The sequence below is a fragment of the Wolbachia endosymbiont (group B) of Longitarsus flavicornis genome, from assembly GCF_964028135.1.
Taxonomy (GTDB): domain Bacteria; phylum Pseudomonadota; class Alphaproteobacteria; order Rickettsiales; family Anaplasmataceae; genus Wolbachia.
In genome coordinates this window covers 922,517-980,187 of record NZ_OZ034758.1, presented here as the reverse complement: position 1 = coordinate 980,187, position 57,671 = coordinate 922,517, and the positions used below count along the sequence as shown (strand labels likewise).

The window sequence follows — 57,671 nt, the reverse complement described above, 5'->3', positions numbered from 1 at the left end:
TCATGATAAAGGAAGCAAAATTACAAATGTAATTTTGCTTGTTCTCTTTATATCTTCACCGCAACAACTTATTTTGCTGTATTGGATTAGATGGTTGAATATAACCTAAACTACTGTGACACGATTCTTCGTATGACGGTGGTGATGAACACGATTCCTCGTATGAAGGTAGTAGTTCCTCAAGCGGTGCTGAAGGTTGTACTTTTTCATAATTGTCAGAAGGAAAATTGTCTAATTCTTTATTATTAGTTGCCTTATCCATACATTTTATTGGTTGCTCTATATAATTTTGTATTTCTTTTGTAAAACTATGCTTTAGGCAATAACTTGTTAAGTAAGCTACACCTGCTACTGTTAGCGCTAATGCTGCAACAACCAAAAATGGAGATGCTGTATACATAAGAGCATGTAAATAACCTATACTTCCTTGTTTAGCGGCACATACAAATAGTGCTATGAGCGGAGCCAAAAGTAACATAAAAAATGCAGTAAAACCACAAGTACACAATGCAGCGATTCCTCTTATCTCACAAAGCCCTATTTTTTTTATTTTATTATTAAGGCTTTGATACATTTTATTAACGTTAATATTGCTAGTATAATCTTCTAGTTCTTTTGAAATCTTAATCTTTAATTCTTTAACCTCACTATCCATTAATGAATAGTATGCTATATAACGTTGCCGTAATTGATTATCTAATACTGATCGACCACCATTTAGAACGTTTAAAATGTCTTTTTTGCATAACTCAATCTCCTGAGAAATTTTAGAATCGTTTTGTTCTTTTATATCTTGATCCATTTTAGCCTGTAGTTTTTGACCAAAATCTTTAAATACAGTTCTACAAGAAAGGTATTTTAATATAATAGGTAAAGCCATCTCATTTCCCTTGCTAAGCAAAGATAAAAGCTTCAAAGCGAAAGAATTAGGTACTGCTTCTCTGGTAGAGTTAGGGTAAAAGAAATTTTCCATTTATCGCCACATTTATAATATCTTTGGCAAAGTAATTTTATTGAAGAATCTTTAAACCATTTTGTACCAAATTGCATTTGAGCAAAGAATTCTTCTAATTCTTTAACAGAGCAACTATTTTCCTCTAATTTTACTTTTATAATATTGCTTAACATTGTAACTCCACTAACCGTTTTATACATGTAGCTTAACACTATTTTAATAATTTATCAAGAAAGTTTAATTATTAATTATAATATTTAATAAAATAAATAGACTCTTTTACATTTCATCTGCAAGAATCTTTTCCTTAGTTTGTAAATAAAGATTTTCTGAATCTAATTGCCGCAGGTTACGTTTAGTAATATAATCTCATATTAAATAAAACTTTACCTAAGTTTATGCCAGACTCTACGTTAGTTTTAACAACTATTCTTATATTCTTCATCTTTACGTTGTCACTTTTTTTTATAAAAAGGATATTTGGATCAACGAACAAGAAGATAATAAAATCCTTCAGAAAAATTGCTCAGCAGATTAATGCGCTAGAGCAAGAAATGCAGAGCTTATCTGATGAGGATCTTGCTAGTAAAACTGCGGAATTAAAACAAGAACTGAAAAATGGAAAAACACTAAATGACCTTCTCGTACCTGCATTTGCGGTTGTACGAGAAGCATCACGAAGATTCCTTAACATGAGGCATTTCGACGTTCAGCTAATTGGTGGCATGGTTCTCCATAATGGCATGATATCAGAAATGAAAACAGGAGAAGGAAAGACACTAGTCGCAACTTTAGCTGCATACCTAAATTCTTTAGAAGGAAAAGGTGTGCACGTCGTAACTGTTAACGACTATCTTGCAAAACGAGATACAGAGTGGATGAGTAAATTATATAATTCTCTTGGAGTTTCTGTTGCATTTATTACAAATAATTTGAAAGACGACGAGAGAAAAAAGGCTTATAGCGCAGATATAGTATACTCAACAAATAATGAACTTGCCTTTGATTATCTACGAGATAATATGAAATTTTCTCAAGAAGATATGGTTCAGAGAGGCTTCAATTATGCAATAGTAGACGAAGTAGACTCCATATTGATTGATGAAGCGCGTACTCCGCTCATTATTTCTGGCCCACTTGAGGAAAATAATCAGATATATAAGCATATCAATAAAATAGTAATCAAATTAGTTGATTCTGACTATGAAGTCGATGAAAAGAGTAGAGCAGTGTTCCTCACTGAAAATGGCATTTCACGAGTGGAGGAATTACTAAAATCGTATAACCTCATTCCTGAAAATTCCTCGCTCTATGATACTAGCAATATTATACTGACTCATTATATAGATCAAGCACTTCGTGCACATAAGCTGTTTACTGCTGATAAAGATTATATAGTGAAAAACGGTAAGGTGGTAATTATTGATGAGTTTACTGGGCGCATGATGGAAGGTAGGAGATATTCTGATGGTCTTCACCAGGCACTGGAGGCAAAGGAGAATCTTGAAATTCAGCATGAAAGTCAAACTTTAGCATCAGTCACATTTCAGAACTACTTTCGTATGTACAACAAACTTTCTGGTATGACAGGAACAGCAGCAACAGAGGCAGAGGAGTTTCGTGATATATATAGATTAAATGTAGTAAAAATTCCAACTAATGTGCCTGTTAAGAGAATAGATGTTGATGATGAAATTTATGGCACAGAAAAAGAAAAATTTAATGCTGTATTGAAGTTCATAGAAGAATGCCACAAACGCCTTCAACCAGTGCTTGTTGGCACTGTGAGTATTGAAAATTCTGAAAAACTTTCCGATCTTTTGAAAAGCCATTCTCTTAAGCATTCAGTATTGAATGCTCGTTATCATGAACAAGAAGCGTATATAATAGCGCAAGCTGGAATACCAGGCAGCATTACTATAGCAACAAACATGGCAGGACGTGGAACTGATATTCAGCTTGGTGGAAATGTTGAAATGATTGCAAAAATAGAGCTCGAGAAAATAAAAAATGCTGATGAAAGAGAAAAAAAATATCAAGAAATAGTCGAAAGAGTAAAAAAAGATAAGGAAATTGCTATAAAAGCTGGTGGCTTATGTGTTATTGGAACTGAAAGGCATGAAAGCAGGAGAATAGATGATCAACTGCGTGGCCGTTCTGGCCGTCAAGGTGACCCTGGACTTTCTAAGTTCTTTCTATCACTTGAAGATGATTTAATGAGGATATTTGGTTCTGATAGAATGAGGAATTTTTTGCAAAGAGTGGGACTAAAGAACAACGAGGCTATTCATCATCCATGGATTAATAAAGCACTTGAAAAAGCACAGAAGAAAGTTGAAGTTAGAAATTATGATGTGCGGAAGTCTTTGCTAAAGTTTGATGATGTAATCAACAATCAACGTAAAGTTATTTTTAAGCAGAGAAATCATATTTTAAACAATGAAATCAATGATTTAGTTGAAGTATATAGTGAAGTAAATGAGGATATAATAGAAGGTATAGTACAAAGTGGTTATTACGAAGATTATGTTGAAGATATTGCAAAAGAATTCCACATAAGATACGGGATAACGCTTAATCTAGAAGAGTTTTTGAATAAACAAGAAGCCTTGGATTATATAAATGACAAGATACAAGAATTTTTTACTGAGAAAGAAAAATATTTCAATAGTCAACAAACTACAGATTTGTGGAATACGATAGTGAAACAAGTGATGATCATGACACTTGATCATTTATGGAGGGAGCACCTTTCGGTCTTAGAGAGCCTAAGACAAAGCATAAATTTGCGTGCCATGGGGCAAAAAGACCCACTGAATGAATTCAAACGCGAAGCTTTCTTAATGTTTGAGTCGATGCTTGAAAAGTGGGGGGAGCTTACCATTCACCGCCTAGCGCACTTTAAGTTGCTAGACAATCAAGAAATAGGCAATAGGTCACGCTCTACTAAAAATAGCAGACTTCCAAAAGTTTCAAGAAATGACAAGTGCCCTTGTAACTCTGGAAAAAAATACAAACACTGTCACGGTGCAGTTGCCGTAGTGAATTAGTTGTTGCAAGCACATTATAGCTGCTATAGCTAACCGAAGTAAGATTTGCCCGAGCACTAAAAAACAAAATCAATAGCCGAATTAATATTGGGCCAAAAGGTTTGTGGAGCCTTTCTTATGGCGTGCTTGATCAGAACTTCTCAATCGGATTTAAATCTGGCGAGTATGGAGGCAAGAACAAAATTTTACACCCAATATTTTCTATCAAATTTTTCGTCCTTGCAGATTTATAAAAGCTCGCATTGTCGAGAACAATAGTCTGTCCAGGTTTAAATACAGGAACAAGTACATTTTCTACATAAGCATCAAAAATCTCCCTGTTGCAGTAGCCATCAATTATCCATGGTGCTTTCACTTTTCCTTCATTCAGTGCTCCAATTATGCTTACCCTCTTTCTTTTAAACCCTGGGCAAATAACCTCTTTCCTCTTTGAGACCACCCATATTCATAAAATTCATTGTCCTCTATTCCAGACTCATCTATGTATATCAAGTTTTCTTTGTTTATTTCTTCTACTTTTTTTATGAACTCTTTGCGTTTCTCTTTATCTCTTTCTCGATAAAGAAAAGTTTTTTTTATATTTATAGTTTACTTTGCTAAGGTAGTTATATACTGTGTTTTTACACATATTACCAAATTCTTCAATTATCTTTTCAATTCTAATATCTTAATTTCCATCCAGAAATTTGGCAAATCTATCTAAGTCTTTAATCTTATGACCATATCCTTTGTGATAGCCTGAAGATGGTTTCTGTTTCTTTTTTCCTCCACAAATATATTGGTTTTATGCTCACTTTGAATATTTGACTGATTTTTTTTATCGTCATTGTTTTTTTATCGACTCCTTTGAAAACACGTTCTTTCAGATCATCACTATATGGACTTGGCATCTTCTTCTTTCTCATTACTTATTATACCATTCTAACCAATTTTGCCATATAGCTAAACCTTTCTTGGGTTAGCTATAGATGATAAAATATTTGATTCTAGTTCTTTATAGTCTACTAATCCGGTAGTTCTATTTGCTTGACTCATTTCAAACCTCCATTTTTTATATCAATTTATTACTTTTCTTTTCGGCTTGACACACTTTTTTGAAGTTCCCCACTTTTTCTATCACCTTTTCAAATTCTTCTACAGTTAAGCCTATTATATTACGAAAATTTCTTGGGTGTTTCTTTATATTGTAGTAACTAAAGCTCATTTTTTTACCTTATTCTATCTGCTTATTCCTCTTCCATCATTTTATCATTACCTTTTGCAGCAGGTCTATTGATGCATGAGTCTGGAATCTAGGAATTTTGATTATATATTAAGTTAGTAAGTATAAAAGTTATGTAAAAATACAACGTTTTTATTGAGATTACGGAAAGCCAGCGTCAAACGCTGGAATGACATCTTTCTTGGTGGACTCAAATCATAATGTTTGTACGGTTGTGGATTTATAACTAAAGCAATCTAGAAAATTAATGATATTTTATTCCCCGGCAAACGCTCTATTTTATTTTCCGTCTCTAGTTCCAAAAGAGCCATTAGAGCTATGTTGGTAGAAAGTCCGCTTGCTAATATAAGTTCATCTATATCAACAGGTACAGAGTTAATATGATCAACTATAACAGATTTTGCCTGTTGTAATTTTTCTTGTTTTTGGTCAGCAACGGTATCAAATAGATTTTTTTGCTGAAGAGGTAAACTAAATCTCACGCTCTCTACTATATCATCAGCGGATTCAACAAGTTTAGCGCCGTTCTTAATTAAATAATTACTACCACTACAGCGTGAATCTAAAGGGAAACCAGAAACTGCAAACACCTCTCTTCCTTGATTCAAAGCAAAATCTGCTGTGATGAGAGAACCAGACTTTTTTGATGCTTCAATTACCACAACACCGAGTGAAAGGCCAGATATAATTCGGTTTCTTTGGGGAAAATACTGAGGCTTTGGTTTAGTAGCAAATGGAAGCTCAGTAATTACTAACCCGCCATTTTCAGTGATTCTTTTGTATAGATCAAAATTTTCTCTTGGGTATACTACGTCAATTCCGCTTGCTGTGACAGCAATGGTTGGGTGATTTTTGTATATTACACTGTTTGCTGCAGTATCGATCCCTCTTGCAAGTCCAGAAATTACGATGAAACCAACTTTGCTTAAATCAAGTGCCAACTTATTGGCAAAATTTCTTCCATTGATTGAAGAATTACGTCCACCGATTATTGCAATTATCTCACGGCTTAACAATGATATATCACCAAGTGTAGTTATTACAGGAGGACAACTCGGTATATTCCTTAAAATGTCAGGGTAATCTGGATCACATGCTGGTATTATTTTGGCTCCAATTTTTTCTGCATTCTTAATTTCTTCTTGTACATTTTTAATTCCATAATCCTTGTTAGCCAATTCATTAAGATACTTAAGCACTTCATCTAGTGAGCCACATGCTCTTAGTATACTAAAAAACTTTACTGGTCCCACAGTTCTAGCCAAGCTTAGCCATATTTCTAATTCTTCGTTATTTAATTTATTTATCTTCATAAAAGGCTTGAATTTCTTATCAGTTTAGTGTACCCAAGATAATGCAAATATACAGTATTTTATGACGCATTTTGTTACAGATAAATGCATAAAATGTAAATATACGGACTGTGTAGAAGTATGTCCCGTTGACTGCTTTTATGAAGGTAAAAATATGCTCGTGATTAACCCAGATGAGTGTATTGATTGTGGAGTGTGTATACCTGAATGTCCAGTAGATGCAATTGTAACTGATAATTCCATAAAAGATATTCTAGAGCTAGATGAAGGCTTACTGAACAATGAACAAAAAATCTTTAAATCATTTTACAACATAAATGTAGAATATTCGCAAAAGTGGCCAAATGTCACAGCTAAAAAGCAACCCCTAGATACAGCAGAAGAGTATAAAGAAAAAAAGGATAAAACAGCTTATTTTGACGAAAATTTAGGGTAATATTAACAAAGAAAAAAGATCAGACTCCTTGCATAACCATACGAAAAACTAGCAACTCACTCTTCTTTGTCATTCCAGTACGTGATGCACAATCGTACGAACATTGCAACTTGTAGGTAGTGTCATGAAAGTAGCTGACACTGATTTCCATTCAAAGTAGTGTCATTCTAGTGCCTCTATGGTGTCATCCCAGTGCTTGACACTGGGATCCAGTTAAATTTACGAGTATAAAATTAGCTGCTTTATATTAAAAGATAACGTTTCTGATGATGATGAAAACCAATGTCAGCTACTTGCATGACACCACTTACCACCTGCAAATTGCAATATCTGTACATAGTATAGAATTTTTCAAAATGTTTTTTCTATTGAAGATAAAAGTATCTTTTATATATGATATATAACAAAGTATAGAATGCTTATGGTTCCAACTATAGCAATTTTAAGTGGTGGATTTTCTTGCGAAAGAGAAATATCACTTATGAGCGGAAAAGCAGTCAAGAAGGCGCTTGATAGCTTATCATATAATGCAATAGAAATAGATGTCGATAGCAACATTGCTCAAAAGCTTAAAAAAACTAATCCCGATCTTGCTTTTATTGCTCTACATGGACCTTACGGAGAAGATGGTTGTATTCAAGGTTTACTGGAGATTTTAGGTATAGAATATACACACTCCGGAGTTATGGCTTCGGCTGTTGCGATGAACAAGGCAATGTCAAAACATATATTTCAGTCTCTTAATATCGACACTCCAGAAGGTTATGTAATTAGTCGAGAAGATGTGCTAAAAAATAATATTAAAATTGATTATCCGTACGTCTTAAAACCGATTAACGAAGGCTCAAGCATTGGAGTACACATGATTTTCTCACATGAGGATTACTTAGAGCTGAAAAATAACAGTTCTACTATAATGGAAAAAATGATCATAGAAGAATACATACCGGGTATAGAGTTACATACTGCTGTGTTGCTGAATGAAGCAATTGGCACTATGGAAATACGACCAAAAAATAAATTCTATGATTATGAAGCAAAGTATACAGATGGATTTGCAGAACATATATTTCCTGCTAAAATTCCTGACAACATATATAGAATGACCTTGGAACACGCACTAAAAGTTCATCAATTTTTAGGATGCAAAACTGTTTCCCGCTCAGACTTCCGTTATAATCCCCAAAATAACACTTTAAAAATGCTTGAGATTAATACACATCCTGGCTTTACTGAATTATCGTTAGTACCAGAAATTGCAAAATTGACAAAAGGAATTGATTTTAATGAATTAATTAAAATTATTGTCAAAGACAGTTTACACCACAAGAATATTAGAGATCAAGCCGATGTTGAACAATGTTACTAGAAGCCAAAGGAGTTTTTTGCGCAAGTGTGCTTTCATGATTATAACTGCACTTTTCCTTACACTAGTACTTTATAGTTCACTTGATAAAATAACAAATCGATTCAATTACTACTTTACTTGGTGTAATGATCGCTTATCGAGCTTATTACTTAGCAATGGATTTTTAATCGACAAAGTAACCGTTACTGGAAACAAATTTACAAATGAAAAGGACATTCTAAGTTTAGTAGATAGAACGCAACCTATCATGTATGTATCACTCTCAAAACTAACAGATAATATACAATCTGTAAGCAAATGGATAAAATATGTAAAAATTTATAGAATTTTACCTAATACCTTACACATTGATGTAGATGAACATACACCTTTCGCTCTTTGGAAAGATGATAACAGAACTTCAGTAATTGATTCTGAAGGTAAAGTGATCGTAAATGACTACCCGATAGATAACCTCGTTGTAATTAAAGGACAAAATTCGTTATCAAATCTAAAATTCATTAAAGATATACTAGAGAGAAAAACTCAATTAAGTGATCATATTTCTTCTTGTATTTATGTAGGAAATAGAAGATGGAATATCATACTCGATGACAGTTCCACAGTAAAATTGCCTGAAGATAATCCTTATAGCGCATGGGATTATTTAAGCCACTTGCAAAATACAACCGACTTTACTTTTAGCAATTGGAGCATAATTGATATGCGTGTTGCTGATAAGATCTTTGTGAAGAAGTGATCTGCTCGGTGCTCCTTTTCATTTCATGCAAGTAGCCCTTTCTCTGTCATCCGAGTAGCTTAAAACTGGAATCCAGATTGCAAGTAATTGATTGGGTTGGGTGAGTATGGGTTTTGCATTATAGAAGGAAGCATTAACCATTACTAAACAAAAAGCCTTGATCTGGAGTAGAATGTTTTAAAACAGAAACATCACAAAGATCTCTCTTAGACTGAGAGTTTTCTTTAGCATGTTTGAGTCGTTTAAATATTTCAGTGTCTGTACCTATATTCTTCTTAGCATAAGCATATAAAAGATCTAATAACTTTCCACCAGCTTGAATAGCAATTTCAATAGTCGTATTTTCATCATTACCATCTAGAGAGTAGTTTAAGCTTGGTTTGAAACCATGTTTGTTCTTTGATTCTAGTAACTCTTTTATCTCTTTGAGTAATTTATCTAGCTTACGCGTATCCTTTTCATTTGCCGCTTCTTTTACCTTATTAAACAACTCACCATCTTGAACTCTTTTTATAACACATTTTCTTTTATCTCCTTCATTTTTAACGGATTTGAGATCTATACAACCAATATTAATATTTGGATCAGCAAGCAGAAGATTAGCCACTTCGAAATGTCTACAATCTAGTGCGAATAACAAAGGAGTACTACCTTCCTTAGTTTTAACATTAACATCAGCCTTGTTCTTGAGAAGAAGTTTAACTATATCTACGTGACCATTTTTTGCTGCACAATGTAAAGGAGTCACATCTTCCTTAGACTTAGCATTAACATCAAATTCACAATCCTTCACAAGAAATTCAACTACATTATTTTTACCTTCTTCTGCTGCAAAATGTAAAGGAGCAAAACCTTCCTTATTCCTAGCATTAACATCAGCTTCACAATCCTTCACAAGAAATTTAACTACATTATTTTTACCTTCTCCTGCTGCAAAATGTAAAGGAGCAAAACCTTCCTTATTCCTAGCATTAACATCAGCTTCACAATCCTTCACAAGAAATTTAACTACATTATTTTTACCTTCTCCTGCTGCAAAATGTAAAGAAGCAAAACCTTTCTTGGTCCTAGCATTAACATCAGCTTCACAATCCTTCACAAGAAATTTAACTATATCCAAATGACCCATGCGTGCTGCAAAATGTAAAGGAGTCACATCTTCCTTAGACTTAGCATTAACATCAAATTCACAATCCTTCACAAGAAATTCAACTATATTATTTTTACCTTCTTCTGCTACAAAATGTAAAAAAGTAAAACCTTTCTTATTCCTAGCATCAATAATAGATTTTTTTTCCTTAACTAAATATTTAGCTATGTTAAAACTAGCTTTTTCTAAAGCTAAAATGAATATTTCTAGTTCACTATATTGGGATATATCCATTTTTTTAAATTGGTTTATATTGTCTCTACATATTACACTCATTAACTCCTTATTTTTCTTTAATGGTTCCTTCTCCTGATCATTACCTTGGTTCTGTTCACGCTTTTCATTATGAGGCTTTTTGCTATTGTGTTTTCTATTAGTACTATCTTCTAAAGAAAGCTGTGGTTTTACCTCTTGAACTTGATGATATTTTTTAGCTTTCTTCTTTTTATTTTGATTATTTTCATTCTGAAGCTTGATAATATCATCATCTTTTCCTTCATGTTCTGAGCTTTGTGAAGACCTAGAACTTATATCACTCTCTAACACTGAATTTGTATACTTGTTCTTATCTAAGATCTGATTCTCTTCATGATACCCCTTAGCTCTCAATACATTCATAATCTCTTCAGCATACTCTTTTTTTCCTTCGTTTTGCAATTTTCTTGCTATAAGTTCTGCTTGCTCTATGTTTCCTTTCTCTATTAACTCTAGTGCCTTATTTCTCCATTCTTCAGGACTAGATTCTTCTTGCTCAATATTTACATTACCTTCTTCCCTTGGCTCTATTATTTTCAATAAATTACTCTCATCATCTATAATATATACACTATCAACAGCACGAGTAACTCCAACATACAGAGCGTTCATATAAAATTTATATTTCTCCAAAGACTTATCTTTCTTATCCTTATTTCTTGAAGTGTTAACTTCCCTTTCGTTATATGAATCACGAATTCTATTAATAGTATTATCTATCTCCCCCTCACTTTTATTTGGACATGCTATATTCCATATTTCATTATAAGCTTTACATGATGTAAACTTGTAAAGAATCACATTTTCAAATTCCAAGCCTTTGGCTTCATGTATATTAAACACAAGTGGAGTATCAAATAACTGACGTGCACTTTTTTTACTTTCATCATCCAGAGCTAAAACAGCACAATTTATAGATTCATTTACTTTTTTTGCTATTTCTTCTTTTTTATCATCAATAATAAAGCCAACGTTCCCTTTGTTCTTAGTCTCACTCTTCATGAGAAAAGCGTTGTCTACTGTTATTTTATCTTCTGAAGCAAAACAATAATTCTTAAGATGTAGTATACGATTGGCAAATTCAATAACTTGCTCGCTATTACGATAATTTTTCTCAAGGGTATAAAAAACTTCTGACCCTTGGTCAACTATATATCTATTTTGACAAAGAAAAGATTTTAACTTGGATAAAGAGAAAAAACTAGGATGTATTACTTGATTAACATCACCACATAGTAAAAAGTTACTCTTATTCTCATCTTTTAAACTCTTTAACACCAGATCTAATGTGCTCTCAGTTAAATCCTGAACTTCATCTACAACAATCGCATCATACATTCCTTCTGTAATGCACTTATTAGTAACAAGATTAGGATCATAATACTCTGAATCTTTTTCTATAAACTTCCTGTACTCTTTAAAAAAATCATAAACACTGTTCCTTTCGTCTACAGAAAACATAGATTGTCTGTCTCCTAATTTAGCATACCTATCTTTTCCATCTTCTCCTAATAAGCTTCTTCCACCTATCACAGCTGTAAATTCTTCGAATATTTTATCTCCGTCTTTTTTATACTTTTTAAATTTATCTTTTTTGCATATTTCGTTGAACCATAAAAAAAACTTACTTCTATTGATTGGCTTCTTTCTTTTTATATCTTCTGCTTGCTTTTCAAGAAACTCATGAAGAGATAAGAAATCAATTTCTTCTGGAGCAGCAATCTTGAACTTATCATCGTAGTATTCGTATTCAAGTAACTTTTTCGATTCTTTTACAAGATTTTCGGATTTGGTAATATATAGAATTTTTCCTCCCTCAAACTTCTCTTTTATCCTTTTTAGGCTCTCTAAAGCCACTGATGTCTTTCCACTTCCAGCAGCTCCATTGATAACTAAAGGTAATTTAACCCTTTCAACTATATCTTCTTGCTTTGCACTAAAAGTAATAAATTTACCGAGATAACTAACTTGTGGAGCATCTTCAATCTCCAATGTACTTACATTATCAGAAATTTCTTCATTGTTTTTATCTACTATTTCTATGTTTTTTATTTTTTCTCTATTTGTTAAAAATTTAGACTTATGATAATCATGATTCAGAATTACTTCTAAAATAACAAAAGCATCTTTGTTATCAATCTTTATACCTGTAAAGAGTAATCTGTCACTATCACTTAATTTAGCTCGAAAATATTCAATATTCCCATCACCTTTTATTAACTTTATATTCCCTTGGCTTGTACTGTTATTTTCCTCTAAATCTTTAATTATTTCATTAAACTTTCCCCTTAAAGGAGTTTTACCATTATCTAAAGCCTCATCATTAAACTTCTCATAAAACAATACAATACTCATAACTTCTCTTAATTACTTAATTATATTAAGAGTATAATAATATTATTAATATGTCAATATTTCTATTATTATATTAACCTATATTATTTATTAATACGTAATTCTTATCTCATCATTAAATAAGTAATACTGCAAAGTTGTGGAATAAAAGTTAATGAATTTACTTTTTAGGCAGAGCTCTAATATTATAGATCTTTAATAGTATAATCTTCCCATTTGTCCACTCTGGGCCATGTACGATTAGTAGAAGAAAATAAATTTATACTCATTCAGTATTAAACAACTTAAGTAATTTGGTCACTTCCAGCACCCAAAACCAGTTAGTGTGAAAACATTTTTTTTAGAATCAATTGGTGTACCATATAAACTTTTCAATATAGTGATTTTGCTATACCATGAAATCAGCTATATTGGTTTACTTTCACTAAATTTACATATGAACCAATTTGCCTAACTTTGTTGCAATGATTTTAGGCTTCCATTTTTACAACCATATTTTTATAGGCTTGTTTTCATAAAGGTAGGTACTTTTTTTGCGTTTTTGGAAAAATGAACATTAAAGATTTTTATGATTCTAATTTGCAGTATGTTTCTGAAACTAAAGTGAATATTAATAATCCTATATAAAATATAAAAAAATACATAATTCTTGATTTTCTCATAGATATAGTTAATAATTAAGCTATATTATTTTAATAAAAAAGTTATGACTTTATGGTGGAAAAAGATATTAGCTGTAGAAAGTGATCCTAGACTTTTAATTGATATAGATAAACAAGCTAACTTAAAGAAAATGTTAGTTCTTTCTTTAAGGGAAGCTATAAATAAACCAGATGTTTCAATTGTTACAAACCTATACGAACATTTTACACAAAAATCTACTAGAAATAGGCGCGAGTACCCTGATTCACAATTCTCAATTATTCGGGAAATATATAAAAATGCCTTTATACTTGTAAGCAATGATATTGCCAAGCTCAATGAAAAAAATCTTAATCAGATCATTAGTAGAAAAGTAGGGCAGATCGAAACAATTTTGGCTATAGTCTCATTAATTGATAATAAACGACTGATAAAAAAAATGTTGAACTTAGTTGAAAAGAATATAAAAAACAATCCGGAAGGGCAGCAAGTTCTTTTAAAGAGTTTAGTTAATATACTAACATACTCGATAAAAAATGAGCGTCTTCAGACCATTAATTATATATGTACAGGACAGTTCTCTAAAAAAAATTTCTGTTCTGTTATTCAAGAAATATATATAAAAGCATTTGCAGATAGCAAAGTAGTAGAAGAGCTAGAAAATAAAATAGAAAAACAAGAAAAATCTGCTAAATATGAGTGGTGGATGGAGTTGAAAAAATATCTTGATTTCAATCAAAAGCTAAATGATTTACAAGAATTAAAAGAAATAGTAAATAAGTTTATTGAAGCTTCTGATTATCATAATAAGCTGTGCCAAGATGAAAATTATCCAGCTCTTTCTTATTATAATACAGAAATAGACTTGGAAAGGTTAGAGCAAATAACACGTAAGTTTATTAACGATTCTGGTCACATATCAGAAAAGGAGGTATTAAAGCAAAAAAAGCTTCAAATACCTTTACCAGGGGAAAAGCAATTGGTAGAAAATTTGAGAAAATTAGAAAAAAGAATATCTACTTTCATTCAATCTGTTTATGAAAAAACTGCACATGATGAGCAATATCCAGGCTTTGTTCAGTCCCCTAAAAAGAAAGACTTTATGATACTAGCACAAATAATACATGAGTTGTTTCTTGAGAAAGATGATTTCGAATTTGTAGATAAGGAAGAATTACCTAGTCCATATTTAGAAAAAGTTAAAGAGAAATCATATATTAGAGGGGTTCTTAGCTATTTAACTGGCTTTGTTGCATAACTGTTTATAAAGAGCAGGGAGTGTTCAATTGTATTAAATAAGAGTCTGATATTAGTTTTCAATTCTTCTGTCAGTTAATTCATTCCCGTCAGATTAAGTTGTGTCTAGTACAATTTATTCCACTGTTCTTCATCTAAAATTTCCACACCCAATTCGACTGCTTTTTTATATTTTGAACCTGGATCTTCTCCTGCAATTAGGTAGTCAGTTTTAGTAGAAAGGCTTGAACTGATCTTTGCCCCCAGAGCTTTAGCTCTTACTTTTGCCTCTCCTCTGCTCATAGCAAGTAATTTACCAGTAAAAACTATAATTTTGTTATTTAAAACAGAACTGCTAGAGTTGGAGCTCACAGGAAGAATTTGCAGATATGCATTAAGATCATTTAACATTTTAATGTTACGTTCCTGAGAAAAAAATGATTTCAAAGACTCAGCTACTTTTTCTCCTATACCATCTATACCTACTAATTCAACATCATTTGATGACATCGAATCATACCAATTATCATAGGAAACATAATAATTTGCGAGCAATTCTGCCGCAACTTGACCAACAAACCTGATACCTAAAGAAAATATAAACCTATCTAGAGTTACTGCCCTTCTGCTTTGTATGGCATTCAACAGATTAGCTATTGACTTCTCGCCCCAACCATGCTGCTCTTTTAAGGAAAATTCTTTTAATCTTTCTTCTAAAACAAAAATATCTGGAATTTGTCTTATTAGGTCAAGATCATAAAAAAACTTTATTTGTTTTTCACCAAGGCCAACAATGTCAAATGCATCTTTTGACACAAAGTGTTTTAGTTTTTCTACTATCTGAGCCTTGCAATTAAATTCTTCAGGACATCTTACTGCCACTCCTTCAATCTGCACTTTACTACCACATTCAGGACATACCTCGGGAAATAAAAATTCAGGTGTACTTGCATGACGAGAACCTTCATCTACTTTGACAATTTGAGGAATTACATCCCCTGCCCTTTTAATTGTTACAACATCTCCTTCTCTTATGTCTTTACGTTTTATCTCATCTTGGTTATGTAGACTTGCTCTGCTAACTAGTACTCCGCCAATATTGACTGGTACCAAATCTGCAACTGGAGTTAAAACCCCCGTTCTACCCACCTGTATAAATATTTTATTTAACTTTGTCTTTGCATAAACCGCAGAAAATTTATATGCAAGCGCTGAGCGTGGCGCTTTGTGTGTACTTCCCAGACGACTTTGTAGCACCAAATCATTCACTTTATAGACTATCCCATCGATATCATAATCCAAATTATAACGATAATCATAGATCTCGTTATAGAACTTTAGCATTCCATTCAAACTACTTGCTAAGGAACGATGCTCATTTACGCAAAAACCAAGTTTCTCAAGTTTTTCTAGTACTTCACTTTGACTTTTCTCTATTCCACCAATTAAAGAATAAGCAAAATATCTAAGAGGCCTTTTTGCTGTAATGTTCGCATTCAATTGCTTTAAAGAACCAGCAGCTGCATTTCGAGGATTAGCGAATTCATTATTTTCATTTAACTTTAAAAAGTCGCTGTTACTGATATATATTTCACCCCTTACTTCTAGTCTTCCTTGCACATCTTGTAAAAACTTAGGAAAGCCTTTTATTGTTGCAACATTGTGAGTTACATCCTCTCCTACAAAACCGTCACCTCGAGTTGCAGCTTTAACAAATTTCCCATCTTCATAAATTGCAGAAAATGACAATCCATCAATTTTTGGCTCACATAATATCTCTATTTCATCTGCAATTAAAAATCTCTTTATTTTAGACAAAAATTTTTCTACACCTTGTTCATCATAAGCATTCTCAAGAGAAAGCATAGGTTCTTGATGTTCCACCTTAGAAAATCTCTCATCAGGCGGAGCACCAACACTATCTTGTGTTGCATAAGCTTCTGGCTCTATTGCAGCTAACTTTTTTTTCAGTTCATCATATTCAGCATCACTTATCTCTGGCTTACTTTTTTGATAATATAAGATATTATGATAATTAATTTGATTTTGCAGTTTTTCTCTCATCTTTTCCAAGTCAGTCATGATACCAATATAATGCTCTTTGCCGTCAAGTCATGAATTTTTTCAAAAGGTACTATAAATTTATACTACTGCCCTGAAAAGCAATACTAATATTAATATAATTTTTGTACTTGTATATTAATGTTAGTATAGTTTTTAAATTAAGGAGTACATTATGAAAGAATACAATTACAAAAATTTGGCTGACGAATCAAACTTCGGCTCTCAAGTGTATCGTGCAGGAATGTTTGATAAAATTCTTGGTATAAGCAAAACAGCAAAAGAAGCTGCGAATCAAGTAATATCTAAAATGGGTAATGATTTAAAACTAGAAGCTAGAAAAGCAGCTCAAGATGAAGTAAAAAAAATAGAAGGAAAAATGCTAACTTTAGCTGAAGAGAAAGCTAACAAAATAGCTACCGAAAAAGCTAATCAAATAGAAAAAAAAATATCGACTTCAATTGATAAGACAGTAAAGTCAGTAGAAGCAAATGCTGAAAAAGCAGCAAAAAATGCAGCTGAAAAAGCAGTGAAAAAAGTAGGACCAGAAGTTGCAGATTTGCTAAAGCCAGAAATAAAAACTCAGGTAGAAGAAGCAGTAAAAAAATATACTGAAGAAAAAATTGAAAGCCTTATAAAACCTGAAATTACAAGCAAAATAAATGATCTTGTCACTACACAAAGTAAAGAAGTAAGTACACTTTTAGAAGATGAAATGAATAAATTAGTCGAAGATGCACATAAAAATTTGAATGGGAAAATAGATCAGATTAAATGTGAACTTACAGAAGTAAAATCTAATCTCTTAGAAGCTAGTGCAAAAAATTTCCTTGAGAGCGCAAAATTATTGTCTTTTGCTGCACAAGATGAAACATGTGAAAACCAAGATTTAGTGTATTTTTAATCACAACAGGGGTTTTATATAAGGTTTTTATGGGTTTTTTAACCCATAAAAACCTTAGGATAAATGAAGAGAAAAGTATCTGTTAAGTTTCATGGCTACTGTGCAAAATATTGAAGCAAAAAGGTTTCATCCCAGTGCTTACTACCTTGTCATCCCAGTGCTCAGACACTGAGATCCATTGTTCCTTTCTGGATTCCAGCGTCACGCGCTGGAATGACACCTATTTGTTTTTAGTACTTCCTTTCCTGTCATTCAATTAGCCTTTTCTTTTCATTCCAGTGCCCAGACACTGAGATCCATTGTTCCTTTCTGGATTCCAGCGTCACGCGCTGGAATGATACCTATTTGTTTTAGTAGTTCCTTTCCTGTCATTCAAGTAGCCTTTTCTTGTCATTCCAGTGCCCAGACACTGGTGCTCACAAGCAAACTAATCATAGGAGGTATTATAATAAAAAAAACGTTTTCAATGAAACTACATAAAGCAAGTGTCACGAACCGGAATGACACCTATTATTGTTTTTACTTTATATCTTTATTTGTCTATCTTATTTTGCCATTCTGTTGAACGAATACAGGAAAATAAACTGTAATATCTAACTTTGATGCAAGAAGATCAACATATAACACGTAAAAGTTACTGAATCACTTTAGCCATATATAGAATTACTTTGTTAAATATCCTCTACTCCCAGGTTTCATTATAGGTAATTGTTTTAATTCACTTGGCAGTTCTTCCTCGCTATAGTTTTTGATATTTAGTTCAATCAAAGATATTACAGGAAAGGGCAGTTTTGTTTCACTATTTCTCTTTATCAAAGAAGCTTCAGCAACAACTTTACCTCCCTTCTCTTCTCCACATTTTACTGCTTCAAGTGAAGATTTACCTGTGGTAATCACATCTTCAATTAGTAAGATTTTCTCACCTTGTTTAATCTCAAATCCACGGCGTAATTCAAATTTACCATTAACACGTTCGCAAAATATTGTTCGGATTCCAAGCTGTTTACCAATCTCATAACCCACGATTATTCCACCAATTGCAGGAGATAGTATTAAATCTATGGGTTCAATAAGCTCTTTTCTTATTTTATTCGCCAATAGCTCACAAACGTTCATTGCTCTGCTTGGATTTTCAAAAATTTTAGCGCATTGTATGTAAGTGTTGCTGTGCAGCCCTGACGAAAGTACAAAATGTCCGTGCAAAATTGCACCAGCCTCTTCAAACTCTTTTATTATTGGATTATCTAATATCATTCTTGAGTTTGAAATTCTTTATTAATTATCTGCGTTATACAGATATCAGACCACACATTTATTGCAGTTTCAAACATATCAATGATTGTATAAATAGGCAAAATCAATCCCATAATGTACAAAGGAACATTCATTGATACCAAATAACTAGTTGCCATAAAATAGCACCCCATCGGCACTCCAGCGTTACCAATTGCAGCTCCTGTAGCTAAAAAAATCCATATGAACATCTCACTTAAGGAAAATGTGTGCCCATTCATCTCTGCAACAAACATCACTGTGATTAAAATAAATGCAGCACACGCATTCATATTGACTGTTGTGCATATTGGTAGAATAAAAGATGACAATTTCTTTGGTACCTTTAGCTGATTTTGCACACATTCTATAGTTGTAGGCAGCGTTGCACTAGATGATTTAGAAAAAAATGCAAGCGTAAGTGCTGGCATAACACCTTTCATCGTTTGAATTGGTGATATACCTTTATGCCACATGAGTAGTGGCAAAATCACAAATGCTTGCACGAAATTTGCAGACATTATGCAAGCAAAATACCAAAAAAGACTATGGAATTCGCTGCCACCTTTTAACTCGTATAAAAAACATGTGATAAAAGACCATACAGCAAGAGGAATAAACTTTAATAACCCTTGAGCAATTCTAAGAAGTGTATCAAATAGTGCAGAAAATATTTGGTGTAATATATCTTGTTTTTCTTTTGAGAGCGAAATAATAGCTCCACCCATCAAAAAAGCAATCAATATGCTGCCAATAACGTTATTTTCAAGAAAAACTTGCACAAAATTTGATGGAATGAGTGATTTTAAGTATGAAAAGTAATTGTGGTTGCTGTCACTCACACTTTCTATTGTGTTACTTATGAAATTTTTTCTTACTGGATCTATAAATAAATAGAAAGATAGCGCAACAAATGCAGCTATAATGGTTGTAAGCAGCGTATAAAACAGCGTCTTCTTAAGTAATACTTTAATTTCAATTGAGTCTTTAAGCCCTGAAATTGTGGACACGATAGATAGAAAAACCAAAGGTAAACTGATTAATTTCAACAAACTGATGAATATATCACTAAATAGCTTTGCTACTTCAAATATTACTTCATTGTTTAAATAGTAAGCAATTACCGCAAACAGTATAGAAAAGAACATTGCAAGTTTGCGCATTGAAAATAAAACCTCAAAATAACATTATATAACAATTTTTGGAATTAGGTTAAGATAACTTTACAGATGAAGGAAAAATGAGTAACATTTTATTATTGATTAAGTTTTAAAAATATGCCATATCCAATAGATGCTCCATTATCTATACTAGCTGGAATAGGGGGACTTACAGGTTATACAGTAGGTCTTGCATGTTATGCGCTGAGTGTACCTTTATCTCCTCTTATTATAGGCAGCATTACTACTGTTGTTTCTGCAGCATTTATTTCTATACCTCTTGTATTGTTCATGTCCATATTCGCTGATCGAGATTCAGACTTAGAGTTATTTAAGTTATTCAATATACTATTTATTCCTCAAGTAGTAATCGGAATTGGTTTAAGTGCAGCTATAAACGCCATTCCTGGTATAACACTAGATATAAACTCAGCAGCTAATTTTGGTGCAATAATAGGACTTGCTGTACCAATCCTAACAGTGCTTGCAATGATATATCTACCACCTATAGTTTGAAAAAGTAAAAGGAACCTTTTTTTCGCAGGAAAAGAATAACAACCATACTGCATCAAATGATAACAATAAGGACACTTTACAAATAGATAGTGTTGAACAGCCAAGAGATACAACTATAAATTTAGCTACCTAAAACCCTTATCTCCCACTCAAGTTCAATGTTAAATTTATCTTTTACTGCATCTTGTACTCTGTTGCCAAGGTTTTCTAAGTCAAGTGCAGTTGCATTGTTGTAATTGAGCAGAAAATTACAATGTTTCTTAGAAATTTTAGCTCTACCGTTACTTAATCCTCGGCAGCCAGACTCATCAATCAGTTTCCATGCCTTGCAGCCTATTGGATTTTTGAATATACAACCAGCAGTTTTTCCTCTTACTGGTTGACTTTTATTTTTTTTATCAATAACTTCTTTCAATCTTTGCAATATAAGCTCATACTCTGAACTTACTCCTTTAAATTCAGCTTCAATAAAAATCCACCTGCCTTTTAGACTATGTCCACGATAAAAATATCCCATTTCTTCACTGGAAAATTCATATAAATTCCCATCTTCTAGATTCACTGCCCTTATAAACTTTACAACACTCGCAATATCACTACCATATGCACCTGCATTCATCTCTATCCCACCGCCAACTGTTCCTGGAATTCCAGCAAGAAACTCAAGCCCACTAATTTGCTGTTCTCCGGCAAAGTATGCAAGGTTACTAAGCAATGCAGCACCACCTGCAACAATGGAGTTATTATCTTTACATTTTATATATGCAAATTCCTTACCTAATTTCACCGTTATTCCTCGAATGCCACTATCTTGCACTATTATGTTGGATGTTGCACCGATAACGCTAATTGGTAACTCCGCATCTTTTATCAAGCACATTAGATCTTCAATGTCACGTGGCTTAAATAGTACATCAGCTTGGCCACCAACATTTAACCAAGTCATTTTAGACATTGAAACATTATAACGGTAGATTCCACATACTTTAGGTAAGCTTATAAGCATTTTGATTTTAACTCTAATCCTGCATCCATACCCATTTTTTCTGCATCTTCTACAAACGAAGTGCGTTCAGTAAAGTATATAACTCTCTCGCCCGCTAACATACAATAAAGATGTAGCATGTTTTCACTCACATATTCTGCTAAAGCTGCAAGCGGTGTAAAGCATGAACCATTTACTGTCTTCATGAAACTGCGCTCTGATTTTGCCCTTATAAAAGACATATTATTATTAATTTTCTCTAAAAGATCGATAACTTTTATATCATTCTTTCGGCATTGAATGCAAATTGCCCCCTGCCCTACTGCGCTTAACATGACTTTTGGTGGCAATACCTCTGTAATTAAGTGATATTTTTTTAATCTTATCAGCCCTGCTTCAGCTAAAATCATTCCATCAAAATTCTGATTTTGCAGTCTAGTTGTCACATTTCCACGCAGTGTCACTACATTTAAGTCTGGCCTGAGATTTAACAGCTGAACTTTTCTTCTTATTGAAGAAGTTGCAATTGTAGCCTGCTGTGGCAAAGTTTTTAGGCTCTTATATTTATGAGAAATAAATACATCAGATGGACTTAGCCTCTCTAAAACACAAGGAATTGTTAAGTCCTTCGAGAAAAACGCAGGTACATCTTTTAGCGAATGAACCGCCATATCTATATTATTTTTGAGTAATTCAGCCTCAATCTCCCTGAGGAACAGTCCTTTACCTCCTATTTCAGCAAGGGTTACATTAGCATATTTATCACCAGAAGTTTTGATTTTAATGATCTCAACGGATAGATTAGGAAAAGACTCTAATAATCTTTGTTTTGCTTCCAAAGCTTGGGTGATCGCAAGGTCGCTTCCTCTCGTACCTATTTTAACTAGCATATATCCTTCATATTATATGTCTATATTCTATGTCCATTTTTTATTATCTCCAGTTTAGTTATTGAATACTTTATAATTAGTGCATAGTATCACGAACATTTAGTAATCGACGAGTATGTATGTTTGATATTTTAAAAGATTCTAATGGCAGATTTAATAAAAAGAATATTTTACCTCTTGTAGGTGCCACTGTCGCTATTATTCTAACAGCATTAAGTGCAGTAGTAGCAATTCCCAGATTTTCCTCTCATCCTTCTCTATCTAGTCCTCTCGGTTGAAAAGATCCAAGTTATAGTGAATTTCTTGCTATTCACATACCAGCTACCATAGTTACTTTCTCAATACTTGGTTTATGCATTTACCTTCCGATTGATAGCATTAGAAAAAATAAACAAATAGAGAATCTTAAAGCTACCTCTGAACCTCATTCATGGATTTATAATGATATTTTAGAAAAACAAACGCAGACCATCAATTATAGATCAGGGCTTTAGGCGGTCCTAATCTTTTAGGTGCTTGTGATTAGCAACTATTCGGTCTACAATGCACTAATATAGTTTAAATTTATGCCAAACAAGATAATAGTTAAATCTCTTTCAGTGTTACTAATTTTTTTGCTGTCCTTATATATAATACTGCCAAATTTTATTGATAATAAGTTCTTTACCTCAAAAAAGAGAATAAATTTAGGGCTTGACCTGAAAGGTGGATCATCTCTGCTTCTAAATGTAGACTTAGATTTTTACTTCAAAGAGAAACTAAGCATGCTAACCGATGAAATAAAAGAAGGTCTGTTAACACAAAAGATTGAATTTAGCGCAAAAAACGATAAACAAGTGGTTGTAACTTTAAATAATATTGATGATTACAAAAAAGTTTCAACGTTAATACATAAAATAAACCCAAATTTAGAATTGAGTAGAAAAAATACTGCAATTTTCATTTCATATAAACCGCATTATAAGAATTCATTAATCAATGAAGTAGTTTCAGAGTCAATAGTTAATGTTCAAAGACGCTTAGATAAGCTTGGTACTAAGGAAGTAAGTGTGCAAAAACAAGGACAAAATAAGATATTAGTCCAAGTTCCTGGAGTAGAAGACACTCAGCAGATAAAATCTCTGCTTGGCAAAACAGCCAAGCTGGCCTTCCATTTGGCAAACACCAATGTAGCTAAAATGCAAGATATCGATCATGACACTACGATTATGCTCAAGGATTCTTTGGGTAATTCCTACCCGATATTCCGCAAAACTGAAATAGGCGGTGATTCATTAGTTAACGCATCAGTTAGATTTGGCAATTTAGGTAAACCAACAGTACATTTCAAATTCGACAGCATAGCAAGTAAAAAATTTGCAAAAATTACTAAAGAAAATGTAGGAAAGCCTTTTGCAATTGTTTTAGATAACACAGTCTTAACTGTACCAACAATACGTGAACCTATTCTAAATGGAGAGGGAGAAATTAGCGGTAATTTCACTGAAAAACAAGCGAGTGAACTTGCAATACTTTTAAAATCAGGTGCACTACCTGCACCACTTAAAATAATTGAAGAAAAAAACATTGGTCCAAGCCTTGGAGAAGAGTCAATAAAAGCAGGAGAAATTGCAGCAATAATCTCTATCATAGCCGTTGGTTTATCTATAATCATTACTTACGGCAAATTAGGCTTATTAGCGTCTGTTGCACTCGTTTTTAATGTAATCTCTATACTACTCATTCTTACCTTACTTGAAGCAACTCTTACTCTCCCTGGAATTGCTGGAATTGCGCTAACTGTTGGCATGTCAGTGGATGCAAATGTTTTAATATTTGAACGCATCCGCGAAGAAATAAGAGCAGGAAAAAGAACAGCTCGTGCCATTGAAGAAGGATTTAAAAACGCAATAAAAACAATTCTTGACTCAAACCTCACTACACTGATTGCTGCAGGAATAATGTTCATTATTGGTAGCGGAGCAATTAGAGGGTTTTCTGTCACTTTATCGATAGGAATCCTGTGCTCGATGTTTTCTGCAATTATAGTCACAAAACTTCTGATAGAATTGTGCATCAACCCACAAAAGCTAGTACTTTAGTATCTGTTCAGCAGAGTGACAAAATAAGATAGACGAGAAAAGACAACTAAATGGTTGTCATGAAAGTAGCTATCCAGTCTTTTCGTCGTCAAAAACGTTGTAACATGCTCACCAATTTAGTGAGCATAAAACCAACATATTTGTGGAGGAAAAGGAAAAAAGAAACAGAAACCATCTTCAGGCTATCACAAAGGATATGGCCATAAGATTAAAGATATGGATAGATTTATCAAATTTCTGAATGGAAATCAGGATATTAGAATTGAAAAGATATTATTACTAAAAATTAAACATCAAACCAACTTCAATATTATGAGTGGATATATCATCTGCAATAGGTGTTGGAATATTAAAGTAACGATAGCCGAGAAAGGTTTTAACTTCTGGAATTACTGAGTAATCAACACCAAGCTTTATTTGATAAACAAGCCAAGGAACATTCAGTGGCACTAAATTTTTAGATGATTTATCAATCCTTTTTAATCTAAAAACTGTTGATCCTATACCAAGACCAATATACGGAGCAAATTGAGTATTTTGAACATTAGGGTTATAGTAAAAATTTAATAAGAATGCAGATACACTTGCTGATTTATCAAATACCGGAGGAGAGTTACTATCTTCAATATTGACTTTAGAATACATGGTCTCAAAATCAACTCGGCCATTTTCTCCAGCATAGTAACCTACAGATATGCTGCTAAGCCACTGAAAATCAATTTTACCGTTAAATTTTTTTATGTTTTTAATTTCATCTCCTAAGAATAGGTCTAAAAGAAAACTACCATAACGGCCCTCAGCTAAAGCAAGAATTCTTTTTCCTATTTCACGTATACCCTCCACAAATACTTCTGAGTTATCAGAATATATCTTACCACCGTTAGCACTAACATAGAAATCAAGTTTTTTTGATTTTTCCTTTGTAGGTTCAGCTTGATCTGCAATACTTGGCCACATATTTTTCTGATTAGCTACTTGGAAAACAGAAGGTGAACTACTTTCAAGTTCTTGACATTTTATTGGCACTTCTTTTTCAGTAACTTCTTCAGAATGTATCACACTTTCATTATTGTCCGTTTCTAATTTTAAGGGCTGCACTTGCTCAATGTGTGTATTGTTATTGATATAAGTAATAAAAAAATAGACACACGGAATGAAGATGAAAAATAAAGCAATAGATATTCTAATTATCATAAATGAATTATCACTTATAGTATAACTACTATATCATATATTCCTTTAATGTACAAAAATTAAGAAATAATATTTCCAATTAAACAATTATTTTCTATTCCTTTAACATGAGCTTTCACAATACTTTTAGCTTGAACTCTTGATGTAAGTTTTATTAATGCAAAATTTTCTGTTCTACCAATATTATTCTGCTCAACCAAAACGCTTTGCTCAGTGCCGAGCAAAGATTGATAAAAACTGCTCATCATTTCTTTATTTATTTCTCTTAGATGCTTTACTCGTTCTTTACGTACATTCTCTGGTATTTGTGGCATCCGTGCAGCAGGTGTGTTTTTCCGCTCTGAATATGGAAAAGCATGTAGATAAACTACATTTATTTTTTTCAGTAAATCAACTGTATCCTGAAACATTTCATCAGTTTCTGTTGGAAATCCAGCAATAATATCAGCGCCAAATGCTATATTAGGTCTTAAGCTCTTCATTTTATGATAAAATTCTATCACTTGTTCTCTATTGTGACGACGTTTCATTCTCTTTAGTATTAAATTATTACCAGACTGTAGACTCAAGTGTAAGTGAGGCATAAGTCTTGACTCATTAGCTATTAAATCCATTAGTTCATCATCAACTTCAGCAACATCAATAGAGGAAAGTCTTAGTCTCTTTAACTGTGGTATATCCTTTAAAACTCTTCTAATCATTGAACTGAGTGATTGCTTACCAAACAAATCTGTACCAAAGTCAGTAATATCAACACCTGTAAACACCACTTCTTGATACCCATTTTCTATAAAAATCTTAATTTGCTCTATAATATTGTTTACTGGCACAGATCGATTATTTCCTCTTGCCTCAGTAATTGAGCAAAATGTACAACTATGATTACAACCATTTTGAATTTCAATAAATGCCCTTGATTTATCTTCAAATCCATTAATGAGAATAGGTTTTACTTGGTTATCACTGACTAAGATTTCATCATTATTTAGTAGATAATTTTCAGCTCTTAGCTTGTCTTGATTACCTAGCACTTTACTTACACCAGGAATATCACTATATGATTTAGGATCTAATTGAACGGCACAGCCAACTACGATAATTTCTTTACTTGGGTCGTTTTTATAGATCTTACGTATTTTTTGCTTCACTTGGCGTTCTGCTTCGTTTGTCACTGCACAGCTATGCACTACAACAACATTTTCTCTCTTTGCTTTTTTTAATGCTTCTTTGATTAACTCACTCTCGTAGAAATTTAGACGACAACCAAATGTTATTACTTCATTCATGCTTTTGCTTTAATAGATCTAAATTATATCAAATATCCAAGCAAAATGACTATTTTTTTGGTAGATATTATAATTTAAGCATAACCTCTAGAGTTGAAAATCACAGGAAGAATTTGTAGATATACAGTAAGATCATTTAGCATTAAAAAAAGCTTAAGGCCAATGATGTTAACCTCAAGCGAATATAAACCAAAAAACATTTTGCTAAACCTTGAAGCTCTACCATGCAAATTCATCTATATCATTTGGTACATAAGTGTCAGAATAAGCTTCATCCAAACTTTCTGCTTTCCATGGAAGCCATGAAGAAGGTTTTATCTTCTCTAAAACTTTACCTGGTATTGATGTTATCTTGTATCTTGAAAAAAGCATCTAATGTTTTAAGCTTAAGCATTAGGTGGAGAAGGGAAGAACTCTGGATGTTATCTTAGATATAAAATCTGTCCAAGAGAAAAGAGTTCCCTTCTCAAAAGTAGAGGTTGGACGGTATCTTAGAAAGACCTAAATGGTTCTAATTCTGTATGCACAAGGTTAGCCTTACTTTTCATTTTAAATGGTAACGTATGGAGTTATAAATGATCAACAACTTTTTAGGTATAGACATATCAAAAGATCGCTTTGATGTTTTTCTTTCTTTCATAAGTAAAAAAGGGAAACGCGAAACTAAGAAAAGGAATTTTAAAAACGATGATTCTGGGTTTCAAGGTCTACTTGATTTTTTACAAAAACATAATGTGGAGCAAGTAACAATCTGTATGGAAGCTACAGGTTGTTATAGTGAAGCTTTGGCTGAATTTCTACACAATGCTGGATATTTTGTTAGTGTAGTAAATCCTTATTGCATAAAATCTTATGCAAGGAGTAAGCTTGTGCGACAAAAGAATGATCAGAGCGATGCAGAGATTATAGCAGATTATTGTCAAAGACAGGAACCTACACGTTGGACACCACCTTCTTCTGAAAAGAAAAAATTAAAACATCTTTATCGTTGTTCAGCTGCGTTAAAAAATGAATTAACATTAGTAAATAATCATTTAGAAAAGAAAGAGAGACTGCCTGAAAAAGTTGTAAATGTTTGGGAAAATCTTTCAGTGAACATAGAGCAATCAATAGAAACAATAAAAAACTCCATACATGAACTATTAAAACAACACAAAGAATTGTTGGAAGATTTTCAGCTACTATTAACTGTTCCAGGCATAGGAAAGGAATCAGCAGTAGCTATTTTAGCTGAAATTTCTGATATAAAAGTTTTTATAAATGCCAGGCAATTGGCATCATATGCTGGAACTATACCACGGAATATAACATCAGGTTCATCTGTATATGCCAAGCCCAGATTAAGTAAATCAGGTTCACAAACATTATGTAAGGCAATGTATTTTCCTGCTATAGTATCTAAAAAGCATAATCCTATTATTATGACTTTTTGTAAGAGGTTAAAAGAGAAAGGCAAGCATAACATGGCCATTGTAGGAGCTGCAATGCGCAAGTTACTCCATATAGTTTTTGGTGTTTTAAGTTCAAGGAAGGCTTTTGATCCAGATCATATCAAGAATTATAAGGCTAGAAGATTAGCTGAAGTTTAAAGTCAAAAAGTGCTCCATCACATCTTATGTGAAATAGTATCTTACACAAATTTATTTAATGTTGCTGGTTAGTGTGTATGTTGATAAGTAAATTGATTTTACATATACACAACAGCAGAAATTTACTTATCAACATATACACTAACTATAATCTGTGTACTGCTACACAGATTGTGAATTGGAAGTATTTTTTTTGGTTTTATGATGCAATTTAGGAAATTTTTATGTTGACTAACAAGACGGTATCTCTTGCTTCACGTCTTCTTTTAATTTTTCTATTTGTAACCGAGCAAAATCTTCCACGCGAACCATGAGTTTATCTGTTAGCTCTTTTATCATGTCTTGATTTTGTTCTGCAACTTTCTTTGTAATAGGTACGACAATTTTACTTATAATCTCCGTTCCTAATGGAACAACGATTTGCTTTGCAACCTGATCACTAACAGGTTTAATAAGGTAATCTGCTATACTCTTTGCTGTATCTCCAGTCAGATTTGTTACTTTTTTTAAACTATCACCAATAATACCATAGTTTTTTTGGTACATCATATCTTCATCAGCAACTTCATATCTTCCTAAATCATCATACATTCCCATTTGTTGGTGAGACAATCCATTTGCATCAGATACATATCCGTATTTATTAAGTGAATTGGAATTAGACCGCATAACATTCTCCTAATTATTTATATATGCCTATTTTAGTATGAAACAACTAACAAAACATTAACTTTTAAGAACTCTTCTCAATTAATACATCAATAAAGGTAAGACCATATAATTTTCTCCTTTCTTGATACTATTCTCCTCCGAACTTAGTTCACACAGTTATTCAGACACTTCTGAATTTACCACCCCCAATTCCACTGCTTTTTTATATTTTGACTAGGTCTTCTCCTACAATTAGATAATCAGTACTCTTATCTGAAATGTACCATATAACTACACCAAGCTACAAATATGACACAAGAGTTTAGATTATTTTAGTTATTCTCTTGTATAAGATACTCTTTATATCAAAAAGAGGACCATATGAGTGAAGCAACTTTTTCTGAAAAAAATCAGCTTTCTAGAGAAGACATAGCAGAGTTAACAGAACTTATGTGTCTTGAACGAAGTGAAGTAAGTGAAAGTGGAACAGGGCTATTAGAACTTATAGCTGAACAGGAGCAAATACTTGAGGATTTAGGAATAGAATCAAAAGAGCTTTTATGTTCTCAGCATACAGGAATGTATGAGAACCTTAGTCAGCCCTATTCTACGGATCTCGAGGTTTTATAGCAGATATATAGATTATCATTATTATTGATACCTACTCAAGAGTTGCTATGGCAAACAGAGAAAACTGCAATTACTGCCGCTAATCTTTTTAATATATCTTTCTTTGATGGTGCTATTATCGCGCATTTTGACTGATATGGGCTATGATAAACCAGAAAATCACAGCTATATTTAGGAATTGAGACAAGGCCTCATTTAGGTAAATATTGCTATGCAGACTTTTCTTGATAGCAAGCATATTGCTTTTTAGAAAAATATTAGTAGCATCAAACATAGAGATTGATATTAGTTTTTCTGTCAGATTAAGTTGCGTCTAGTACAACTGACTATGCAAATAAGCTAACAGAACTTGAGATATTTTAATTGTTAGTTTTAGGGTGTATTTTCGTGTTCATTGCTATGAATGGGCAGAGCTACCTCTTCGAGGTAGCTCATCGGATCACCTAAATCATGCTCTATTTCTACTTCAAACTTGAACCCTAACTTCTCGCAGAATTTATAGAAATATTCTTTAATAATATCAAATAAACTTCTGCCATCAATTTTGTAATCTCTCAATTTTCGGGGCACAGTAAGTGACAATTTGCCATCTTTATATATCACATCATCTTTCCCATTTTGAGATTCAAGTGTAAATTCCAGTGAGCTGGATAGATCACATACCTTGTCACCTAATTGACCATCACTCTCTTGGAAGAGTATCGGTAGTTTCATATCAGACCTAATACTCACATTATTTTGGTTAACATAATCGATATTTATAACTTTTTCAGGGGAACGTACTACAAGTGAATATTGTTCAAGCGCAATTTGAGATTCTATAAATACAATAGCTTCATACCCTGCTTGGTTGCAATTAACAATTAACTCCTCGAGGATAGAATCGCTTGGAACTTGAACTTCAGCACATTCAAATATTTCCTTAAAAACTTCTTTTACAAATGGTCGATAATTTCCGTTCTCTTCCTTTGGTAATAGGTGAGCATAATCTGTACCGAGATTGTAAAATTTTTCAAATTTCTTTTTGTATTGGTCAGTTTTTTTATTATCAGGAGTTTTTTCGTTTTTGTAATGTTCTGTCCAAACCTTGTCAAATTCTTTTTTGTCTTTATTTATCAGTGCTTTAATTAAGATTTTATCTACACTTTGACCATTAATAGTAAAATCCATTCTGTCAATGTCTTGATACGCCTGATAACCAGATTTCGCTTCAACACTATCTTCACGCGCTTTTAGCATACTAAAATTAAACTTTTCTGCCTGAGCTTTGAGTGTAACTACTGGATTTCCCTTTTTTTCCTGTATAGAGTTGTTCATTGTTAATACTTTGATATGAATTGCTGATAGTATAATAATACATAAAAATAGTTAATATGTCAATAATATACTTAACATAGACAGTCATAATAGGGTGACAGGATTTTAGTAAGGCTCTATTATGAATAAACGGTTTTACACAGTATGAATGTTGATGAGCAGTCAAGTGTGCTGACTTTTCTAAATAGTAAAATTGAGAATATACCAAGGTTTCATTCCGCAATATTGCCTAAACTTTGCGGTGGAGACAGAGTAATGGACTTGCTGTTTTATAGGCCGCTCAGTTATGTGGATAGAAGTAAATCACTACCTGATGCTCAAGTGGGAGAATTTACAACTTTTGTGGCAAAAGTGTATGAGCACCAGCGCCCCACTGTTAGAGGTAGGCCATATAAAATAATCGTTGAAAGTGAAAGTCAGTATTTATTTATAGTTTTTTTTAATTACTCAGTTAAATATTTGTATAAATTATTTCCAGTTGGAACAGATATAGTAATCAGTGGTAAACTTGAAAAGTTTGCCGAACATTGGCAAATTACTCACCCAGATTACATGTTGTCTGATATCAATCTATTTAAAGAAATAGCCTGCATAGAGCCAGTTTACCAATTATGTCGCGGTATTACTAACAAGAGCATTAGAAACATAATAAGTTCTAATCTAAAAGATTTGCCTGATTTGCCAGAGTGGATAGATGAAACATTAATCAAGCAAAAGAAATGGCTGAATTGGAAAGAAAGCATCATAAGATTGCACAGACCGAGCTCACTCGCAGAAGCAGAAGTTTGCAGAGAAAGACTTGCTTATGATGAGCTATTTGCGTACCAGTTGGCACTAAAGCTTGCAAGGGAAAATCATGTAAAAAAAGAGGGAAAAGAATTTATAACATTGAGTAAATACAAAGAGCAGGTCTTAAATGAATTACCGTTCCAATTAACAAATGATCAAATTCGAGCGATAGATGAAATCTCAGAAAGACAAAAATCCAGATACCGCATGGTAAGTCTGCTGCAAGGTGACGTTGGGAGTGGCAAAACTGTAGTTGCACTCTTTGCGATGCTGAATGTGGTAGAAAATAACATGCAAGTAGCTCTAATGGCACCAACTACTATCTTGGCTGAGCAACATTATAATTGGATCGAAGAAGCTCTATCTTGTACTGATATAAAAGTTGCTTTGCTTACCGGTAAAACTGCGCGCAAGGAAAGAAAGATTATTATGAACGAACTTGCAAGTGGTATTTTAAATATAGTAATTGGTACTCATGCATTATTTCAAGCCAACGTTACATTTAAAAATTTAGGACTCGCAGTCATAGACGAACAACAGCGATTTGGAGTGATACAGAGGAATCGGTTGGTAGGAAAAGGAGAAAATACCGATATACTTTTTGTTACTGCAACTCCCATTCCAAGAACCTTGCAGCAAGCTATGTATGGTGATGTTGAATGTTCTATTTTAAGGGAAAAACCAAAATCTAGATTGCCAATAAAAACCGTTATTATGAACGTTAAAAAAGTATCAGATATTATTCAAAGACTGAAAGATGCTATAAATAGAGGCGAAAAAGCATATTGGATTTGTCCATATATAGAAGAAAACGAAGAACTCAATATTGCCGCAGCAGAAATGCGCTTTCAGGAACTACAAAAGACATTTTTTGATAGAGTTGGAATAATACACGGAAAACTAACTCAAGAGCAGAAAGATCAAGTGATGTTTTCCTTCAAGAGGAATGAATTTTCTCTGCTTGTTGCAACTACTGTGATAGAAGTTGGCATAGATGTACCAGATGCAACTATTATGATTATAGAGAATGCAGAGCAGTTCGGGTTATCGCAATTACATCAGTTGAGAGGTAGAGTAGGACGAGGAAATAAACCGTCTTTTTGTGTACTGTTATATGACAATCTCAGTAAAAGTTCGTATTCAAAGTTAAAGATTATGTGTGAGTCACAAGATGGATTTTATATTGCTGAAAAGGATATGATGCTGAGGGGTAGCGGAGACATTCTAGGCACAAAACAATCAGGGTGCATGGAGTTTAAATTTGCTGATTTATATGAGGACAGAGAATTGCTCAACCTTGCATATAATAGTGCAAAAGGTACAATAGCTAATTTTGAATTACTGCTTGATATATTTGAATATAGAAGTAGACTACATTTTTCAAAATTTCAGTAATCTTCCAAGCCATAACCTTCATGAGTAGAAATTCCTTGACAGACGGGAGTATTTAACAAACCATATGCGTCAAGTTAAGGAAAAATAAGAGTGAAGAAGAAGTTTTTACCATAAGAATAAATTGTGCAGAGTTAATAGCAGGCCCTGTAAACAAAATGTTAGCAGGTCAAATTAATCAAGGGCAGGAAGTATAAAAATGGAAAAAAAGCGGTAAATTAGCCTAATGACAATAAATATATATATAGAAGGTACAGTTTTAAAGAGCACAAAAGGAATACACAGTAAAAGCGAGAAGAAGTTGAGAATATGTATGGAAGCAGTGTGGAGAAGTGGCTGCCAATGATCAAAAATTTACCACAATTACAGAAATATACACAAGAGGTTTAAAAGGTGATGCAAAAAGGGAATTTTGGCAAAATGACTTAAGTATGCACAACAAGATTTGCATAATTGATGATCAGATGTCATTCATGCTCAGCCTATATATAGAAAAAATTCTCAAGCTCAAGAGGGCTTAGGGTGGAACTAAAATTCATGGACTTGTTGACGCACGTAATTAATTTCTTTTTTTTAAGTTAATTAATGTTAACAAGCCACGTCTGCCTGTAATCATGTTAATACCAAAATATAATGTAAGAGAAGAAATGGGCAGTGCTATGCAACAATTTTTGTTTCTTTCTAACCATGCTTCCATATGAAAAACATATGACATAAAAAGGAAAACAAAAAGCTAAGAACCTTGACGCGCTTTACATCTTGGCTTTACCTTATTTATAATATAAACCTTACCACCCCTTTTCACAACTTTACAATTTTTATCTCTGTTACGATGAGATTTTAGTGACCCTTTAACTTTCATATCTACAGTAAGAATAGAACTACCTTACATTATGATCACTGACAGAGAGTTAGTCAATTGATAAATTTTTCACATTTTATTAAAATACTGTATAATTGTTGCTGATACTTCTTCGATTGACCTTTGCGTGACATCAATAATTGGCCAGTTATTTTGCTTAAAGAACTCCTCTGCTTCTTTAATTTCCTTTTCTACTTTTCTAGGGTCAGCATATATATTATTACCTTCATTATTAATTGAAGTCAGTCTATTTTTGCGTATTTCTATTAGCCTTCTTACGTCTATTGTTACTCCTATAGTCAGTTTATTTTTTAATTTTGCTAAGTCGACGTAAAAGGGTATCTCGCTAACAAAAGGAACATTTGCAACTTTATAGCCTCGGTAAGCTAAATACATACTGGTGGGAGATTTTGATGTGCGTGAAACTCCAACCAAAATTATATCGGCTTTATCAATATCTTGAATATTTTGTCCATCATCATGATTAATGGTATAGTTTATTGCCTCAATGCGCTGAAAATATTCGTTATTTATCTCAGCATGTAAGTCAAGTTTTTCGTCTTTTTCAATTTCAAGATAGGATGAGATTTCCCTAATAATGTGTGATAATATCGCTCTGTAGGGAATTTTTAGCTTTATACAATTATTTTTTAGATATTTTCTTAGCTCATCATTAGTAATAGTGCATATAACAAAATTATGCTCATCACTTTTTCTATTAATTTCCTCTAAAATTTTGTCAATCTGCTCTTCTCCTTTTACGAAAGACCAAACATATTCGATCGTTTCTACAGAACGAAAGTGTTTCAGAGCTGATTTTGCAACTGATATAACAGTTTCACCACTTGAATCTGACACTAAGTGTAGGTTAAGCTTTTTAAGGGTCATCAACGTTATACTAAAAATAATAGCAAGCAATCTGCTACTGAAATTGTGCTAATTTATTATACTACGTAAATATAGAAAAACTATCTTGTTGATAAAACTCAAACTAATTGATAAATTCTTAACACAATTATTCTCAAAACGAATGTTTTTATTAAAGCCTACAAATTTCACTTCTTTTGCTAAAAAAGCTCTACCTTGGCTTGGGGTTATTTGTTTCGCATGTTTTTTAATTGGAATGTTCTTGGCATTATTCTTCTCCCCAGGAGATTATAAACAAGGAGAAATTGTACGAATTATGTATCTTCATGTGCCTTCTGCATGGCTTGCTCTTGGAATATACGGACTCATTGCATCACTCAGTTTCATTTCGTTGGTATGGAATAATAGTGTTGCTAGTGTCTTAGCACATGCCGCTGCTCCTGCAGGGACAGTCTTTTCGGCAATATGCTTAATCACAGGTAGCGTCTGGGGAAAAGGAACATGGGGTACTTGGTGGGTATGGGATGCAAGGCTTACTTCAATGCTGATTTTGTTTTTTCTGTATGTTGGTTATCTTTCATTGTGGAGCGCTTTTGATAATCAAGCAAGAGCAGAGAAATCATCAGCAGTATTTGCCATTTTTAGTGCTATAAATATTCCCATAGTAAAATTTTCTGTGAATTTATGGTCTACTCTTCATCAGCCAGCAAGTATTTTTAGAAAAGGTGGAGTAGCAATAGAAGGTTCTTTACTGCTGCCACTCATTGCAATGTTTATATTTTGTACCACACTTTTTTTAGTAGTGTGGATACTTAATGCCCTTCATTTAATTAATTTGCAGAAGATAAAGAGAGAAATCAGTATGCGGTATTAGGTATGCAGTTCCAGAGTGTAATGTTGTGAACAGCGACAGAGATTAAAATGTAGAGCAATCATCCATTAGCAAGTTCCAGAACTAATTACGTACAAACCACACTTCAAGATTATAGTGATTAATCACATGAAAGTAGAAGAATCATGACTCTCTAAGGTGAACTGTATGCAAAATTAGCAAAGATACGTTAGAAATTGAAAGAAAATTTCTATTGATAGATATGCTATATTTATAATGCAAGTTATTAAATTTTTAATTACTTTAGCTTATAATAGCTCCTAAGTTACCATGAAGTTTCTTGAAATGTGGTTTCTTTTACTCACATTAAATTTGTAGTTTTTTTATTTTAATACAATTTCAATTTTGACTGTAGAGGAGGTTCCGATGTCAAAAAACACCTATAGTGACCAAATTAATAATAGTTATTTATATAACAACAAACTTTTTTATGGTGAAGAGGATATAGATGAGATCACTGAAGGTGAAACTACGACTGAGAAGGAATTTACAAATAGTTCCGTAGTAAAAGAGGATTTTGAACTAGTAGAAAAGAAGCTTACGAAATGTGAAGAGGAAGTTAAGCGAGCAAAAGCAGAGACTGAGTGGTATAAAAAAATAGCTGAAGAATGTAAAAAAGGAAGTGGTACGGGCGAACCTGTTACCGATGAAGGAGAGAATGAAAATGGAGAAATTACATCTCGAAAAGTAACCTCAGATTGTTCCAAGTATGAAAATTGTGGGCCGTATTCTCATTTTTATAAAGTTGATAATAAGATAGGTTGTCAAGGTTTTAGTTCATCTGATTTACTAAAGGAATTATATCCTGAGATGTACAGTAATCCTAAGATTGCAAAATATATAGAAGAGGGAGCAAATGGTAATTATGGTGCAGTAAATTTTAAATTTGCCTTTACAGAGGATCTTAATTCAATATCCTGGCTTGGTAATATAGAATGTGAAAAATGTGTGGATGATCAAATAGAGTTAGCGTGTCAAGAAGAAGAGATTAAGAGTTTCTGTTACCCGAACGTTTACCATAGTAATCCAGAATTCAACAAAAGCTTTTTTTCCAGAGGAGCATGTCCTAATCTCTTTAGAGAGCCCAGTGAAACAAGTGTTGTAAAAGCAAAACAAGTTGCACCATTGATACTTGTTAATACCTTAGGACAAATGATAGATAAAGAGGGTAATAACACTAAAGTATACTATGATGCATTGAAGCGTTATCTAAATGATGATAGTAAAATCAAGGATTGTGGAGATAATCAAAAGTGTAAGGATTATATTCCAATTATGGAGAAAGTTGCATGGAATAGTGATAAGGAAGTACTATTAAAAACTGCTGTTAATAATACGCAAGAAGCAAATCCTTACTATTATGGAAATGAGGATAATTCTACTTCCGTTGAATTTGGTTCTATATAAGGCTGAATTTGTCTAATTTTTTCTACACTAGACACAATTTAGTCGTATCTGAACAAATACATAATCTATATAAAGAGGACGTAGGTACCATCTGTCCTTTTAAGGCATTTATGTCAATGATATGCGTAATCCATGATTTTAAACATGATGATCCTCCTAAGTAATACAAAAAAACTCAGAAAAATGTATATAGCTATGATAGAAGTTATCTATACATAAGTACAATATACTTTAACTAGAGATTATAAATTAATGAAGTTGAAAAGTCTGCAGACGAAGATAGATTTCGAGCTCTAGAATATCTTCACTATCAAAATAACAAAGCTGTCAAAATTTGTCAAGTAATTTTTATCGCAACTGTACAAACATTGCACAGGACAAATTTAAAATGCTGTAAAATGGTGTCTGTTCAGACGCATGTGAAACCAGTGCTTCTTTTCATCCCACTTCCATGCGGCTAAACCCTTTTCATAATCTCCTATCTATCATTTCTTAAACCACTCCCCTGAACGGATACAATTAAATACATTTTTAACATTTTTATAGAAAACTATTAGTATAGATTTGTATGCTGCCCTCATGGCTATTTTAAAATGTTTAATACTCCTTTTCATTATTTCTTGTACACATCTACCTAACAAGCAACATTCTGTTAATATAGACAATTATAAGCACGATTATTCGTTGCAACAATATAATACTCCTTTGAAGAATAACGAACCAGCAATACCAGAAATGATACCTTTACCGGTAGAGTTTCCCGATCTTACAACCAGTAATCAGTTTCTTTCGATTAATGTTGATGAAAAAGTACCAGTAAAGGATTTACTGATTGAGATAGGAAAACTTTCTGACGTTAACTTAGACATAGATCCCAAAATATCAGGTAATATTATTTTAAAGCTAAAAGATAAGAACATAAACGAAGTAATTCAGAATATAGCCAACAGCGCCAAATTGCGTTACTCAATGAATAATGGTGTAATTAGAATTGAACAAGATTTGCCATATGCACAAAATTATTACGTAGACTTCATCAATATTCAACACTCTGCGCAAAGGAGTTTTATCATTGGTAACAATATTACCGACAGTGATGGTGATAGAAACTATATGAAATCTCAATATAGTAGTGATTTATGGAATTCATTAGAAAAAGGCTTAAATGCAATAATGGATGTTAACGGAGTAGATGATGGTGAGTTTCTTTCATCCAACAGAGAAGCTGGTGTCATTATTTTAAATGCTAGAAAAGATATTCACAAAGCTGTTGAAGAATATATTAATAAAGTTAAGAAATTGGCGTCTTCTCAAGTAATGATCGAGGCCAAAATAGTTGAAGTTTTATTAGACGATAAATACCTTTCTGGTATCAACTTAAATGATTTGCATAATGAAACCAAATCTATAACAAATCAAGGTAACTCTATTATTGACCTAGCAATTAACTCTAGTGTGAGTGATTTAGGAGATTTAGTAAAAATTTTAAATAAATTTGGCACTTCAACCGTAATTTCAAGCCCTAGAGTACATGCTATAAATAATCAGCAAGCAATGATTTCATTTACTAAAAACCATATCTATTTTACTTCCGATATACAGAAAGATACCGGAAACTCCAATCATGCCTTAATTACCAAGATGAATAGCACTCCAATAGGTGTGGTGTTAATAATCCACCCAAGCATTAACATTGATACTAATGAAATATTCATGGATATACATCCAACCTTATCAAGAATTAACGATTACACTAAAGACCCAAATATAGAATATGTCGCACAGCAGAATAAAATGAAATTAAATAGTGACATTCCAATTATTGAAACCAGAGAAATGCACTCTACGTTAAAAATTAAGAGCGGCGAAGTTATGGTAATTGGTGGGCTTATAGAGCATAGAAAAGATAACCAAAACTTATTGCATCAAAAGTCAAAAAAACTGGCTAAGACAGTAGAAACCGTCATCTTCCTGAAAGCAACAATCGTACCAACACTTGGTTTATTAGATATAAAAGATAGGAATTTATATATATATTAAACGTATCCGTTCAGGCAATGGCATCAACTTAAGGAAAGATGTTGGGGTTGCTATTATGATAAGAAGAGAGTATCAGAATGATAATTAAGACAGCTTAATCATAAATCTGTTGCGGTAAATTTAAGTTACTTTAGTCATATATTAAAGTTTTTAAACAGGTCTTAGTTTACTTACTTTATTGTTTTCTTTATTATCAAATATTGCTTTAAATAATATGGAGGAGCACATTGTCAGCAATTGCCGTTATTGATTTTGGTTCACAGTTTACACAGCTTATTGCAAGACAAATCAGGGAAATGGGCGTTTACTGTGAAATATTTCCAAGCAATATCGATTTCGAAACAGTATCAAAATTCAATGGATTTATTTTTTCTGGAGGACCGCAATCTGTAAATGACAATTGCTCTGAAGTAAGTGAAGTAGCACATAAAATTATAAAACTTAACGAAACAATAAACACTCCTATACTTGGAATATGTTATGGACAGCAACTCATTTGTCATTATTTCGGGGCAAAGGTAAGAAAAGAATTCAATCAGGAATTTGGCAAAACTAAAATCAAGATACTAAAAGAATCCCCAATTATAAAGGATACTTGGAACGTTAATTCCGAAGTCGATGTGCTAATGAACCATGCAGACAGTGTCGAAACTATACCGCAAGGATTTACTGCTATTGCCTCAGGTATAATAAATCAAACAATCGCAATAATTGCCAACGAACAGCGGAAGATTTACTGTACTCAGTTCCATCCTGAAGTTAAGCCTACGACAAATGGTAGTAAACTTCTCTCTAATTTCTTAGATATTGCAAATTGTGAGAGAGATTGGACAATGAAGTCATTCGTTGAAAAACAGAAGGAAAAAATTCAAAACTTAGTAGGGGAGAAAAAAGTAATTGCTGCAGTAAGTGGGGGGGTTGATTCAAGTGTTGCAGCAGTTCTTACACACAAAGCTATAGGAAAACAATTAAACTGTATTTTTATCGATACTGGGTTATTGCGTAAGAGCCAGACCACTGCTATGTTAAAAGAAATTCCAATAAATTACGTTGATAAATCAAACTTGTTTTTAAGTAGGTTAAAGGGAATAACTGATCCGGAAGAAAAGCGAAAAATTATCGGCAATACTTTTATCGAAGTATTTGAAGAAGAGGCAAAAAAAATAGGTGATGTGGATTTTTTAATGCAAGGCACCATTTACTCTGATGTAGTTGAATCAGGGCACGCTTCAGGAAACACTAGTACAATTAAATCTCATCACAATGTTGGTGGGTTGCCAGAAAAAATGAATCTGAAACTAGTAGAACCTTTACGCTATCTCTTTAAAGATGAAGTAAGGCTGCTTGGCAAAGAAATTGGGCTTTCAGATGAGATAATATTTCAACATCCATTTCCTGGGCCTGGACTTGCAGTGAGGATCATAGGTGAGGTTGATGAAGAAAAGGTACGAATATTGCAAGAAGTAGATGAAATATATATCAACACAATGAAAAATTATGATCTGTATGATAAAATATGGCAGGCTTTTGCTGTACTGTTACCAGTAAAAACTGTGGGAGTTATGGGAGATAATCGTACATACGGATATGTTTGCGCTTTAAGGGCTGTGACTTCATCTGATGGCATGACAGCTGATGCATTTCCATTTGAAAATAAAGATCAACATTCGTTAGTATTTTGGAGGTTTTTGCAAGACGTCAGTAGTATAATTGTTAACAAAGTTTCCGGAGTAAATCGAGTTGTGTATGATTTAACTTCCAAGCCACCAGCAACTATTGAGTGGGAGTAGCAATAATTTCATTCCAGTTTCAGCTACTCGAATCACACCAAAGAGGCTGCTTGCATAACTCAAATTTTAAGGAAAACTATTTAATGTCATTCCAGCGCGTGACGCTGGTTCCTGGATCCCAGTACTGGGATGACAACGAAGTTGAATGACACCACAGAGGCTACTTGAATCTAATTTACTATTCACAATCCCAGTTATTAGCTTGTTTTAATTGACTTTTTATCATTATTATGTAATAATTAAATAATTCTTTTAATATTGAAGATAAAATCATGATAGGAAAGTATAAATTACTGGAAACAGTACTGAAGACGATTGAGGCTAAGGAAGATTTAAATAAAGTAATATAATTCAGAAAATACAAGAAGAACTAAAGGAACAGAATCAAGATCTATATCAAAAGTGGGAGAAAGATCAATTTGGTGTAAATCATGCATTTGATACTCTCCTATACGAAAAGTGGACGTTATTAATTATAGCTGCTGAGAATAATTACAAAAAGACAGTAGAGTTTTTAATCGGAGCAAAAGCAGATGTTAATGCGAAAGATGGGTTTGATCGCACTGCTTTGCACTCTGCTGCTATTCATGGTCACAAAGAGATAGTAGAGGTTTTAATCGGAGCAGAAGCAGATGTTAATGTGAGAGATAAAAGTGGGCACACTGCTTTGCACTTTATTCCTTGCAAAAAGATAGTAGAGGTTTTAATCGGAGCAAAAGCAGATGTTAATGTGAAAGATGGGTTTGATCGCACTGCTTTGCACTGGGCTACTATTTATGCTCGCAAAGAGATAGTAGAGGTTTTACTTGGAGCAGGAGCAGATGTTAATGAAGTAGATGAATATGGAAAGACTCCTTTAGATCATGCTAAGAGTCAAGACGTAGTAAAAGCTCTATTAGACGCAGGAGGAGGCTCTTTTGTAAAAGCGCGTAATAAAGCAAAGATTGCCGGTGGAGTAACTGGATTATTAGGCACTGCTATAGCAGTGGCACTTTTTACAACTGGAATAATTGCAGCTCAGTTGACACCTATCGTTATAGCAGTGGTTGCAGTTACAGCAGCAGCACTGGTAGTTGGTTGTGCTACATATGCATTACTAAAGCCTAGTACTAAAGTTGATGGAGCAGAGAAACCATCTGCCGCCTTAATAAATGGACAGCAAGCACCTACTTGACAGTAGAGCGTGTGACGCACAGCTGTATGAACATTATCTGTAGGATGCCAGTGTCTGGGCACTGGCATCCAGTTAAGTTGGTAAGCATAAAAGTAATGTAAAAATACAATGTTTTTGATGATGGAAAAATGGATCCCAGTGTCAAGCATTGGGATGACACCTTCCTGCTAGAAAATGTTCGCACAGTTGTACGTCACGCACTGATTGGATTTTTGCTTCGTGTAAAATAGTTTCAAGGCTGTATTTTCTTTATTTTGCTTATAGCTTCCACAAGCAATGCAAACATAAATGAAGAATACAAACATGCTTTTGGTAGTTCTATGTGAAGCCCTTCAAGTGTTAGATATACACCGACGAGTAAAATAAATAGAATGGCAATTACTTTTAAGCTTGGGTTGGATTTTATTACCTGAGCGGTATAACTTGATGAAAATAGCATCGCTAGTATGGAAAATGTAAATGCTATGGCAATGATTATCATATTGTGAGTTAATGCTATGGCAGTTAATATCGAATCAACCGAAAAAACTAAATCTATTAATATAATTTGTAGCACAACTAAAAAAAATTGTGATTTAACATTTGCCTTTGTTTTATTCTCCTTATGTACAAAAATGTCGCTCCATAACTCCATAGAGCTTTTAACAATAAGGAATAACCCTCCTGCAATCATAAGTAAATCCTTTACTGAGATATCCAGAGATACAGTGTGAAATATAGGCTTTTGCATTGATAATATATATGATGTAAAAAATAGTATTACAAAACGCATCAATAGCGCCAAGCCAAAACCTATAAGGCGGGCTCTTTCTCTCAGCAGATTTGGCACCTTATCTATTGCTAGAGAAATAAAGATTAAATTGTCTATACCAAGTATAGTTTCAAGTAGCGTAAGTATCAATAAAGTCCAAGCATCAGCTAGCATTTTCATTCCAAAGTCAGATTTTGTACTTTACAATAGATGTGTAAAAATTAAGTAACTTCGCCTAGGTAATTAAAAAATCAGCCTTACCCGAAAAAGGAAGAGAAAAAAGGTCATTTTTATAATAAAAGTACTTTTATAAGAAGAATAATAAAATTAAAAATCTAACTCTCTTTACGAAAATTTTAAATAGATTATAAAATAGTTGTACCATGAAAGTATATGCCTTCTTTGTAGACTAAGATTTTTCTTTAAATTAAGATAGATACATAGTAAAAGGAATTTATGACAAAAGAATCATTAGCAAAAACTGATATAGTGAAAGTTGAAGATCAGAAAGCACCAAAGAGCTTTTTTAAGATACTAGGTGAAGTAGCAAACGCTGTAAGATCATGGGTTGGCAATATTAACCCTGATTTAAGTAGTAGTCGCGATGTCGATAGTTTAGTCTTGAAGATGAACGAATGCTTAAACCCAAAGGGGGGTGAAGTCTCAGCACGTAAGAACACCGTATCTCTTGGTAATTTGTACTTGAGTTTATCAGAGGCAGGTCAAATAAAATTTTTACAAACCCTGGCAGAAAAGTTCAATCCGGATAAAACGAAAATAGATGAAGAAATAAAAGTATATAAGAAAAATCAAGATTCTGAGTCGAGCTATAAGTTTGAACAAGACTTAATAAAAGTCCTTGAATCACCACGCTCTAAAATATTGAAGCAGTTTATCTCCTTACCAGAAGGTCTTAAGTTTATTGTTGATATGCGTTCTGATGTGCTTAAGCTAAAGAACCAATATGAAAATCTAAACCCACTAGAAAATGAATTAAAAAATATACTCTGTACTTTGGTTGATGTTGATCTACTTGATCTTCATCAAATCACCTGGGATTCACCTGCATCATTGTTGGAAAAACTTATAAAATATGAAGCTGTACATAAAATTTCTTCTTGGGGTGACCTAAAAAATAGGCTAGATTCTGATCGTCTCTGTTTTGCTTTCTTTCATTACAAAATACCAAACGAACCTCTAATTTTTGTAGAGGTTGCATTGATGAATGAGATTGCAGATAGTATTCAACACGTTTTGGACGAGTCAGTTCCTTCAAGCATACGCGTCAAGTTAAGGAAATAAAGGTATGAAAGAGATAGAATAATAAGGTATAAGTTCTCCCAGATATACTTTTAGTGAGAGAACCAATGAATAAAATAACTAGCTTATCAAAAAAGCTCAAAGAATTTTTTAATGAAAAAGCAGAGAAAATCTCAATTACAACAAGGTTTATAAAAAGAAAGAGAAAGCTAAAAGGTTCATCATTCGTAAAAGCCATGGTCTTGGGTAATATAGGAGTTGATAATTGTAGCGTAGAAACAATGTGTCAATTACTAAACGAGGACTCGATAGATATAACAAAACAAGGTTTGGATTTTAGATTTACTGAAGAAGCAGTGGAATTTATGAAAAGGATGTATAATGAATCTGTGATTCTCTTTAAAAATATCTTGCAAGTTGATTGCAAAATCTTACAGCAATTTAATAGTGTTAAATTATTGGACAGTAGCTATATTACTCTACCTAACAGTATGGAAGAGATGTATAAAGGTTATGGTACTAGCTACAGTGGCTATGAAAGCAATACTAAGTATGGAATAAAGTTACAATTAGTTTTCGACTACATGAATCAGATAATAGACCAACTTAATTTAACGGAGGGGGTAAGATCAGACCCACTGCCATTAAGTTAAGGGAAAGAGAAGTTAAGATTGGACAAAAAATTTGAAGTGATTGATAATTATGGTAAATACTAGGGTGAATTTTTAAGAAAAGGGAGTCTGAAAAGTGCAAGTTATTTAAAAAAGTAATAATTGCAGGTTATTTTGCAAAGAATGTACTAATGCAATGATACTGAAAAGATATCTTGAATTTAAAACACATGTTTTCTAGCTCTTTTCTGGTAGTTGAGTGAACGAATATCAGATATCTTATGACGATCAACTCTTCTCCCTTTTCTCACCACTAAAGTGTTCATCAAAAATAACTGTGATAGTCGATCCATAATGCAGTCTATGTCTGACTCTGTAGAAAAAATATCAAAGGCTAAGTTTTTAATCGCATTAAATGAGACAGATTTATTGATGCTTTTTTTTAGTTTACTATTCTGTGAGCTCAATGTCTCTTCATCATCTTCTATCATGATACTTTCTAGATTACTGATGAAGATAGTTGACCAAAAATCCTGCTTGATAGTTTCAATACTTTTTCCTGTGAAATTCTCTAAATTTAATCTTCCCTTCAGCCTAGAAAAAAATGTTTCTACTCCCCAGCGCAAGTAATATAATCTCTCAAACTCTTCAACTGTAAAACGTTTCTCATCTAACAGAGATGTTACTAACACTTCAACTTCGCCAGAAGAAAGTATTATTTTGACTAACCTGAATTTCATCTCATCAGGTAATCCTAGCTTTCGTAGCTGTCTTGCTACTTTAATAGGTGCGGTAGACACTACCACCGTACTAGATGGGCTTTCCGGCTTAAACATAGCGTTTATTTCATTGAAAGACGAACTTGAACAGCGAATTATATAATTGATTTTCCTTCCTGTAAGCTCAGCAAGAAATCGATAAGATACGTATCCTCTATCACAGATTAACAAATCGTCTGATTTTATGGATTCAAGCATACCGATTGCTAAATCAACCTCATAGCTGTCACCTCTACTTAGCACAGATTTTATTGCAATATTATTTAGCATATCGTAGCAAACTTCAAAGGTTGCACTTGTATAGTCTTCAAATCTCTGGATTCCATTCCATACTGCTCTTGAGCTAAACTCACCTATTATTTTGTCGCTCTTTGGCAGAATCAGTATTGAAGCATCAAATGCAAGTACTCTGAAGCCATGGTGGGTTTTAAATTCCTGATCTTGGTAGTATAGGGAAACTATATCATCATTTAACTCTGAAAACGCAGTATGTTTTAGCTTCTTTCTTGCTTGAGTAAATGCACTTGCCGTAATTGTATAATCTTTTCTTGTATGCAGAACAAACTCATTAAGCATCACTTGTAATGACTTTACACTCTTTCTAAAAATCAGGAGAAATACATTAACGAAGGGCAGCTTTCTTTTTCGTGAGAAGTCTTTTGAGGATGCTCTGTGTGCGTTTATAAAGTTTAAACTCATCAATTTATTTTTTATAAACATGATTATTCTTTTTTTTACTCATGTCATTACTTCTTTTAATTTGTGAATCTTACCTGATTTTATAATACAGTTCATCACTTTTCCTTAACTTAATGGCAGTGAGATCAGACCAGGGATATAGGAAACATTTAAGTAATATATTAAGCAATGATTTGCTAATATCTGATCTCGGTTATTTTGTGCCAAGTTCTTTTAAACAAATCAATGAAATAGGAGCTTATTTCATAAGTCGTTATAAATCCGATACCAACATATATGATGTAGAAACAAATCAAAAAATGGAGTTATTAGAATGTTTAGAGGATAAGTTATTTTTAGAAAACGAGGTATTGTTAGGAAAAGAAGCAAAAATTAGAGTAAGAATTATATGTCAGAAACTAACTGAAGAACAGTCTATGGCCAGAAGAAGGAAAGCTAATAGATTAGCAAGATCGCAGGGATATACATCCTCTAAAAGAAATCAAAAATTGTTGAACTGGTCAATATTTATAACTAATGTTCCAGAAAATAAAATTAGTGCTGAGCAAGTATTAACGATTTACAGAGTAAGGTGGCAAATTGAGTTATTATTTAAATTGTATAAAAGCCATATCAGGCTTGATAAGCTAAAAGGAAAGCCATGCAGAGTATTATGTGAACTATATGCTAAATTGTGCGCAATTCTTATATTTCACGGCATGGTTGGTTGCACAGAAGTGAAAAAGAATACAGAACTTAGCTTAACAAAGGCATTTATTGAGCTAAAAAGGCGGGTTAGAGAGTTATTTTTAGTATTAACCAAAATTAATAGTTTAAAAGCATTTCTTAAAAAACTCACTATAACTTGGTCGCGATTTTCATTAAAAGACAAACGTAGAAGGGCTAGAGTATCCACTTTAACCTCTCTAAATTTGCTCACAATCTCTTAACTTGACGCGTATGGTAGAAACTACATTGTTGCATTTTGCTGCTAAGAGTGGCTATGAGAACATAGTAATAGCTCTAATTGAATATGGAGCATATGTTGATGCATGGGACAGCGATGGATGCACTCCTTTACATTTTGCTGCTGAATGGAACCACAAAGGCATATTAGATATTTTAATTGACAGTGGAGCAAATGTTAATGCGTGGGACAATGATGTATGTACACCTTTACATCTTGCTGCCGAAGGTGGGAATGAAAGTGTAGTAAGAGCTCTAATTGCATGTGGAGCAGATGTTAACGCGCAGAACAATGATGGACACACTCCTCTACATTTTGCTACTAAGAGTGGCTATGAGAACATAGTAATAGCTCTAATTGAACACGGAGCATATGTCGATGCGTGGGATAATTATAGAAGCACTCCCTTGCATTTTGCTGCTGAAAGTGATAATGAAAACATAGTAAGAACTCTGATTAAACATGGAGCATGTGTTAATGTGTGGGATAGTTGTGGACGCACTCCTTTGCATTTTGCTAGCGATCATGAAAGTATAAGAGATATTTTAATTGAAAGTGGGGCATATGTTAGTAAACAGAACAATAATAGATATGCTCCTTTACACTTTGCTATTGAATGGGGCTGCAAAGATGTGATAAGTTCTTTGTCAGGTAATGCTAGTCCTAGGGCTGAAATGGCAGTAGGAAGAGTGGAACAAATTACACTTGCAGGAAGATTGGAGCTTTTTTAACCAAACTTGCATTTACTGAGATAATTGTTTTGTTATGAATTAAACCAAAAGTTCTGTAATATATTGAAGCTTAAAGATATCTTTAGATATGGAAGTTATTGCAGAAAATAGAAAAGCAAGGTTTGAATACTTTATCTTAGAAGAATTTGAAGCAGGTATGATACTCTTAAGTAGTGAAGTGAAATCACTAAGGGAAAGAAAAGCAAACATTTCTGATGCTTACATTACTGAAAAAAAAGGTGAAATATGGCTAAACAATATGCATATCGCAGAGTATAAAGCTGCAAACCAAAAGAATCACAAGCCAAAAAGAGAACGTAAATTGCTTTTGCATAAAAAAGAGATAAATAAGCTAATTGGTCAAATCAAAACCTCTGGAATAACTGTTGTGCCACTTTCTATCTATTTTAATGATAAAGGGTTGGCAAAAACTAAAATTGCCATTGTGAAAGGAAAAAAACTCTACGATAAGAGAGCAACCATAAAGCAGAGAGAGTGGGAACGTGAGAAAAGTAGATTGTCTAAGAATAATTTGTAGTAAAATATGTCTTTAAGTCCAGTTATTTTTAGCATCGGTCCTGTTTCTATATATTGGTACTCTTTAGCATATGTTTTGGGTATAGTTTTTGCATATTGGTATTTACATAAGCTAGACAATCAAAAAATATTTACTAAGAATTTTTACGATTCGTTATTAACAGCCGTTATTATAGGCATTATCCTTGGAGGTAGGCTTGGGTACGTATTGATATATGATCCAGTTCTCTATATAAGCAATCCTATCGAAATACTAAAGACCTGGGAAGGAGGTATGTCATTTCATGGCGGTGCTATAGGAGTTTTGCTTGCAGTAATAATCTCCTGTAGAAGACATAACATTCCTATATTTTACACACTGGATCTAATTTCTTGTGGAGTTCCGATAGGTTTACTTCTAGGCCGCATAGGTAATTTTATAAATGGAGAGTTATTTGGCAAGGTTACAACTATGCCGTGGGGTATGGTATTTCCAGAAAGTGGTGATAATTTATTGCGCCATCCAAGCCAACTTTATGAGGCATTTTTTGAAGGAGCGCTACTTTTCGTAGTTGTAAATTCACTATTTTTCTTGAACAAAATGAGATTGTATTATGGTGCAACAACTGGAGTTGCAGTTATGTTGTATGGAGTAGCACGTTTTATGGTTGAATTTTTCCGCGAGCCAGACTATCAAATTGGCTATTTATGGTTCAATTTAACTATGGGACAGTTGCTTTCTATACCTATGATTTTGCTGGGAATGCTTATATATTTAGGTGCGTTGAACTTAAGATTTAATACGAAATCTGTTCAATAGAGAAAAGGTAAGTTTAATCGAAAAATATAGTGGAAGTTTATTTATTCCATACTATGTACAATTATGTGAATTTTTTGTCTTGCAGAGAATAAATGTAAGACCAGCAAACCTTCGTTGTATAGCTATAAGAAAAACTTAGTAGCTACTGACCAAATTCATTACTAAGTAGATATTCATTTTCCACCAGAATATTCCTGATTGAGAAGCTACTTTATTAAAACATATTTTTAAATTTTTGCCAAAACCCTGGTTGATTATCATTAACCTTTGTGAAGGCTATGTTTAAACTGTATCTCGGATCATTTGGCATATCATATCTAATATTCAGTATTGAAACTTCGTTTTTATTATGAACAGAAACATCGTCATATGATAACTTTGTCGTGTAGCACTTTATATGCTTTTGCTTATCATATACTATATCACCTGATTCCCCTTCTAGTTCTACAAATTTAGTTTTTTTCTGACATTCTTTTATTTTTATTAGATCCTTGTCTAGTGATATTGAAACCGGTAGTGTATTACCAGCATACTCTTTAGCTAAAAGCTCACTTTGAGGATACATTTTTATTTCCCTTCCAAAATGTGAGTCTATAAAATTATTGCTCCAAAATTTGTCTCCAGAATGTACATATTCGTCAGTAGCATACGGTACACCACCATAATTGCATTGAACTTTGTAATCTCCAACACCATTATTTTGAAAAAAATCATGAATGGCAGCGTAACTATCAGCAGCATCATTTATGTAATCCATTACCTACCCCTTAAAACCTTTTAATTTATTATATCACAAGAAATTACATCTATCAATAAAAAGACTTTTTTTGATATCAAGTATCTAGGGAGTATATTGATAGGATTGTGACATTCGTATTTCCCAGTTCTTCACATACTGCTGGACTAATTCAGGATAATTTTCAATAATTAATAAATTTTCAGCGTTTCCCTTTTCAGCTGTCTTACTGAGGTTAAACGATCCTGTGATGACTGTGCGCCGTAGAAACACGGAAAGTGTTGAAGCTGTGCAGTAGATGAGGGAGGGCCCCTCGGAGCCGGTTTGCAAGAGCAGGCTTCAAACAGCCATAAGCTGCTTTGGTAAAGAGCTAAGGTAGTGAGCGTTATGGAAAAGGCACAATTATGTGTCATGTATGAAATAGAGAGACGAACGCAAGTGAACCACTGATGAAGTGTCGAAAGCGTAGAGACGACGTCAAAACCAGGGGGTAGTCGTTAACCTGGGATGAATCTACTGGGAGCTTGTTTACTGGGTAGGTGGCGTCCGGCATAAAAGTGGCGTGAATCTATTTTAGGCTATTGCATGGAACTACGGGAACCTGTCGTTTCGATGAAAAGGGAGAAGTCCAAAGAGCTGATCTCTGAGGATGAGAGTACCGATGCGAAAAACAGGGGCGGATTAGCTCGTAGTAGCGAAGAAGTTTCTGTAATGGAAATGGAGTGAAGGGGCTAAGTTATTTAGTTTTAATTATTTATCAACCGAAAGGGAGGAGTTAATGAATAAAACAAAGTCTTTTGATATACCGAAGCAACTTATTTGGAGAGCTTATAAACAAGTATCGAAAAATAAAGGTGCAGCAGGTGTAGATGAGGTCTCGATAACAAAGTTTGAAGAAAATCTAAAGGATAATCTATACAAATTATGGAATCGGATGTCATCCGGAAGTTATTTTCCAGAGCCGGTAAAAGCTGTTGCGATACCAAAAGATACAGGAGGGCAAAGAATTTTATGTGTGCCTTCAGTATTCGACAGAATAGCGCAAACAGCAGCTACAATGTATCTTGAGCCGTTAGTAGAACCGAAATTTCACGAAGATTCATATGGTTATAGACCAAATAAGTCTGCGCTGGATGCGGTATACACAGCACGGAAGAGATGTTGGAAAAATGATTGGACGGTAGATCTTGATATATCTGGATTTTTCGACAATCTGGACCACGATTTAGCACTGCAGGCTATCAAGAAACACACAGACTGCAAATGGGTCATACTGTATGTTGAGAGGTGGATGAAAGCCCCCATTCAGCAAGCAGATGGCAGTAGGGTAACAAGGGATAAAGGAGTTCCGCAAGGAGGTTCAATAAGCCCAATCATTTCAAGCATATTTATGCACCATGCGTTTGATATGTGGATGAAACAAAATTATCCAACAGTACCATTTGAAAGATATGTAGATGATGCGATAGTGCACTGCAGAACTAAAAGACAGGCAGGATTTATGAAAGTAATGATTGAAGAAAGATTGGCTAAGTGTAAATTGAAGTTACATCCTGAAAAGACACAGATTGTGTACAGTAAGGATGATGATAGAAAAGAACAATTTCCTAAACAAAGCTTTGATTTTCTAGGTTATACTTTTAGACCTAGAGTAGCAAAGAATAAGATGAGGAATTATTTCATCTCATTTCTACCTGCAATTAGTAACAAAGCCAAGAAGAAGATCAAGAAAACCATAAAGTCATGGAGAATACATCGGATTACATGGACCACACTAGAGGAAATATCGAAGAAAATAGATCCAATAGTCAGAGGCTGGTTTCAGTACTATGGCAGGTTTTATAAATCAGAGATGTATCCATCTCTCAGAAATATAGAGAGATACCTCATAAGATGGGTCAGGACAAAATATAAGAAACTTCGTGATCACGGAAGACTAGCAAAGCAATTTCTAGGAAAAGTGAGAAAGAGGTCTCCAAGTATTTTCTATCATTGGACACTTGGGTTAGGATCAAAAGGCTAAATAATGGGAGCTGTATAAGTCGAGAGGTTTCCGTGCAGTTCTGCGAGAGACTGGTGGGGAAGCTCCGCCGGTCTACTCTCCTTTTGATTATCAACAATTATTACCTTATTATGAGCAATTTTTGGCTTATTATCGATCCAAATCGGTATTCCATTTGAAAACAATTCGCTTATGACACTATATTTTGAATGGAGTTGTGATTTATCTAAGACGACTTTAACATCAACACCACGCTCTTTGGCGTTAATCAAAGATTTTGCAACTGTTCCAAGAGTAAATGTATATTCTTGAACTAAGATAGATTCTTTAGATTGGTCTATCTCGCTGATTATCGGTACAGCACAGTCTTGTTCAGGTGAGAAGCAAACTGTTGCTTTTGGTATCCGTTCAGAGGTGTGGCTTAAGAGACAATAGATAGAAGGTTTTGAAATGGATTTAACTTTTTTTGCCTCCAAGTGAGATACAACGAAATTATCCGCTCAAGGAATCTATTCCCTCGCTCTGACTGTGCAAAATATGAATTCTTACGATAGACAACATAATGCCGTATTTGTCGCTCAACATGATTATTCGTTAATGGAATATTCTCTGGATCATCCAAAAATGTCCACATCATTGGCTCGGATTTTATAATACCCTTTACCGTTCGTGAAGCTCCTTTTGCTTCAAGTATATAAGATATTTTTATCATGCAGTACTGCATAAATCTTCGTAACTCTTTAGCTTGCTTAGTGAACTTTGAAATACTAATTTCATTTTCTGACAAAGCGTTTTTTAATGTAAATAATCCATTAGCTGCATCTTTTAAACAATGGCCAAGTCTCATTACTTCACTATTCCAGCTATGAGATAACCTCTCGAAATTTCTCAATAAGTGAGCCCAACAAATTTGTCGTTTTTCATCACTGAAGTGGTTGTAAACTCCATATCTGTCGGTAATTACCCGATTTTTGTAATCACAAAATGCACTATTCTTTAAAAACTTCATTCCTCTTGTATCTGCTAACTTCATAAGACTTGCTTTATTGTTGGCAAACATCCAGCACCATTCCAATTTACCTTTGTTATAGTGACTGGTTTCATCAATATGCAAAATTTCGCTTGCTTTCATTTCTTCCTCTATTTGTTCATAGGCTTCTTTACATTTTGACGAGACCCTTGCTTCGCTATTGGACACACTACCAACACTTATACTCATGTTAAAGATGTCTTTCATGATATTCGCTATTTCTCGCTTTGAATTCTTATAAAACCCACTTAGTGATGCAACTACTGACTTAACTCTAGGACCAAAGGTATCAGGTGTAACTCCTTCTGGTAATTTGCTACTCCTTCTTTTTCCGCATTTACGACAGCGCCCATGTTCTAGTTGGTATTCCACTACGTAAGGCTTAATTTTTGGGAGATCAACATTCTGGTGAATATAGGGTTTGTTGCATACTGCAATTTCTCCACCACATTCACAAGTATCATGTAATCTTACTCTAATTACTTCATCTGCTTCCATTTTTATCCGATAATTTCCTTTATGACCAACTTGACCCCCTATCTTCCTGCCACCCTCTGACTTATCTTCTGGTGTGTCTTTTTTTATTTTGTACAGCTCTTTTGAACTTGGTAAAGATGAATTCCTTGAGTTCAAGCCAAGTCTCTCTCTTAGTTCAGCATTCTCTATTTCTAAGATTTTATTTTTTTCTTCAAGCTTTGCTACTTTTTGCTCTAAGTTTTTACATAACTCTACAATACTGATCAACAATTGAAGCATCTAGCCTTACCTTACTATCAACATTTTCTGTTATTATTACTTTGATATGTTATGTCAATTCTTTTTTATCCTTACCATACCTCTGAACGGATACTGCTTTTGGGCAAGGCGAGAATGTAGGACCCACATAGTAATACAGAGAAAAACATGCCGACAAAAATAAAAGATATAAAAGCCTCACAAACCACACCTAAATACACGGCGGTAGTCTACATCATAGTTTAATCATCTGTCAACCCATATTCCTTCCACTTCTCTGTAACTTTCTTTATTATTTCCTCGCTCATTTCAATTTTTCTTCCCCATTCTCGTTTGGTTTCAGGTGGAAGTTTGTTTGTTGCATCAAACCCTATTTTACCTCCGAGACCACTTTCAGGGGAAGCAAAATCTAAATAATCAATTGGGGCATTCTCTATCGTAATTGTATCACGCACAGGGTCCATTCTTGTTGACATTGCCCACATCACCTCTTTCCAATCACGTATATTTATATCATAATCAACAACTATAATAAATTTCGTGTATAAGAACTGTTTGAGAAAAGATAGTGTGCCCATAACAATTCTTTTTGCATGCCCTGGATAAGCCTTTTTTATCGACACTACCGCTATTCTATATGAACAACCTTCTGGGGGCAGATAAAAATCTACTATTTCCGGAAACTGATTGATAAGAATCGGCACAAAGATTTCGTTGAGTGCTTCACCAAGAATTGATGGTTCATCAGGTGGTTTGCCAGTAAAAGTGCTGAGATAAATTGGATCTTTGCGCATTGTAATTGCAGTGATGTTAAACTCAGGAAACTGTTCAACAGCATTATAGTAACCGGTATGGTCTCCATATGGCCCTTCATCTTGGTAATTATCCAAACTTACATATCCTTCCAAAACAATTTCTGCATGAGCTGGAACCTGAAGAGGAATAGTTTTACAATTTACAAGCTCAAGTGGTTTTTTTCGCAGCAGCCCGGCAAATTGGTATTCTGATAAAGTCTCCGGCACCGGAGTTACCGCAGCAATAATTGTTGCAGGATCGCTACCAATCACAGCAGCCGCAGGAAACTTCATATTTTGTCCCCTCTCCTTCCACCGTTTATGGTGACCTGCACCACCACGATGTGCAAGCCAGCGCATGAGAGTCGTTTTTTTATTCACAACCTGCATACGATATATTCCAAGATTGAAATTATCTTGCTTGTCTGCTGTTGGTCCTTTTGTTACCACAAGTGGCCAAGTGATAAGCGGTGCAGGCTCGTTTGGCCAGCATGTCTGAATAGGTAGCAAACTAAGATCCACCTCATCCCCAGTTAGCACCACCTCTTGACATGGGGCTTTGCTCACAACTTTGCTCCGCATCGACAATACAACTTTTAGTAGAGGAAACATTTTCACAGCATCTTTGAAGGTTTTTGGCGGCTCAGGTGATCGCAAAAATGCTAGAAGTTTACCCAGATCCCTTAATTCATCAGAATTTATACCAAGTCCGAATGCAATTCTCTCAATAGTACCAAATAAATTCACTAAAACGGGAATTGAATTTTTGCCATTTTCTGTGACAACATTTTCAAAGATGATAGCTGGTCCCTTGTTTGACAAAACCCTACGATGAATTTCTGTCATTTCAAGAATAGTTGAAACTTCTTTTTTAATTCTAATTAGATCTTTTTTTTCTTCTAATGCTCTGATGAAGTCGCGTAAGTTATTGTACATATTTTAAAAATTTTAAGCCTTTTAAGAAGTGCTTTTCCCAGCACAACTCATTCACTTATTATTATAGAGGCTCTAGAAAAATTATTCTCCAATTCGCTTTTTAAGTTTTTATATTCAGCAGTCTTTAATTCTTCATTGGTAATAAAGCTTTTCTTTATGGTTATTAAATTGCTAAATTCGGTTCCATCATTTTTATATTTACAGAACCTATTTACATATAACCAAGGAGAATCTATTTCAAAATTCAAATTTTCACAGTTTTTAATTTTGATATCTTTTATTATCATATGGCTTTCCTTAGTTTTAGGAACACCAATAAAAAGGTCTGACACTTGGTCATAAGCTGTATTGACAACATCATTAAGCCAATTATCTCCTAAATTCAAAGCAGGTCCTAGATTTGTCTTAAAAATCTTATTTTTTTGCTGAAACTCATATTTGATTGTAAGATCTTCTACATTACGTAAAGTAAGGTCAGGCAATTCTAAGAACTTCTTTTCTTCTTCATCAAGATATACCCCACTAATCATATGAAAAACAGAATCCCTTAATTGCTCATTTGAATAATACAATCCAACCCCTGTTAAACCTAGGGCTGCTTCCCCTTGTACGGTAAGCCGGCCATATTCATTTACAACATTATCTTCTATAGTTAATTCACTATGAGATATCACTTTTGAATTTTCACCTTGTACAGCAGGAATCTTTATGTAATCTGCTTCCTCAGAATCCAGTACTAGAGCACTCCTATCAGCAATGTCTGGAAAAATACCCTGTGCCATACTGACAGTGTTAGTTGGATCAATCCAATATATTTTTCCATCTCTATTTATTACTCTGAGCATCACATGATTAAAATTACCCATATTAGGTAATGCTTCAGGATTAGAAGTGCTAGTAGTTCCTCTCATAACTAAAATAGGTTGAACTTTATAACCAAGTTCTTGTAAAATAGCAGCCGTGCTAGCAGAAAAGTCTTTGCAATCCCCAACTTGAGAATCAGCAATTTTCTCCAAATCTCTCGGGAAATATTTTCCTGATACTGTACGCCAGTCTCCCATGTACTGAACTTTTTCATTCAATAAAGAAGTAACAGCATTGATCTTATCTTCATCAGCACTCTCACTGATAGCAGATTCTGCTATAGCTTTAAAAGTTGCAGGAAGTGGCTGATTAATGACGCTATGATACCCAGGGGCTAATTTTTTAGCCAAATCCTCCCATTTAGATAGACTCGACAGTGATACCCAAGTGTTGTGTTTAATATTCAATATTCCATTATGTGGTTCATTTATTGTGTTTTCATAAACTGCTTTCTTTAAAGCAATGCTTATAGAATGTAAACCTTTCTTTTTCTTCTCAGAGATCTCTAGTACTTCTCTTGGATCATTCACTTTAATTTCTAGAGGCAATTCAGAATTTATTTTAGTATTTTCTGCTTGTAAATAATCCCCATAATAAGAAAAGCTCAAGCTATAAAAATTATCAACAGGAACCTTTTTATTAACTCGTTTATACCTTAAATATACTTCTGTACCAATTTCTATTTTAGGAAATGGTATGGTTACTTGCCTTAGCTGATCAAAGCCTTTACCAGGACTAGCCAGTGGCTTATCCTCCATCATATCTTCAGTAACTATATATTCCTCTCCATTATAAGCTGCTTTAGCCTCTAAAACAGTAAAATCTGCACTATCATCATTGTAAACAAGACTGTATAGAGAGAATCTATCACGTCCAGATTCTTTGAGTATTTTTGCTTGAAGTTCTACTTCCGTTTCGTAGGTACCATCTCTATTAACATTAATGTTAACATTAGAAAACTTAACCTCAACAGAAGCATCTTCGTACTTG

At 33.5% G+C, this 57,671-nt stretch carries 46 protein-coding genes and 5 pseudogenes (1 of these 51 cut by a window edge); 24 read left to right on the top strand and 27 right to left on the bottom strand.

Annotation, left to right across the window (positions count from 1 at the left end; genetic code table 11):
* Positions 1–55: 55 nt before the first annotated feature.
* Both ABWU45_RS04530 and ABWU45_RS04525 read right to left on the bottom strand, forming a co-directional pair.
* Positions 56–880 carry a hypothetical protein gene (locus ABWU45_RS04530; protein ID WP_353277969.1) on the bottom strand — a complete coding sequence of 275 codons (825 nt, stop codon included), beginning with the start codon at positions 878–880 and terminating at the stop codon, positions 56–58.
* A gap of 32 nt (positions 881–912) precedes the next feature.
* On the bottom strand, positions 913–1,155 hold the full coding sequence (locus tag ABWU45_RS04525) for a hypothetical protein (RefSeq protein ID WP_353277967.1): 243 nt from the start codon (positions 1,153–1,155) through the stop codon (positions 913–915).
* A gap of 198 nt (positions 1,156–1,353) precedes the next feature.
* Here ABWU45_RS04525 and secA point away from each other — a divergent pair, with 198 nt between their 5' ends.
* Positions 1,354–4,005 (top strand): preprotein translocase subunit SecA, encoded by a 2,652-nt coding sequence (gene secA, locus ABWU45_RS04520; protein ID WP_264683168.1) that lies wholly within the window; start codon positions 1,354–1,356, stop codon positions 4,003–4,005.
* Positions 4,006–4,135: 130 nt separating this feature from the next.
* Here secA and ABWU45_RS04515 read toward each other — a convergent pair whose 3' ends face one another.
* The 4 genes from ABWU45_RS04515 to dprA form a co-directional block, all read right to left on the bottom strand.
* A complete protein-coding gene (locus ABWU45_RS04515; protein ID WP_353277965.1) occupies positions 4,136–4,444 on the bottom strand; it encodes a transposase in 309 nt (102 codons plus the stop codon).
* Positions 4,445–4,718: 274 nt separating this feature from the next.
* Positions 4,719–4,895, bottom strand: a complete 177-nt coding sequence (locus ABWU45_RS04510) for an IS630 transposase-related protein (protein ID WP_353277964.1) — start codon at positions 4,893–4,895, stop codon at positions 4,719–4,721.
* Between the two features lie 161 nt (positions 4,896–5,056).
* On the bottom strand, positions 5,057–5,209 hold the full coding sequence (locus ABWU45_RS04505; RefSeq protein WP_353277962.1) for a hypothetical protein: 153 nt from the start codon (positions 5,207–5,209) through the stop codon (positions 5,057–5,059).
* Between the two features lie 254 nt (positions 5,210–5,463).
* The gene (dprA, locus tag ABWU45_RS04500) at positions 5,464–6,540 is read right to left on the bottom strand and encodes a DNA-processing protein DprA (RefSeq protein ID WP_353277960.1); all 1,077 of its coding nucleotides are present in this window, start codon (positions 6,538–6,540) and stop codon (positions 5,464–5,466) included.
* Positions 6,541–6,601: 61 nt separating this feature from the next.
* Here dprA and ABWU45_RS04495 point away from each other — a divergent pair, with 61 nt between their 5' ends.
* The 3 genes from ABWU45_RS04495 (at position 6,602) to ABWU45_RS04485 (ending at position 9,084) form a co-directional block, all read left to right on the top strand.
* A complete protein-coding gene (locus tag ABWU45_RS04495; RefSeq protein WP_353277958.1) occupies positions 6,602–6,976 on the top strand; it encodes a ferredoxin family protein in 375 nt (124 codons plus the stop codon).
* Between the two features lie 415 nt (positions 6,977–7,391).
* A complete protein-coding gene (locus ABWU45_RS04490) occupies positions 7,392–8,345 on the top strand; it encodes a D-alanine--D-alanine ligase (protein WP_353277956.1) in 954 nt (317 codons plus the stop codon).
* Complete coding sequence (locus ABWU45_RS04485; protein WP_353277955.1) at positions 8,326–9,084, top strand: cell division protein FtsQ/DivIB; 759 nt, start codon at positions 8,326–8,328, stop codon at positions 9,082–9,084. Before ABWU45_RS04490 ends, ABWU45_RS04485 begins: the two co-directional genes overlap by 20 nt.
* A gap of 133 nt (positions 9,085–9,217) precedes the next feature.
* Here ABWU45_RS04485 and ABWU45_RS04480 read toward each other — a convergent pair whose 3' ends face one another.
* Positions 9,218–12,844 carry an ankyrin repeat domain-containing protein gene (locus tag ABWU45_RS04480; protein WP_353277953.1) on the bottom strand — a complete coding sequence of 1,209 codons (3,627 nt, stop codon included), beginning with the start codon at positions 12,842–12,844 and terminating at the stop codon, positions 9,218–9,220.
* Between the two features lie 706 nt (positions 12,845–13,550).
* On the opposite strand from ABWU45_RS04480, the gene ABWU45_RS04475 reads away from it, so the two are divergent.
* Positions 13,551–14,744, top strand: a complete 1,194-nt coding sequence (locus tag ABWU45_RS04475) for a hypothetical protein (RefSeq protein WP_353277951.1) — start codon at positions 13,551–13,553, stop codon at positions 14,742–14,744.
* A 104-nt stretch (positions 14,745–14,848) separates the two neighbouring features.
* Here the strand turns inward: ABWU45_RS04475 and ligA are convergent, their stop codons facing one another.
* Entirely contained in the window at positions 14,849–16,804 is a 1,956-nt protein-coding gene (ligA, locus tag ABWU45_RS04470) for an NAD-dependent DNA ligase LigA (RefSeq protein ID WP_353277949.1), read from the bottom strand.
* 154 nt (positions 16,805–16,958) lie between these two features.
* Here ligA and ABWU45_RS04465 point away from each other — a divergent pair, with 154 nt between their 5' ends.
* Entirely contained in the window at positions 16,959–17,687 is a 729-nt protein-coding gene (locus ABWU45_RS04465) for a hypothetical protein (protein ID WP_353277947.1), read from the top strand.
* Positions 17,688–18,350: 663 nt separating this feature from the next.
* Here ABWU45_RS04465 and pyrE read toward each other — a convergent pair.
* The gene (gene pyrE / locus ABWU45_RS04460) at positions 18,351–18,941 is read right to left on the bottom strand and encodes an orotate phosphoribosyltransferase (RefSeq protein WP_353277945.1); all 591 of its coding nucleotides are present in this window, start codon (positions 18,939–18,941) and stop codon (positions 18,351–18,353) included.
* Positions 18,938–20,122, bottom strand: coding sequence for a dicarboxylate/amino acid:cation symporter (locus ABWU45_RS04455; protein ID WP_353277944.1), 1,185 nt, complete (start codon positions 20,120–20,122; stop codon positions 18,938–18,940). Before ABWU45_RS04455 ends, pyrE begins: the two co-directional genes overlap by 4 nt.
* Positions 20,123–20,236: 114 nt before the next feature.
* Between ABWU45_RS04455 and ABWU45_RS04450 the strand changes: the two genes are divergently transcribed.
* Positions 20,237–20,635: a hypothetical protein gene (locus ABWU45_RS04450; RefSeq protein ID WP_353277942.1), complete on the top strand. Its 399-nt coding sequence runs from the start codon at positions 20,237–20,239 to the stop codon at positions 20,633–20,635.
* 121 nt (positions 20,636–20,756) lie between these two features.
* Here the strand turns inward: ABWU45_RS04450 and murB are convergent, their stop codons facing one another.
* Together murB and hemC are read right to left on the bottom strand one after the other, a co-directional pair.
* Positions 20,757–21,641 carry a UDP-N-acetylmuramate dehydrogenase gene (gene murB, locus ABWU45_RS04445; protein ID WP_264683153.1) on the bottom strand — a complete coding sequence of 295 codons (885 nt, stop codon included), beginning with the start codon at positions 21,639–21,641 and terminating at the stop codon, positions 20,757–20,759.
* Complete coding sequence (gene hemC / locus ABWU45_RS04440; RefSeq protein WP_353277940.1) at positions 21,632–22,510, bottom strand: hydroxymethylbilane synthase; 879 nt, start codon at positions 22,508–22,510, stop codon at positions 21,632–21,634. Before hemC ends, murB begins: the two co-directional genes overlap by 10 nt.
* A gap of 566 nt (positions 22,511–23,076) precedes the next feature.
* Here hemC and secD point away from each other — a divergent pair.
* A complete protein-coding gene (secD, locus tag ABWU45_RS04435; RefSeq protein ID WP_010405309.1) occupies positions 23,077–24,591 on the top strand; it encodes a protein translocase subunit SecD in 1,515 nt (504 codons plus the stop codon).
* Between the two features lie 279 nt (positions 24,592–24,870).
* On the opposite strand, the gene ABWU45_RS04430 is transcribed toward secD, so the two are convergent.
* The 3 genes from ABWU45_RS04430 to ABWU45_RS04420 all read right to left on the bottom strand — a co-directional run bounded on the left by ABWU45_RS04430 (position 24,871) and on the right by ABWU45_RS04420 (position 27,443).
* Complete coding sequence (locus ABWU45_RS04430) at positions 24,871–25,785, bottom strand: outer membrane protein (protein WP_353277938.1); 915 nt, start codon at positions 25,783–25,785, stop codon at positions 24,871–24,873.
* A gap of 59 nt (positions 25,786–25,844) precedes the next feature.
* The gene (mtaB, locus tag ABWU45_RS04425) at positions 25,845–27,071 is read right to left on the bottom strand and encodes a tRNA (N(6)-L-threonylcarbamoyladenosine(37)-C(2))-methylthiotransferase MtaB (RefSeq protein WP_264683150.1); all 1,227 of its coding nucleotides are present in this window, start codon (positions 27,069–27,071) and stop codon (positions 25,845–25,847) included.
* Between the two features lie 219 nt (positions 27,072–27,290).
* Positions 27,291–27,443 carry a hypothetical protein gene (locus ABWU45_RS04420; RefSeq protein WP_164819296.1) on the bottom strand — a complete coding sequence of 51 codons (153 nt, stop codon included), beginning with the start codon at positions 27,441–27,443 and terminating at the stop codon, positions 27,291–27,293.
* Between the two features lie 203 nt (positions 27,444–27,646).
* Between ABWU45_RS04420 and ABWU45_RS04415 the strand changes: the two genes are divergently transcribed.
* Positions 27,647–28,660, top strand: coding sequence for an IS110 family transposase (locus ABWU45_RS04415; protein ID WP_353277936.1), 1,014 nt, complete (start codon positions 27,647–27,649; stop codon positions 28,658–28,660).
* Between the two features lie 231 nt (positions 28,661–28,891).
* Here the strand turns inward: ABWU45_RS04415 and ABWU45_RS04410 are convergent, their stop codons facing one another.
* Complete coding sequence (locus ABWU45_RS04410; protein WP_353277934.1) at positions 28,892–29,329, bottom strand: hypothetical protein; 438 nt, start codon at positions 29,327–29,329, stop codon at positions 28,892–28,894.
* Between the two features lie 363 nt (positions 29,330–29,692).
* Between ABWU45_RS04410 and ABWU45_RS04405 the strand changes: the two genes are divergently transcribed.
* Complete coding sequence (locus tag ABWU45_RS04405) at positions 29,693–29,941, top strand: hypothetical protein (protein ID WP_007301923.1); 249 nt, start codon at positions 29,693–29,695, stop codon at positions 29,939–29,941.
* 372 nt (positions 29,942–30,313) lie between these two features.
* Here the strand turns inward: ABWU45_RS04405 and ABWU45_RS04400 are convergent, their stop codons facing one another.
* Positions 30,314–31,258, bottom strand: a complete 945-nt coding sequence (locus ABWU45_RS04400) for a hypothetical protein (RefSeq protein WP_353277932.1) — start codon at positions 31,256–31,258, stop codon at positions 30,314–30,316.
* 144 nt (positions 31,259–31,402) lie between these two features.
* Between ABWU45_RS04400 and recG the strand changes: the two genes are divergently transcribed.
* Positions 31,403–33,442 (top strand): ATP-dependent DNA helicase RecG, encoded by a 2,040-nt coding sequence (gene recG, locus ABWU45_RS04395; protein WP_353277930.1) that lies wholly within the window; start codon positions 31,403–31,405, stop codon positions 33,440–33,442.
* Between the two features lie 730 nt (positions 33,443–34,172).
* Here recG and ykgO read toward each other — a convergent pair.
* The gene (ykgO, locus tag ABWU45_RS04390) at positions 34,173–34,301 is read right to left on the bottom strand and encodes a type B 50S ribosomal protein L36 (protein ID WP_006015378.1); all 129 of its coding nucleotides are present in this window, start codon (positions 34,299–34,301) and stop codon (positions 34,173–34,175) included.
* Positions 34,302–34,370: 69 nt separating this feature from the next.
* A complete protein-coding gene (locus tag ABWU45_RS04385) occupies positions 34,371–35,189 on the bottom strand; it encodes a pyruvate, water dikinase regulatory protein (protein WP_264375245.1) in 819 nt (272 codons plus the stop codon).
* A gap of 142 nt (positions 35,190–35,331) precedes the next feature.
* Between ABWU45_RS04385 and ccmC the strand changes: the two genes are divergently transcribed.
* The 5 genes from ccmC to ABWU45_RS04360 all read left to right on the top strand — a co-directional run bounded on the left by ccmC (position 35,332) and on the right by ABWU45_RS04360 (position 42,471).
* Entirely contained in the window at positions 35,332–36,042 is a 711-nt protein-coding gene (gene ccmC, locus ABWU45_RS04380) for a heme ABC transporter permease CcmC (protein WP_264377995.1), read from the top strand.
* Between the two features lie 384 nt (positions 36,043–36,426).
* Complete coding sequence (locus ABWU45_RS04375; RefSeq protein ID WP_353277928.1) at positions 36,427–37,467, top strand: hypothetical protein; 1,041 nt, start codon at positions 36,427–36,429, stop codon at positions 37,465–37,467.
* 564 nt (positions 37,468–38,031) lie between these two features.
* Positions 38,032–39,507: a type II secretion system protein GspD gene (locus ABWU45_RS04370; protein WP_264377143.1), complete on the top strand. Its 1,476-nt coding sequence runs from the start codon at positions 38,032–38,034 to the stop codon at positions 39,505–39,507.
* 227 nt (positions 39,508–39,734) lie between these two features.
* Entirely contained in the window at positions 39,735–41,297 is a 1,563-nt protein-coding gene (guaA, locus tag ABWU45_RS04365) for a glutamine-hydrolyzing GMP synthase (RefSeq protein WP_139686404.1), read from the top strand.
* A 472-nt stretch (positions 41,298–41,769) separates the two neighbouring features.
* Positions 41,770–42,471 carry an ankyrin repeat domain-containing protein gene (locus ABWU45_RS04360; RefSeq protein ID WP_353279081.1) on the top strand — a complete coding sequence of 234 codons (702 nt, stop codon included), beginning with the start codon at positions 41,770–41,772 and terminating at the stop codon, positions 42,469–42,471.
* A 232-nt stretch (positions 42,472–42,703) separates the two neighbouring features.
* On the opposite strand, the gene ABWU45_RS04355 is transcribed toward ABWU45_RS04360, so the two are convergent.
* The gene (locus ABWU45_RS04355; protein ID WP_029237607.1) at positions 42,704–43,396 is read right to left on the bottom strand and encodes a TerC family protein; all 693 of its coding nucleotides are present in this window, start codon (positions 43,394–43,396) and stop codon (positions 42,704–42,706) included.
* Between the two features lie 282 nt (positions 43,397–43,678).
* On the opposite strand from ABWU45_RS04355, the pseudogene ABWU45_RS04350 reads away from it, so the two are divergent.
* A pseudogene (locus ABWU45_RS04350) lies at positions 43,679–44,500 on the top strand (malonyl-CoA decarboxylase domain-containing protein); the annotation flags it as partial.
* A 77-nt stretch (positions 44,501–44,577) separates the two neighbouring features.
* Positions 44,578–45,117: pseudogene (locus tag ABWU45_RS04345) on the top strand (IS4 family transposase); the annotation flags it as partial.
* A 197-nt stretch (positions 45,118–45,314) separates the two neighbouring features.
* On the opposite strand, the gene ABWU45_RS04340 reads toward ABWU45_RS04345, so the two are convergent.
* Positions 45,315–46,592: an IS4 family transposase gene (locus tag ABWU45_RS04340; RefSeq protein ID WP_353277926.1), complete on the bottom strand. Its 1,278-nt coding sequence runs from the start codon at positions 46,590–46,592 to the stop codon at positions 45,315–45,317.
* 83 nt (positions 46,593–46,675) lie between these two features.
* On the opposite strand from ABWU45_RS04340, the pseudogene ABWU45_RS04335 reads away from it, so the two are divergent.
* The 4 genes and pseudogenes from ABWU45_RS04335 to lgt form a co-directional block, all read left to right on the top strand.
* Positions 46,676–47,500, top strand: a pseudogene (locus ABWU45_RS04335) (IS4 family transposase); the annotation flags it as partial.
* Positions 47,501–47,510: 10 nt separating this feature from the next.
* Positions 47,511–48,248 (top strand): ankyrin repeat domain-containing protein, encoded by a 738-nt coding sequence (locus ABWU45_RS04330; protein WP_353277924.1) that lies wholly within the window; start codon positions 47,511–47,513, stop codon positions 48,246–48,248.
* A gap of 88 nt (positions 48,249–48,336) precedes the next feature.
* Complete coding sequence (gene smpB, locus ABWU45_RS04325; RefSeq protein ID WP_264683138.1) at positions 48,337–48,786, top strand: SsrA-binding protein SmpB; 450 nt, start codon at positions 48,337–48,339, stop codon at positions 48,784–48,786.
* 6 nt (positions 48,787–48,792) lie between these two features.
* Entirely contained in the window at positions 48,793–49,584 is a 792-nt protein-coding gene (gene lgt, locus ABWU45_RS04320; RefSeq protein WP_264683137.1) for a prolipoprotein diacylglyceryl transferase, read from the top strand.
* Between the two features lie 214 nt (positions 49,585–49,798).
* Here the strand turns inward: lgt and ABWU45_RS04315 are convergent, their stop codons facing one another.
* Together ABWU45_RS04315 and ABWU45_RS04310 are read right to left on the bottom strand one after the other, a co-directional pair.
* Positions 49,799–50,341: a hypothetical protein gene (locus tag ABWU45_RS04315; RefSeq protein ID WP_010402210.1), complete on the bottom strand. Its 543-nt coding sequence runs from the start codon at positions 50,339–50,341 to the stop codon at positions 49,799–49,801.
* An 84-nt stretch (positions 50,342–50,425) separates the two neighbouring features.
* A pseudogene (locus ABWU45_RS04310) lies at positions 50,426–50,575 on the bottom strand (phospholipase D family protein); the annotation flags it as partial.
* Between the two features lie 330 nt (positions 50,576–50,905).
* Here ABWU45_RS04310 and ABWU45_RS04305 point away from each other — a divergent pair.
* Together ABWU45_RS04305 and ltrA are read left to right on the top strand one after the other, a co-directional pair.
* Positions 50,906–51,046, top strand: a complete 141-nt coding sequence (locus tag ABWU45_RS04305; protein WP_019078704.1) for a hypothetical protein — start codon at positions 50,906–50,908, stop codon at positions 51,044–51,046.
* A gap of 52 nt (positions 51,047–51,098) precedes the next feature.
* A complete protein-coding gene (ltrA, locus tag ABWU45_RS04300; RefSeq protein WP_007302363.1) occupies positions 51,099–52,343 on the top strand; it encodes a group II intron reverse transcriptase/maturase in 1,245 nt (414 codons plus the stop codon).
* 80 nt (positions 52,344–52,423) lie between these two features.
* Here ltrA and ABWU45_RS04295 read toward each other — a convergent pair.
* From ABWU45_RS04295 to ABWU45_RS04280, 4 genes and pseudogenes are all read right to left on the bottom strand, one after another.
* Positions 52,424–52,729: pseudogene (locus ABWU45_RS04295) on the bottom strand (phospholipase D-like domain-containing protein); the annotation flags it as partial.
* Between the two features lie 14 nt (positions 52,730–52,743).
* Positions 52,744–54,096: an IS66 family transposase gene (tnpC, locus tag ABWU45_RS04290; protein WP_353279066.1), complete on the bottom strand. Its 1,353-nt coding sequence runs from the start codon at positions 54,094–54,096 to the stop codon at positions 52,744–52,746.
* A gap of 233 nt (positions 54,097–54,329) precedes the next feature.
* A complete protein-coding gene (locus ABWU45_RS04285) occupies positions 54,330–55,817 on the bottom strand; it encodes a UbiD family decarboxylase (protein ID WP_052264652.1) in 1,488 nt (495 codons plus the stop codon).
* 47 nt (positions 55,818–55,864) lie between these two features.
* A protein-coding gene (locus ABWU45_RS04280; protein WP_353277923.1) for a DUF3857 domain-containing protein crosses the window boundary here: on the bottom strand, positions 55,865–57,671 show its 3' portion. Its footprint extends 77 nt past the window's final position; 1,807 of the gene's 1,884 nt are visible here — the last part of the coding sequence; the start codon falls outside the window, past its right edge — the gene reads right to left on this strand; its stop codon occupies positions 55,865–55,867.

What these genes read in the sequence shown, in the direction of transcription:
- recG (WP_353277930.1), top strand. Translation starts at nt 31,403, where the DNA reads ATGAATGTTGATGAGCAGTCAAGTGTGCTGACTTTTCTAAATAGTAAA.
- ABWU45_RS04525 (WP_353277967.1), bottom strand. Translation starts at nt 1,155, where the DNA reads ATGTATAAAACGGTTAGTGGAGTTACAATGTTAAGCAATATTATAAAA.
- ABWU45_RS04340 (WP_353277926.1), bottom strand. Translation starts at nt 46,592, where the DNA reads ATGTTTATAAAAAATAAATTGATGAGTTTAAACTTTATAAACGCACAC.
- ABWU45_RS04405 (WP_007301923.1), top strand. Translation starts at nt 29,693, where the DNA reads ATGAGTGAAGCAACTTTTTCTGAAAAAAATCAGCTTTCTAGAGAAGAC.
- ABWU45_RS04400 (WP_353277932.1), bottom strand. Translation starts at nt 31,258, where the DNA reads ATGAACAACTCTATACAGGAAAAAAAGGGAAATCCAGTAGTTACACTC.
- ABWU45_RS04420 (WP_164819296.1), bottom strand. Translation starts at nt 27,443, where the DNA reads ATGCTTTTTTCAAGATACAAGATAACATCAATACCAGGTAAAGTTTTA.
- ABWU45_RS04305 (WP_019078704.1), top strand. Translation starts at nt 50,906, where the DNA reads ATGGAACTACGGGAACCTGTCGTTTCGATGAAAAGGGAGAAGTCCAAA.
- ABWU45_RS04510 (WP_353277964.1), bottom strand. Translation starts at nt 4,895, where the DNA reads ATGCCAAGTCCATATAGTGATGATCTGAAAGAACGTGTTTTCAAAGGA.
- smpB (WP_264683138.1), top strand. Translation starts at nt 48,337, where the DNA reads ATGGAAGTTATTGCAGAAAATAGAAAAGCAAGGTTTGAATACTTTATC.
- mtaB (WP_264683150.1), bottom strand. Translation starts at nt 27,071, where the DNA reads ATGAATGAAGTAATAACATTTGGTTGTCGTCTAAATTTCTACGAGAGT.
- ligA (WP_353277949.1), bottom strand. Translation starts at nt 16,804, where the DNA reads ATGACTGACTTGGAAAAGATGAGAGAAAAACTGCAAAATCAAATTAAT.
- dprA (WP_353277960.1), bottom strand. Translation starts at nt 6,540, where the DNA reads ATGAAGATAAATAAATTAAATAACGAAGAATTAGAAATATGGCTAAGC.
- pyrE (WP_353277945.1), bottom strand. Translation starts at nt 18,941, where the DNA reads ATGATATTAGATAATCCAATAATAAAAGAGTTTGAAGAGGCTGGTGCA.
- ccmC (WP_264377995.1), top strand. Translation starts at nt 35,332, where the DNA reads ATGTTTTTATTAAAGCCTACAAATTTCACTTCTTTTGCTAAAAAAGCT.
- ABWU45_RS04385 (WP_264375245.1), bottom strand. Translation starts at nt 35,189, where the DNA reads ATGACCCTTAAAAAGCTTAACCTACACTTAGTGTCAGATTCAAGTGGT.
- ABWU45_RS04465 (WP_353277947.1), top strand. Translation starts at nt 16,959, where the DNA reads ATGAAAGAATACAATTACAAAAATTTGGCTGACGAATCAAACTTCGGC.
- secA (WP_264683168.1), top strand. Translation starts at nt 1,354, where the DNA reads ATGCCAGACTCTACGTTAGTTTTAACAACTATTCTTATATTCTTCATC.
- ABWU45_RS04495 (WP_353277958.1), top strand. Translation starts at nt 6,602, where the DNA reads ATGACGCATTTTGTTACAGATAAATGCATAAAATGTAAATATACGGAC.
- ABWU45_RS04475 (WP_353277951.1), top strand. Translation starts at nt 13,551, where the DNA reads ATGACTTTATGGTGGAAAAAGATATTAGCTGTAGAAAGTGATCCTAGA.
- ABWU45_RS04285 (WP_052264652.1), bottom strand. Translation starts at nt 55,817, where the DNA reads ATGTACAATAACTTACGCGACTTCATCAGAGCATTAGAAGAAAAAAAA.
- ABWU45_RS04330 (WP_353277924.1), top strand. Translation starts at nt 47,511, where the DNA reads ATGGTAGAAACTACATTGTTGCATTTTGCTGCTAAGAGTGGCTATGAG.
- ykgO (WP_006015378.1), bottom strand. Translation starts at nt 34,301, where the DNA reads ATGAAAGTTAAAGGGTCACTAAAATCTCATCGTAACAGAGATAAAAAT.
- ABWU45_RS04480 (WP_353277953.1), bottom strand. Translation starts at nt 12,844, where the DNA reads ATGAGTATTGTATTGTTTTATGAGAAGTTTAATGATGAGGCTTTAGAT.
- ABWU45_RS04355 (WP_029237607.1), bottom strand. Translation starts at nt 43,396, where the DNA reads ATGCTAGCTGATGCTTGGACTTTATTGATACTTACGCTACTTGAAACT.
- lgt (WP_264683137.1), top strand. Translation starts at nt 48,793, where the DNA reads ATGTCTTTAAGTCCAGTTATTTTTAGCATCGGTCCTGTTTCTATATAT.
- ABWU45_RS04485 (WP_353277955.1), top strand. Translation starts at nt 8,326, where the DNA reads ATGTTGAACAATGTTACTAGAAGCCAAAGGAGTTTTTTGCGCAAGTGT.
- murB (WP_264683153.1), bottom strand. Translation starts at nt 21,641, where the DNA reads ATGCTTATAAGCTTACCTAAAGTATGTGGAATCTACCGTTATAATGTT.
- ABWU45_RS04505 (WP_353277962.1), bottom strand. Translation starts at nt 5,209, where the DNA reads ATGAGCTTTAGTTACTACAATATAAAGAAACACCCAAGAAATTTTCGT.
- ABWU45_RS04415 (WP_353277936.1), top strand. Translation starts at nt 27,647, where the DNA reads ATGATCAACAACTTTTTAGGTATAGACATATCAAAAGATCGCTTTGAT.
- ABWU45_RS04430 (WP_353277938.1), bottom strand. Translation starts at nt 25,785, where the DNA reads ATGATAATTAGAATATCTATTGCTTTATTTTTCATCTTCATTCCGTGT.
- secD (WP_010405309.1), top strand. Translation starts at nt 23,077, where the DNA reads ATGCCAAACAAGATAATAGTTAAATCTCTTTCAGTGTTACTAATTTTT.
- ABWU45_RS04410 (WP_353277934.1), bottom strand. Translation starts at nt 29,329, where the DNA reads ATGCGGTCTAATTCCAATTCACTTAATAAATACGGATATGTATCTGAT.
- ABWU45_RS04450 (WP_353277942.1), top strand. Translation starts at nt 20,237, where the DNA reads ATGCCATATCCAATAGATGCTCCATTATCTATACTAGCTGGAATAGGG.
- hemC (WP_353277940.1), bottom strand. Translation starts at nt 22,510, where the DNA reads ATGCTAGTTAAAATAGGTACGAGAGGAAGCGACCTTGCGATCACCCAA.
- ABWU45_RS04530 (WP_353277969.1), bottom strand. Translation starts at nt 880, where the DNA reads ATGGCTTTACCTATTATATTAAAATACCTTTCTTGTAGAACTGTATTT.
- ABWU45_RS04315 (WP_010402210.1), bottom strand. Translation starts at nt 50,341, where the DNA reads ATGGATTACATAAATGATGCTGCTGATAGTTACGCTGCCATTCATGAT.
- ABWU45_RS04490 (WP_353277956.1), top strand. Translation starts at nt 7,392, where the DNA reads ATGCTTATGGTTCCAACTATAGCAATTTTAAGTGGTGGATTTTCTTGC.
- ltrA (WP_007302363.1), top strand. Translation starts at nt 51,099, where the DNA reads ATGAATAAAACAAAGTCTTTTGATATACCGAAGCAACTTATTTGGAGA.
- ABWU45_RS04455 (WP_353277944.1), bottom strand. Translation starts at nt 20,122, where the DNA reads ATGCGCAAACTTGCAATGTTCTTTTCTATACTGTTTGCGGTAATTGCT.
- ABWU45_RS04375 (WP_353277928.1), top strand. Translation starts at nt 36,427, where the DNA reads ATGTCAAAAAACACCTATAGTGACCAAATTAATAATAGTTATTTATAT.